Here is a 57,368-nt window from a genome sequence, read left to right as displayed (position 1 = left end):
CCGGCATCAAAGAGGCACTGTGTGTCGAGTGGGGCGACGGAGGAGAGCTTCTTAATCTGTGAATCGTTGAGGACCGAGGAGTAGAGCGCCGCGTTGCGGACCTCGCCGAATAGGCGCGAGCCCGAGGTGTCCTGACCGATGACGACCTCGTCGAGGGAATTGACGGCCGCGAAGAACGCCTGTCCGGGCAAGTGTGCTTCAAGGTAACCGTCCACGTAGATCTGCACCGCGCCGTGACCGACGCGCACGACGACGTCGTGCCAGTGCCCCTGATCCCAGTGGCCGTGTGCGGTGAAAGTGCGCCACTGGCCCCTGCGGCCCAGAACCTTGTATTCGATACCATCCGCTGTGACCGACAGATTGAGCTGCTCGCTGCCGGCGCCGCCGGCTGCGAGGATCGTTCCGTGTTGGCCCGGTCCGCGCACGCGGTAGCGGGCGAAGATTGTGCCGGCGGTCAGCTCAGAGAGTTCGGCGACGTCGTAATCCGACAGGTGGGCGGCGGCGAACTCAATGAGGGGTGTGGGGGCGGGGGAAAGCGCGAGGATCTCTTCTGCGGAGAGGACGGAGTCGTGCGTCGCGAAGGAACGGATCTCGATGCCAGCTCCCGGGGTGAGCTCGAGAGTAGCCTCGGGGCCGCTTCCGGCGGGAGAGAGGTCTGCGCAGGTTGAGAAGCACTGGTAACCGTCGAGGAAGATCTTCGATCCGGCGCTCGTCGCTGTGAGCGCAAGCGAATGCCAGGTGTCGTCTGTGACGGAGGCGGTGTCCTCCAAGTCTAGGGCGAACGTCATTGACGCCGTTGATCCCTCGAGGAAGAGAGCACTGGAACGGATGAACAGGTCCCACCCTGTGTCATCCGCACTGCTGAGCTTGATAAGTGTTCCGTCGATGCGTGCGCGGAACTGTAGAGTCCAGGAGAATCCCGGTTGACTTGCGTCGAAGGTCATGCTTGACATCTTTCTATTAGTTGCTCATTCTGCTTCGCATCGTTACGAAGTGGAGCGTGTGGTCAACCACAAGTATTAAGTTGTCAGACATGTTATCACTGCGATATTTCATTGGCAATACACGGATTGGGTTGGAATTTTGTGTTGACTCTAGAGTGGGTGAGAGCTAGCATTGCAGCAAGTTGTCTGACAACTTACTAATGAGACACATGGACTCAAAGCCCTTCGTTATTCAACGATGAAATTTCAGGAAGGCACTCATCATGAGTACGTCCCCGCTGCAGGCGCTTCCCACAAAGCCCTGGTATCAATACTTGACCAAAGAAGATCGCAAGGCCTTCTTCGCCGCTTGGATCGGCGTTCTGTTGGACGGCTACGACTTCGTCCTCATCTCCTTTGCGCTCCCCGCGATCAGGGAGGCGTTCCACCTGACGCTCGTCCAAAGCGCATCCCTGATTTCAGCCGCCTTCATTAGTCGCTGGATCGGTGGCCTCGTGCTCGGAGCTGTAGGCGACCGCTACGGTCGTAAGCCCGCGATGATCCTATCGATCTTCATGTTCGCTTTCGGATCGATCGCCTGCGCGCTCGCTCCGACCTTCTGGATCCTGTTTGTCCTGCGCCTCATCATCGGCTTCGCGATGGCAGGCGAGTATTCCGCATCTGCTGCGTACGTTATCGAATCGTGGCCCAAGCACATGCGTAACAAGGCCTCGGGCTTTCTCCTTTCCGGCTACGCCTTCGGTGTTATCGCCGCCGCTCAGGTCGACAAGTACTTCGTGACGTGGGTTGATTCAGTGCGCCCTGGCTGGGGCTGGCGAGCCCTGTTCCTGACGGGCATTGTCCCGATCGTCGTCGCCATCTACATGCGGCGCACCCTGCCCGAGGCCGCAGACTGGAGCGAGGCCAAGGAAAAGGGTGGCGACGAAAAGAATGACATGCTCGCCGTGCTCTTTGGTGGGCAGCGCAAGGTCCTCAACTACATCGTCGTTGTAATCGCCTTCGTTGGCCTGCTGCTGATCTTCACCCAGCAGGTGGCTGGTATTGTTGCGGTCAGCTTGATCGGCGTCGTGTGCGCGATCGTTTTCATCTACCTGATCATCCAGTTCGACTCGAATCGTTGGATCATTGGCATCGCGATCATGCTGACGATCTTCGCGTCCTTCATGTACACCTGGCCGATCCAGGGCCTCCTGCCGACTTACCTACACGGTGTTGGTATGGACCAGAAGGTCGTCGCGAACGTCGTGTCCTTCGCCGGCCTCGGCAACGCCGCGGGCTACATTATCGCCGGCTTCGCCGGTGACAAGTTTGGTATGCGTCGTTGGTACGCGATCTCGCTTCTGCTCTCGCAGGTCATTGTCTTCCCGCTGTTCATGCAGGATGGAAAGTATGTTTCTCTTGTGGCGGGCCTACTCTTCTTCCAGCAGATGTTCGGCCAGGGTGTCTCGGGCCTGCTGCCCAAGTGGGTCTCCTCCTACTTCCCGGTCGACAAGCGCGCCGCGGGCCTAGGCTTCTGCTACAACGTCGGTGCCCTCGGTGGCGCGGTCGGCCCCGTTCTCGGTGCCGCAATTGCCGCTCAGATGGGCCTGGGCATGGCGCTGGCAATCCTGTCCTTCGGATTCGCCGCGATCGTCATGGTCTCCATCGGTGCGAATATCCCGCGTCTCCTGCAGAAAGCCGTGGGTCCGGAGTATGTTCGTCCCGAAGATGGAAACGATGAAATCATCAAGGAAGGATGATCGCCATGACACTTCCTTTCGTTATCGGCGCGTACGCGTCGCATCCGGTACAGGAGCTGGAGGCTGACTATTACCGCCTCCTTGCGGATCAGCCGTGGGTGAGCGGCGTCGAGATGCCCTACCCGGGTCAGCTTGCCACCGAAGGCGAGCTCCTGGCCAGCCACCTGGCTGCACACTGGGACTTCAACACGATCACTGCGATCCCCGGCACCATGCAGAACGTGTGGAAGAACGAGAACTTCGGCTTGGCCTCGCCCGATCATCCTTGTGCTCCGGCGCCGACGGCGCGGGTCGCGCCGCCGCTCTTGACTTCACCCGCGCGCTGCGTGACGACCTTGCTGCCCTGTGTGAGCGAGCGGGCCGCCAGCTGGTCGCCCGCGTGCAGTTGCACTCGGCGCCCACGCGCCTGGCCCAGGAGGACGCTTTCAAGAGTTCACTCGCTGAGCTGGCCACCTGGGACTGGTGTGGGGCTCGCCTCGTTATTGAGCACTGCGATAAGTTCGTGCCCGAGCAGAACCCCGAGAAGGGCTTCCTGTCCCTCGAATCCGAGATCGGCATCGCCTCCGAGGTTGGCATCGGTATTCACCTCAACTGGGGACGTTCCGCCGTGGAGGGCCGCAGCGCAAACACTGCGTACGAGCACGTACTCGAGGCTGGCAAGCGTGGCGTCCTGGACGGGATCATCTTCTCGGGCGCAGGCCCGGAGGAAACCCAGTACGGATACTCGTGGATCGACGGTCACCTGCCCGCGCAAGCCGATGAGCCGACCTCGCTCATGGATGAGGCCGAGATCGCTCGCTGTGCGCAGGCGGCCATCGAGGGTGGTGCCAAGTACCTCGGCGCGAAGGTCTGCGTCCCCAAGGATGCGTCTCTCGAGCAGCGCCTGGCCATGCTGACCAACATCTACCGGGCCTGCGGCCTCGGCGATTAATAGCGGCGCCTCTGGGTGCGTTCCCGCATTTTGTGAGCGTGTGGGAGGTGTCCGGAGCGAGGTACAAGTGTGAGGGAGGGGCGGATGCCAGGCGGCATCCACCCCTCCCTGTGTTGTATCAAGCACCGCCCGCCCGCTTCTTTTGCCGGTCGATGGGTCCACGAGCGCAGCGGTTCCCGAGTGATCGTCCACTGCGAGGGTGGTCATGCCCTCGAATACACGGACATCTACTCGCGCATGTAGCCGGCCCTAGAGGAAGTCGCCGCCGACCTCGACGAGAGCGATCCCCACACCGAGGTTGTGGTCCCCACGCACGTCGCCTCGGCTTGAGCGTCGGTCAGCGGTCGGTAGATTGCGTCGACCTCGGCAATATCGATGGGATCGCCAAGGGATGCTAAACGCGAAAGGTCGTTGTGAGTGAGGGGGAGGGGAGAACGATCAGCAAGTTGGTCCCACTGTTCTCGCGAGAAGTAATCGAAGGGAGATTCTTCACTCCCTCCGGCACCGAGCCCTTGGTTCGCGTCATGGTCGAGGCAGCGACGCAGGCGCAAGCTGATGGCGTAGCCTCACGCCTGGCTGACGTGGTGAAGGAAAGCCTGTCGCTCTAAGGACGGGCGACTGAAGAGCGCCAAACCGCGCGAGTGGGGACGATGAGCCGCTCAACTTTCTTTGCTTTGCGCGGCTTTTCGATCGCCGAAATCACCGCCTCAACGGCACCCTGCGTCATTTCGCGCAGCGGCCACTCGACGGTTGTGAGGCCGAGGGCTTGGCTGCTCGCGGGTTCTTGATTACCAAATCCCAGGATGGAAAGGTCTTGTGGAACGCGGCGATCAAGATCGATGGCGGCTTGGAACACGCCCGGTGCCTGCGAGTCATCGGCGACGGCGATCAAGGTGATATCCGGGTTATCTGAGAGAAGGCGTAGGGCTGCCTGGTATGCGGTCGAGGCATCCCAATCGGGAAGCGAAAGCAAAGTGAAACCCGCGCCGAAGGCGGCTTCAAGGGGGAGCTGGCGTGAGTGATTGGTATTCGGTCCTGCAAGAAAAACTGCGTGTCCGCGTCTTTGTGCGCTCAGATGATCGCTGAGGATTTCTTTCACTCCCACGCATTCGTCAATGCTCACGAGAGCGCTGGCTCCTTGGGTGTCTTCCGTATTAATCATCGACATTGCAACGATGGGAATACCAAGGTTTGCCAGAAGCGTGGAGGTAAAACTCTCGGCGGAGGTCGTTTCGCGGATGACCCCGGCTAATTGCGTGTCCCCTAAGACGGAGCGAATTGTCTGCGCGTCTGAGGGGTCATTACTTGATTGGAAGAGGGGAAGAAGCAAATATCCGCGCTTTTGGATTTCGATCATGGCGGTTGTGAGAACCGTGTGAACGACCGGGACGAAGGGATTATCTGGGAGTTCTGCCATGAGCAGCGCGATCAGACGAGAACTGCCTCGCCGAAGTGAACGTGCAGCAGCGTTAGGAATATAGTTCAGGTCTCGCGCTGCATCTTGGACTCTCTGAATTGTTGCCGGTGCGATCTTCACTTCCGGTCCGCGGCCGTTCAGTACCAAAGAAACCGTCGAAGGAGCAACTCCTGCTGCTCGGGCCACATCGGCCCGCGTTGCTCGTTCCATTCTTTCTGCTCCGGATCTGCGATGGAATAAAAGTGCGTTAACACAATAACTATAACGTGTTAGTCTTTGTGTACTGCAAGGAGTTTCAATGTTGACTCACCTGAAAGGCTCATCATGAAAATTATGCCCTCATACGCACCCTGTGTGGGAGCACTTTCTCCTGCTCGTGCGTATCTCGCTGATGATCCAGGGCAGATGAGCCTCGATGGCCGCTGGGCCTTCACCTATCACCGCGTTGATCCCAATCCCGGTGCGAATCCCGAGGAGGCATGTCCCTCTCCCCGCGTATCAAGCGAAGAGACGATCGATGTCCCAAGCCACTGGGTTCTCAGAGGAGATGGACGCTGGGGTGCCCCCGCCTATACCAACGTTGATTTCCCCTTCCCTGTGGATCCGCCTTTCCCTCCGGAAGATAATCCTGTCGGCGACTATTCTCGCCGCTTCACATGCCCCAAGTCGTGGTTTTCGCAGGGAGGGCAGATCCGTCTGCGCTTCGAGGGCGTTGAATCCCAGATCATTGTCTGGGTCAATGGCCAGTGGATTGGAATGGCTCGCGGGTCACGCCTCGCCCATGAATTCGACGTCACCCAGATGCTTGTCCCCGGTGAAAATACGGTGACTCTTCGCGTTCATCAGTTCAGCGCAGGATCCTATCTTGAAGATCAGGATCAGTGGTGGCTCCCCGGAATTTTCCGCTCAGTTTCGCTGCGATACCTTCCTGACTTTTCCATTGAGGATCTGTGGGTCAATACCGATTACAAGGCCGGGCAAGGATTTGCGACCCTTGAGCTCAGAGTGCGCGGGGCGCAAAGCGAAACGCTTGAAGCGAGCCTGGACATCGAAGGCCTCGGCGCCTCGGTGCTCACTCTCTCGCGCGGGGAAGACGGGCGCTACCGGAGTGAAAGCATTGGCCTCGGCAATGTCGAGCCGTGGAGCCCACAATCGCCACAACTTTACGCCGCACGCGTGCAAGTGGTGGGGGAGAGCGGCCGCAAAACGGAAGAACGTCACCTGCGCCTCGGCTTCCAAAGGGTTGAAATCGTCGATGGCGTTCTGCATGCCAATGGGCAGCCGCTGACGATTAATGGCGTCAATCGCCATGAAATTCGTGCCGACGAAGGGCGGGTATTCAGTGAAGAATTTGCGCGCGCCGATCTTGAACTCATGAAATCGATGGGAATCAACGCGATCCGAACCTCCCATTACCCGCCTCACCCGCGCCTTCTTGATCTGGCCGATGAAATTGGGCTGTGGGTTATGCTCGAGGGGGATATTGAAACCCACGGTTTTGAGGGGAATCGTACCTGGATCGATAATCCCTCCGACGATCCGCGGTGGGAAGCCTCCTACCTTGACCGCACCGAACGCGCTTTTGAACGCGACAAGAATCATGCCAGCATTTTCTGCTGGAGCCTGGGGAATGAATCCGGAACGGGACGTAACTTGGCAGGGTCCGCGCGTTGGCTCCGTGAACGCACCCACGGACGCGCCCTCGTCCACTACGAGGGTGACCATGCCATGGAGTACGTCGATATCTACTCGCGGATGTACCCGACACTTGAAGAAGTTGCTGCGGTGCTCGACGATACGGATATGCATGCGCCGGTTGCTGTTCCGAGCCATGCAAGTGCGGCTGTGGATGACGCTGCGAAAGAACGTATCCGCAGCGCTCCCTACATCATGTGTGAGTACCTCCACGCGATGGGGACTGGCCCCGGTGGGGCGGCCGCTTATGTCGAGCAAATGAGCCATCCTCGCCATGCTGGAGGCTTCGTGTGGGAGTGGCGTGACCATGCGCTGTGGCGCACCCTTCCTGATGGGCGCCGCGCTCTTGCCTACGGTGGCGATTTCGGGGAGCTAGTGCACGACGGAAATTTCGTCTGCGACGGCTTGGTTGATGCGCTTTCGCGTCCCTACGCGGGGACCTGGGCATGGATTCGCGCGCTCGCACCTGACGCGCCGATCCTTCAGGGGCGCTCGCAAAAATCGGGTGGCGAGGCCGAGGAACGCTTGCGTGCGCTGGCTCGTTCAGCTTCTTCCCGTCTCTCCTGTGGCGAGGCCGAGTGCAGTGCCGTCTTTGATGATCGAGGGCGTGTGGAGTCCGTGGGCGGGCTTGTGATCGCGGCGGAGATCAGTGTTTACCGTGCACCGACGGACAACGATCGGGGTCGCGGTCCTGTCGATTATTGGGGGATTTCCTCTGATGATTTGGGTCCACTGGGAACGGGGACCGGTCAATGGGGAGTCTCTCACGCCCAGCGATGGGAAATGACACGTTTGCATCTCCTGCGCAGAACCTGGAACGGATGCGCCCGTGAGAACGGAAAGCGGGTGCTTGTCGAACGCTGGGCGCCGCCTGCTGCACAGTTTGGACTTGAGGCTCGCTGGAGTTTTACTCCCGTAGGTGCAGAGGATGGAGGCGCATCTGTGGGTGCTCCGCTGCCGGGCAACTGCCTCGCGGTTAAGGTCGACATGACTCCCTACGGACAGTGGCCCGAGCGCATCCCTCGTGCAGGGGTTCGTTTGTGCATCCCGGGAACGGGGTGGACGGCCTCGTGGGTGGGGGAGACGGATATTGCTTATGCGGATATGCCCGGCGTCAATCCAGATGGGTTTGGGTGCGCTGAACTCGAAGATCTATGGGATGTGGGTGTCAAGCCTCAAGAAGGTGGGCACCGACCGGGACTGAAGGTTCTTGAGCTGCGCGGGGAGGACTGTGCATTCACGATCATTCCTCGAAGCGAGGTGGGGTGGAGCGCCTCGCCGTGGAGTGAGCAAGAGCTTGCCCAGGCGGGACACTGGGAAGACTTGCCGCATTCAGATCGGACTTTTGTTTGGCTTGACGCCATTCAAGATGGCATCGGGACACGCTCGTGTGGCCCGGATGCACGCCCCGAATTCGGTGCACGGATGAATCCGCTGACCATCGAATTCATTGTTTGTGTAACGGATCTATAACAATTGTCCGCTATGCAACGTAAAGCTAGCTTCTCAACGGTAGCCTAGCCTTATCAACTAACACGAGATAGTTAGTGATTCGGTATTTATATCGATCTACGACACGAACCAATGGAGGTTTCGCATGTTGAAGAAAAAGATGGCCGCTGGTGTCATCGCCCTGGCCATGGTAAGCACTCTAGGATTGAGCGCCTGCTCGAACGGCAGCAGCGACTCTTCTTCAAGTTCTGCAAGCGGTGGATCTGCATCGGGTTCAATCCCCAAGCCCGATGTTTCCTGCGATATTCCCGCAACGAATCTCGATGATTCGAAGATCGACACCTCGAAGGTCGAAGGTGAAATCACCTTCCAGACTCAGGGTCTCAAGACCGACTTCGGCGACTTCTTCACCAAGAAGATCAAGGAATTTGAGGACGCAAACCCCGGTGTCAAGATCAAGTGGACTGACCAGGCGGGCGGCGCCGAATTCGATCAGACCATTACCGCTCAGGCAACGAACTGCCAGATGGCAGACGTTGTGAACGTTCCTTCCTCTACCATCCTGGCTCTGTCAAAGTCCAACCTCCTCATGGACTTCGACGTGAAAGCTCCCGGTATTGGTGACAAGTTTGTCAAGACCATTTGGGGCTCGACCGAGCTGGGCGCAAACAAGCACCACACCGCACTCCCGTGGTACTTCGGCCCCTACATCACCACCTACAACAAGGAAGTTTTCAAGCGCGCAGGCTTGGATGAAAACACCTCTCCCAAGACCATGGAAGAGATGTTTGACTACGCTGCAAAGGTCGGAGCGGATGGCAAGGGCGACTACGGTATCTACGGTTCCCCGCAGTGGTACATGACCGCTCAGCTGCACGGAATGGGTGTCAGCCTCATGAACGCTGATAAGACCGAGTTCAACTTTGCTGACAATGAGCAGGCCATCAAGTACGTGACCCGTCTCGCCGAGCTCTACAAGAGCGGTGCGATCCCGAAGGACTCGCTGACCGGCGAACCTGATCCGGGCAAGGCATACGCGGATGGAAACCTCGCATTCGGTACCCCGAACGCCTCCTTCCTCAAGTCCGTCAAGGCAAACAACGCGACCGTCTACAACAACACCGGTGTCGGCCCCTTCCCGACCAACCCCGGAATCAAGCCGGTCTTCGAAGGCCAGTACATCGGCGTGTCCGTCTCGACCAAGAACGCTCCTCTGTCAATGAAGTTTGCCGAATGGATCACCAACGCTGAGAACGAATACGCATGGACCCACGACGGTGGTGCGATCATCTTCCCGGCAGCAACAACTGCTCTTGACAAGCTCGTTGCTAACCCGCCGGAGATCGCAAATGATCCGGTCTTCAAGGCTGCCTACGAGGAAGCCGCAAAGGCTGCAAAGGACGCCGAGGCCTACACCGACGTCTTCTACACCACCGGCGCTGTTCAGGACAGCCTCGTTGAGAATGTGAACAAGGCAATCCGTGGAGAGGTCGACCCCAAGACCGCTCTGAAGACTGCACAAGATCAGATGAACAAGAAGCTCAAGGCTCTGGGCGAATGATCTTACCCTTGTCGGGGCGAAACACTACGGTTTCGCCCCGGCAAAACCCTTGAACAGCACCGAAGGACCTGACAATGTCGTCGCGTACAGGGCGCGCCCCAAGCCGATCTCTTAATGGGGCCGCGCGTTTCCGCCCGGGATGGATGCCGTGGATCTGGATTACACTCCCGGTCTTGGCAATTATTACTTTCTACATCTATCCCTTCATCACAACGGTTTTCGTCTCTTTCACAAAAACAAAACCGCTGAGGAAAATTGGTTCCTTCATCGGGATCGAAAACTACACATACGTTCTGAACGACCCGGAATTTTGGGGTTCTCTTCGTAACTCGCTCATCTACGCCGTCTGCGTTGTCCCTCTAATGGTGCTTCTCCCTCTTCTCCTTGCGCTCCTGGTCAAGTCCTATGTTCCTGGAATCGGATTCTTCCGTGCGCTCTACTATCTGCCGGCGGTTTCCTCGCTGGTCGTCATCTCATTGGCGTGGCGCTACTTGCTCAATGAGAGAGGCCCCGTCAATAACCTCCTGACCTCTTGGGGGATGGATACGGTCCCCTTCCTCTCGAATCAGTGGCTGATCCTTTTCTGCGCCATGCTCATTACCTTGTGGCAGGGCCTGCCCTACTACATGATTCTCTACTTGTCCGCTCTTGCGAACGTCGATAAGTCCCTCTACGAGGCTGCAGAACTCGACGGAGCGGGAAGCGTCCGTCGTTTCTTCACCGTCACTGTTCCGGGCGTCAAAGTCATGATGTTCCTGGTCGCGACACTCACAACCATTGGATGCCTCAAGATCTTCACTGAGGTCTACCTCCTTGGTGGAAGTGCCTCCCCGACAAAGACCTTGACTATGTACATCCGAGACTGGACCGATCCGACATACGGGTCTTTAGGTAAGGGCGATGCAGCCTCGGTTTGCCTCTTCCTCATCACTTTCGGATTCATCATTGCCTCCCAGAAACTCCAGAGGAAGGCTGAAGACCAATGAGTACCGTAGTTTCTTCAACCAACTCAGCCACGGCCTCGTCAAAGTTTGCGAACTGGCGCAAAACTCGCAAGCTGGAGCACCAATCGCGCAACGTCGCATCACGCCAACTCAAAGGCTCTCGCCTAGTCCTGCGTTACATCACGCTGGTCGTCGTCGCGATCCTTATGGTGGGACCGCTTCTGCTTCCTCTCCTCGCGGCATTCAAAGCTCCGGGGGAGTCGGTTTTCGGCCAAGGCGCCACGATCTTCCCGCAGACATGGTCGCTTGCAGCGTTCACAACACTGTTTAAACAAACCGCGATCCTGCGTGCGATTGGCAACTCGGTCATCGTTGCAACGCTGACGGTCGTTTCAAATATCGTCTTGTCCTGCTTGGGCGGATACATGCTCTCGCGACGGGGATGGACCGGTCGTAACATCATGTACTTCGTCGTGCTCTCGGCGATGATCTTCCCCTTTGAATCAATCATGCTGTCCCTGTACTCGATGATGGTGTCCATCGGCACGTACAAGACCCTGACCAGTGTGTGGATGGTTGCCATGATCGGCCCCTTCCAGATCCTGATGATGCGCGCTGCTTTCCTTGGGATCCCCGAAGAAATTGAAGATGCCGCACTGATTGATGGGGCAGGCGAATGGGAGCGTTTTTGGAGGATCTTCCTTCCTCAGGTTCGTGGGACTCTCACGGTCGTTGGACTGACCTCCTTCATCGGCGCCTGGTCCGATTTCCTCTTCCCGCTACTCATGCTGGTCGACAACGACAAGCACACTTTGATGCTCGAACTGACAGCCATTCAAAATTCCGCTCAGGGAACGACTTATCAACTGGTCTTGGCCGGAGCGGTCGTTGCACTGGTTCCTGTCGTTGTAGTTTTCGCCTTCTCGCAGAAGTACTTCTTCCGTGGAATCGAAGATGGCGGATTGAAGTTTTAGATCGATAGAGGTACACACCAATGAGTGACGAACTGAGTGAGGACTTCGCTCCCGATGCGCTAGAAGCTGCAGGTGCGCTGCGTCAATACCCGGATCCAGGGTACATCTGGCCAACGAACCCGCGCACTGTCGCTGCACTTGAGCAGTGGAGGGACCACAAGGTCGGTGTCATCATCCATTGGGGGATCTTCTCTCACATTGGTCAAGATGGCTCCTGGTCTTTGCACCGCCAGCGTTTGGGCGGCTTTACTGACCCGCCTGAGGATTGGAAGGGGACTGACGAGGAGTATCACTCGTGGTACTGCGATCAAGCTCGTTCCTTTACGGGGGACGATTTCAATGCCGAAGAATGGGCCGCCGCGTGCGCCGATGCCGGAATGCGCTACGTCGTCTTTACGACAAAGCATCATGACGGCTATGCCATGTACGACACGGACTTCTCGAACTTCAAGTCGACCAGTGAAGAATCCGGACTTGGTCGCGACATTGTCCGCGAAATCTTCGAGGCCTTCCGTGCTCACGGTATGGAAACGGGTGTTTATTTCTCCAAGGCTGATTGGAACCACCCGGGATATTGGGATCGCGCCCGCACTATTACTGACCGCTACCACAACTTCGACATCGAGAAGCACCGCGCAAAGTGGGATTCCTTTGTTCGCTACACTCACAATCAAATTGACGAGCTCTTGCGCAATTACGGGCGTATCAACGTGCTATGGCTCGATGCCGGTTGGGTTTGCGAACCAGATGAACCGATTGATATCGATGAGATCGCTGAGAATGCACGTCGCCTCCAACCCGATATCTTGGTCGTTGACCGAGAAGTCCATGGGGTGAACGAAAACTACCGAACCCCCGAACAGGAAATTCCGGACGATATTCGGCTCTACCCCTGGGAATCATGCATCACCATGACTCGCGGCTGGTGCTCGATGCGCCCCGAAGAACCGATCAAGCCCATGCGCCACATCATCTCCAACCTGTTGGCGATCGTGTCGCGAGGCGGGAACTACCTCATTGGGATCGGTCCCGACGCGCGCGGAAGCATGTCCACGTGGATTCAGCGCGGCCTCGAGCAGCTGGGTGATTTCTTGCGCATCAACGGTGAAGGAATCTACGCGACTCGTCCGTGGATGGATACCGATACACTGCGTTCGGAAAACGGCTGGTCCTGGTACGCAACCCAGCCCAAGGACAGTGAGTCTCGAGTTTTCTTCTTTGGGATGCCTCCCGTGTCTGCCGTTGACGAGGCCGAGGAGCGTTCTCTCGAAGAAAGAACCTTTGCTTCCTCAGGTCTTGCATCGACGTGGCTTGAGGTCCCCGGGAAGGTACGCAGCGCCCGGATTCTTGGAAGCGAGGAGAGGGTCATCGTCGAGGCGCGTGAAGGATCATCACGCCTCGTGATTCCGCAGACCGATCTGCGCTATGCGGTGGGAGTAGAGCTCACCTTCTGAGCCGCAGTGACTCGACGCGGTGATCCGCACCCTTGGTGAAAATCATCGTTGCGCGCTCGCGGGTTGGGGCAATATTTTCCAAGAGGTTCGGGAGGTTGATTTCTTCCCAAATCGAGCGAGCTGTGGCCTCGGCCTGTGCATCGGTCAGTGAAGCGTAGGTGCGGAAGAAGGAATCCTCGCGGGTGAATGCAGTTTGACGCAGGGTGAGGAAACGATCAACGTACCACTGCTGGATGTGCTCGGCGTCGGCATCCACGTAGATGCTGAAGTCAAAAAAATCTGAGACTGCGGTCGGCATAACGCCGGGTCCCCACTTGGGAGGTTGGAGGACATTGAGTCCTTCAACGATGAGAATGTCTGGGCAGTCTACGACGACACTTTCATCTTTGATGATGTCGTAAACGACGTGCGAGTAGACGGGAGCCTGAACATTACGCATCCCTGACTTCACTGCCGAGAGGAAGGAAATGAGCGCAGGGCGGTCATAGGACTCGGGAAAACCTTTTCGCCCGAGCAGGCCTTTGGAACGGAGAACCGCATTGGGGAAGAGGAAACCGTCTGTCGTGATCAGATCAACTCGCGGGGTCTTTTCCCATCGGGATAAGAGAAAACGCAAGAGGCGGGCGACGGTAGATTTTCCAACGGCAACCGAGCCGCCGATTCCGATGATGAAGGGGACGGGAGATCGGTGAGAGCGCGTAAGGAAATCGGAACGCTCTTGCTCAACGCGTCGGTGTCCTTCCACGTAGAGCTGCAAGAGTGCGGTCAGCGGTCGGTAGATTGCGTCGACCTCGGCAATATCGATGGGATCGCCAAGGGATGCTAAACGCGAAAGGTCGTTGTGAGTGAGGGGGAGGGGAGAACGATCAGCAAGTTGGTCCCACTGTTCTCGCGAGAAGTAATCGAAGGGAGATTCTTCAGTGTTGTTGATATCACTCACAGTGTTAATTGTGGCAACTTCGTGGACTGGACACGCAATCAGAGGTCCTATGCGTCTGAAAATGTTATCTATCGCGCAGCTCAGACAGGGATCTTGCACCTTGTATTTGCTTGCTTGTCCACTAGCCTGAAAACATCGTTACTTGGTTGTGCCAATTGACGCACCAGAAAGTGAGTATGCCGTGATCGACTATCTCATCGCTTTTCTTCCGGCACTTTTCAATGGCTTTATGGCCATTGTTTTAGTCGCACAAGGTGGCGATGATCGGCAGAAGAGTCTCGGTCTTTTGGGTGGCGCGTTCTTATTCTCCCTTTTGGCTACCCCCTTCATTGAAGTGCACTGGACGACGAAGACTCTTGTGATCTCGTTTATCTCGGGACTCCTGTTGGGATTCGGTCAGTACTTGCAGATTCTCTCCTTGAAACTGCTGGGAGTTTCGCGTGCCATGCCAATGACAACGGCTGGTCAGATTGTTTTCATGTCATTGGGTGGCATCATTCTCTTCGGCGAGATGAATCAAGGTTTGGCTCTGGTGTGTGCGCTCAGCGCAATCACCTTGTTAGTTATCGGTGTTCTGTTCATTTCAAAGAGTGAGAAGACTAAAGAAGCGACCGAAGAGCATGTTGATTGGAAACGTGGAGTTCCTTTAGTTGTGATCTCAACGGCCGCCCTCGTGGCGTTCCTTCTCTTGGTGCAAGGCTTTGGCCTTGACGGCCGCTCCGTGATCCTGCCCCAAGCGGTTGGCTATTTGTTGGTCGGCCTCGTTGGAACAATCCCTGCGCTTTCGCCTCAACTTGGCAAGGAAGACAATCGCTGGAGTCTGCTCACTCTTCGCCAACTGATCCCCGGCCTGATGTGGGGTGCGGCTATTCTCCTGACTCAAGTTTCTTCCTCGCTCCTTGGCGTCTCAGTTGCCTTCCCCCTATCGCAGATGGGCGTCATTATTCAGACTTTCGGTGGAATCTTGATTCTCCACGAGACGCGCACGCGTCGTGAGATGCGCTGGACCATTATTGGCGTTGTCATCATGGTTATCGGCGTCATCATGGTGGGCGTTGCTCGCTCCTTCAGTTAGATCAGACGTGCGCCGGATGTCCCCATTGGTTACGTGAAACAATGGGGACATGGCTGAGCAGATTCCTCTCTTTAATCCCCAAAGCGCGCGCGAGTTTCTTTTCGCGCCTTCCGCTGATGAGGATAAATATCGCCGAGGCGTCGTGGGCGTTGTCGCGGGTTCTGACACCTACCCGGGGGCCGGGCTGCTGGCTGCCTTTGCCGCTTCGAACACCGGCGTGGGTATGGTTCGTCTGAATTCGACACGTCGGGTAGAAGATCTGGTTCTTCACTACGCTCCTGGTGTTGTGACTGTGGGCGGTCGTATCCAAAGCGGAGTTATTGGTCCGGGGTGTACGAACGAGCGCTACGACGACTGCCGTGAACTTGCACAATTCTGTATTGACTCCACGCTTCCTCTGCTTATTGACGCGGGTGCGCTTGACTTAGTGAGAGGCCTTGTCGACTATGCAGACACGCATTCGCGCTCCCTTTCGCGCACTATCCTCACCCCTCATCACGGCGAGGCCGCGCGCCTTCTTACTCAGTTGGGCAGTCCGCATTCTCGCGCAGACGTTGATGCTGATCCCGCTGCTTCTGCCAAGGAACTTGCCTCGCTCACGGGCGCCATTATTCTTCTGAAAAGTGCGACTACTGTGTGCTCGCATTTCAAACATGACCAGGGGAGTCGGACGCAAGAAATCGTCTCGATTCCTCAAGAAACCCCCTGGGCTGGGGTTGCGGGTAGCGGCGATGTGCTTGCCGGGACAGTCGCGGGGATCGCTGCGGGCTTCCAGGCGCGAGCTGAGCGCCGACAGGGGGACCCGTCGATTTCCGAGGCTGAATGCGCAACCCTTGCGAGCCTTGGAGCGTGGGTGCATGCCCAAGCGGCTCTTCGGGCAAGCCTGGGTTCGGAAGGGGAAGCGCGCCCTATCCAGGCCATTGATATTGCCCGCGCTCTTCCAAAAATCATCGGTGAACTGTGTTCCTAGTCGCTGAGGGTGCGATACTTGGGGAGTGGAAACTTCCAAACATGGATGCGGATACCCTTCGGTAGCATCCGTTGATCTTGCAGCGTTCGCGCATAATCTTGCCCATTTGCGAACCTGCGCCCCGTCTTCTTTGCAGATGGCGATCATTAAGGCCGATGCCTACGGGCATGGTTTGCTTCCCGTTGCCCAAGCTGCCCTGGGTGCTGGAGCCGATTGGTTGGGTGTCGCTCAATTAGCCGAGGCCTTCGAGCTGCGTGAAGGACTCGATAGCGCGGGGATTGCGCGTGATCGCGCACCGATCTTGGCATGGATTTCCACCAGTGGAAGTGATTTCGAATCCGCGATCCGTGCAGATATTGACCTGTCTGTGTCCTGGACGTGGGTTCTTGATGAGGTCTGTGCGGCGGCACGTCGCTGCGGGCGCCCCGCCAGAATTCACGTCAAGGTTGACACGGGGATGTCACGTGCGGGTTCAACTTTGGCCGATCTGCCGGGGCTTGCCCAGGCTGTACGAGCCGCAGAAAATGCCGGCCTTGTCCAGATAGTTGGCGCATGGAGTCACCTTTCACGAGCAGATGATCCCAGCGTGGCCGGCGAGCAATCTACGCGCCGGCACCGTCAGATATTTGAAGAGGGCTTGCGTATTCTCGCCGAAGCTGGACTGCGTCCGCAGATTCGCCATCTAGCTGCAACCTCAGGGATTTTGTGGCACCCGGAAACCCACTACGACATGGTTCGTGTGGGGATCGGAATGTATGGACTTTCCCCTGATCCTTCAGTCGCAAGCGCTCAGGAACTGGGACTGATACCCGTGATGACGCTGAGCGCTCCACTCACGTCGGTCAAGGTTATCGAAGAAGGGACCCCGGCCTCGTACGGAGGAACCTGGCAGGCCCCGAGCCGTCGTTGGGTGGGTTTGGTCCCACTGGGATACGGAGACGGGATTCTACGAGCGGCCTCCAATGGTGCGCCGGTTGTTGTTGAGACTGATTCAGGTCTGGTGAAGGCACAGATCGTTGGTCGGATCTGCATGGACCAATTCATCATCGACCTGGGGCCCGCTGACGGGCAGAAAGACACAGCTACGCAGAACAGTGGCAATGCGCCCGCCCATGTAGGCGATCGAGCCGTTCTTTTCGGCGATCCGGCCAAGGGATACCCGATCGCAGATGAATGGGCCGCGCATGCGGGCACAATCAACTATGAGGTCATTACTCGTTTGGGAGAACGCATTCCCAGGCAGTACGTGAACGAAGAGGAATAATGACGCAGACACAAACGAAGCAGTACAGCTATCGTGTGAGCGATGCAGAGCAGACTCGCGAGTTAGGTGAAGAGCTTGCGCGTCACTTACGCGCGGGCGACCTCCTCATGCTCCGAGGCGGCTTGGGCGCCGGCAAGACTACCTTCACTCAGGGAATTGGCCGCGGGCTTCAAGTGCGAGGGACAGTTGCCTCCCCGACATTCATCGTTGCGCGCGTTCACCCCTCGTTGGTCGGAGGACCTGACCTCATCCACGCCGATGCCTATCGAATTCGTGACCTCGATGATCTGGAGACTCTCGATTTGGATTCAACTATTGATCAGGCTGTGACAGTTGTTGAATGGGGCGAGGGCAAGACCGAAGCCATGAGTGATGCGCGCCTTGAAATTGAGGTGCGGCGCGCGAGCGGGGGAGAGGCCGCACGTGACGGTGATGTTGTTGACCTCGAAAGCATGGATGACGGTCAACGCATCATCACATTTACGCCCTACTCGCACCGCTGGGACGGTGTCTTTGATGACCTTGCACCACAGTTGCGTGCGAGCGTGGAATAGGATCGACTTATGACCGAATTGTGCATTGATACCTCTGGAGCAACTGCAGTAACCGTCGTCGATGACGGGAAGATACTGGGGAGCTCGAGGAATGAGTCGGGTCGTCACCACGCAGAATCGATTACCCCCTGCGTCCTCGAAGCCCTTGAAGAGGCCGGTTTGCCGACCGACGCCGCAAAGGCCGGTCTTGACGCCGTGTGCGTAGGCACTGGTCCTGCTCCTTTCACCGGTCTGCGAGCCGGACTTGTTTCAGCACGTGTCTTCGCGAAGGCGGCGGGGATTCCGGTCTATGGCGTCTGCTCTTTGGATGTGATCGCCCGCGCTGCTTTGGATCACCTGTCGCCGGACACTCATGTGTATGCATTGACCGATGCTCGCCGTAAGGAACTGTATTGGGGACATTACCTTGCAGAAGGCCCCGATGATGTTCGCTTGCTTGGGCGTCTTGAGGTTGGCTACGCGCGTACCTTGAGTAGTGCCTTGCGTGAACAAGAAGGACTGCTGGTTTCTGATGCGCCGATCCCGGCGCACAGTGCCGATGAACTTGCCGGCGCAGAAATGGGACCGGTTCTTCCTCTAGACCCTTCAGTCATGGTTCGCATTGTCCGAGCGCGCCTGGCTCGCGGTGGAGAGGACCGTTTGGGTACCGAACCCTTGTATCTGCGTCGCCCCGATATTCATGGGCAAGCGCCGGAGCGTATGTGAGCACAGCAAATCCCAGTGCTGCCCCCGCCCAAGGTTTTCAGGAAACGCTAAGCGCCTGCGCGCACAGGCTTGCCCAGGCCTCGGGAGGAAAGCTTGTCGTGTTGGGGCCACAGGACTGGCGCGCAGTTATTGCACTGGAACAGGCGATCTTCCCCGAGGACCCGTGGACGCCTGGGATGCTAGCCGAGGAACTTTCCTCGGGACTGAGCGTCTACTTTGGCGTGTGTGCTGATGCTCCCCAGGGTGAACTTCCTGTGTTGTGTGGCTATGCGGGTGTCAAGATTGGCCTCGATAGCGACGTGATGACCATGGGGGTTCTTCCTGATTTTCGAGGCCGTGGCTTAGGACGCGCGCTGATGGACGCTTTGCTTGAACTTGCACGGCAGCGGGGGAGTGAACGAGTTTTCCTGGAAGTGCGAGCGTCCAATACCCCAGCGATCACGCTGTATGAGCAATCAGGTTTTGAACGTGTCGGTGTCACCAAGGCATATTTCCGAAACCCGCGCGAAGATGCGGTAAACATGCGCCTTGTTTTCGACGCATGAAAATACGAAAAATTATGTTGCCCTAATACGGTGTTTTCTGACAGATTTTGTCGACTTTGTGACGCATTTTCACGGGGCTTCTCCGCGCCGCTATTTCCCTGAAAAATCAGGGTTTTAGGGAAGACTTATCTGACGCTGTGAGCAGATAAGGAGCGCTCGGGCCAGCAGTCCTACGGAAATGACACTCCTTCAGCTTAGGCTTGAGTCATGGCCACAAAAACTGTCGCAACTCGCAAGCGTCGCGCATGGACTACGACCGTTTTCGTCAAGCAACTTATGGCGATCTCCGGCATCGTGTTCGTGCTCTTCCTTCTTTTCCACTCCTACGGCAACCTCAAGATGTTCTTGGGGCAAGAAGCCTACGATCACTACGCACACTGGCTGAAAGAAGAAGCCTTTGTACCGATCTTCCCTCACGGTGGGTTTATCTGGGTATTCCGCGCAGCTATGGTTCTCATGCTGGTGATCCACATTTGGGCAGCAGCAGTGACGTGGAAGCGCTCACGCCGCGCACGTCGCAGTGCGTACGTTGTCAAGCGCAGTGCAGCTGATGCTTATGCAGCACGCACCATGCGTATGACCGGTGTTCTGCTCTTCTTCCTCATCGTCTTCCACATCCTGCACTTCACCACGGGAACCATCCGTACCGGATTCGTCGCAGACTCCACTCCTTACGAGCGCATGGTCGCGACTTTCCAGAATCCCTTGATGGTTGTTGTCTACCTGATCTTCATTGGTCTGGCAGCGCTCCACGTTTCTCACGGTTTCTGGTCGGCATTCCAATCTCTGGGTTGGGTCCGCGGTGGAACCCGCAAGTTCATGGAAGTTCTCTCCGGCTTGGTCGGTGCGCTGATCTTCCTGATGTTCGCGCTTCCCCCGCTGGCGATCGTCGCCGGTTACATCTCCTGACAAGGATATTGAGACATGACTGATACTTTGATTCACGGGCTGTACCGCGAAGGCGACGACATCGCCGATACCAAGGCCCCGCTGGATGTTCCCCTCGCAGACGCTTGGGAAAAGCGAAAGTTCACTGCGGCTCTGGTCAACCCCGCAAACCGTCGTAAGCTCCACGTCATCATCGTGGGTACCGGCCTTGCCGGTGGTGCAGCTGCCGCCTCGCTGGGCGAGATGGGCTACAACATTGACGTGTTCTTCTACCAGGATTCCGCTCGTCGTGCGCACTCCATTGCAGCGCAGGGTGGTATCAACGCCGCGAAGAACTACCGCAACGACAATGACTCCGTCTACCGCCTCTTCTACGACACCGTTAAGGGCGGCGATTACCGCGCACGTGAGACCAACGTCTACCGTCTGGCTGAGGTCAGCGCGAATATCATCGACCAGTGCGTCGCACAGGGCGTGCCCTTCGCACGTGAATACGGCGGCCTGCTCGATAACCGTTCCTTTGGCGGCGTCCAGGTGTCGCGTACCTTCTACGCACGCGGCCAGACAGGTCAGCAGCTGCTGATTGGCGCCTACCAGGCGCTCGAGCGTCAGGTTGCTGCCGGTACCGTTACCGAGCACTCCCGCCACGAAATGGTCGAACTCATTGTTTCTGACGGCCGCGCTCGCGGCATCGTCGCACGCGACATGACCACCGGCAAGCTTGAAACCCATATTGCGGATGCGGTTGTTCTTGCAACCGGCGGCTACGGAAACGTCTTCTTCCTGTCGACGAACGCCATGGGCTGCAACGCCACCGCAATTTGGCGAGCATACCGCAAGGGCGCATACTTCGCGAACCCCTGCTTCACCCAGATTCACCCGACCTGTATTCCGCAGCACGGAGATCAGCAGTCCAAGCTGACGCTGATGTCCGAATCTCTGCGTAACGACGGTCGTATTTGGGTTCCTAAGAAGGCAGAAGATTGCGAGAAGGATCCTCGTGACATTCCCGAGGAAGATCGCGACTACTACTTGGAGCGTATCTACCCCTCCTTCGGCAACCTTGTTCCTCGCGATATCGCAAGCCGTCAGGCAAAGAACATGTGCGATGAGGGTCGCGGTGTTGGTCCGAAGATTGACGGCGTGGCTCGCGGCGTCTACTTGGACTTCTCCGAGGCAATCTCCCGTATGGGCCGCGCAGCGGTCTCCGCTAAGTACGGCAACCTCTTCGATATGTACGAGCGCATCACGGGTGACAACCCTTACGAAGTGCCCATGCGTATCTACCCGGCTGTCCACTACACGATGGGTGGCCTGTGGGTTGACTACGATCTGGAATCAAACCTCCCCGGCCTCTACGTTGCCGGTGAAGCGAACTTCTCTGATCACGGCGCGAACCGCCTGGGTGCATCCGCACTGATGCAGGGGCTGTCCGATGGTTACTTCGTTCTTCCGAACACCATCAACGACTACCTGGCACACTGCTTCAACCTCCCCAAGCTGGATGAGTCCTCCGAGGATGTTGTTGAAGCACTGAACTCCGCTCAGGGTCGCATTGACAAGCTCATGTCGATCAATGGTTCCCGTTCGGTGGATTCCTTCCACAAGGAACTGGGCCAGATCATGTGGGAATACTGCGGTATGGAGCGTCGCGAAGAGGGCCTGAAGAAGGCCATCGAGATGATCCGCAAGCTTCGCGCCGACTACTGGCGTGACGTTCGCGTTCCCGGCAAGTCGATTGGTGAACTCAACCAGTCCCTTGAAAAGGCTGGCCGTGTTGCAGACTTCATGGAGCTGGGCGAGCTCATGTGCATCGATGCCCTGCACCGCGAAGAGTCCTGTGGCGGTCACTTCCGTGCGGAGTCGCAGACCCCCGAAGGTGAAGCCCTTCGCCACGATGACAAGTACCTCTATGTTGCAGCTTGGCAGTGGGGTGGCGAGGATCAGCCTCCGATCCTCCACAAGGAAGCCTTGATCTACAACAACATCGAGCTTAAGCAGCGGAGTTACAAGTGAACCTGACACTGAAGATTTGGCGCCAAAACGGACCCGAGGATCCGGGTGCCATGCACGAATACCAAGTCCGCGGCATCTCTGAGGAATCCTCGTTCCTGGAAATGCTCGACGTGTTGAACGAAGAGCTCTTTGCTCGCGGCGAAGAACCGATCGCATTTGACTCTGACTGCCGTGAAGGCATCTGTGGTCAGTGTGGCATTGTCATTAACGGTATTGCCCACGGCCCTGAGGTCACCACGACCTGCCAGCTGCACATGCGTTCCTTCAACGATGGTGATGTCATCACCATCGAACCCTGGCGTGCGGAAGCATTCCCGATCATCAAGGACTTGGTTGTTAACCGCAGCGCTCTGGACCGTATCGTTCAGGCTGGTGGCTACATTTCGGTGAACACCGGTGCCGCACCGGATGCTAACGGCACTCCCGTTCCCAAGCAGGATGCGGACCGCGCGTTCGAAGCCGCTGCTTGCATCGGTTGTGGCGCCTGCGTGGCTGCCTGCCCGAACGCCTCGGCAATGCTCTTCACCTCGGCGAAGGTCACTCACCTGCACCTGCTCCCGCAGGGCAAGCCTGAGAACTACCGTCGCGTTGTCAGCATGCTCAACCAGATGGATGAAGAAGGATTCGGTTCCTGCACGAACATCGGCGAGTGCGCGGCCGTCTGCCCCAAGCAGATTCCGCTTGATGTCATTTCCACGCTGAACCGTCAGCTGGGTAAGGCAGCGCTCAAGGGCGTGTGATCCTTAAAAGGAATCTTTGCAACACCGGTGTGGGGACGATCCATTAGGGTCGTCCCCACACCTTTTTGTAGGAAGGTCGGGGCGAATGCACCAAGCACAGCAGCGGACTAAACTGGGCCGGGTGAGTGAAAAAGAGCCTTTAGTACTGGGTATCGAGTCAACCTGCGATGAAACGGGCGTTGCGCTGGTGCGCGGCTGCGAGCTCCTGGTTGATCGCACGGCTACATCAATGGATCAATACGCCCGTTACGGCGGAATTATCCCCGAAATCGCTTCGCGCGCTCACCTTGAGTCTTTCCTTCCCACGCTTGATAGCGCCCTTGATGAAGCCGGCGTGACTCTTGACGATGTCGATGCGGTGGCCGTTGCTGCTGGTCCCGGCTTGGTGGGTTCCCTCACGGTTGGTATCTGTGCGGCTAAGGCACTGGCCTCCTCAATTGGAAAACCGCTGTACGGGGTCAATCACGTGATTGGTCACCTTGCGGTCGATAAGCTCGCTGAAGGTCCTCTGCCCGAACGTTTTATCGGACTGGTTGTTTCCGGTGGCCACTCGAATCTTCTGCTCATTAATGACATCGCAACGGATGTTCGTGAGCTCGGTGGAACCCTTGATGATGCTGCTGGCGAGGCCTTCGATAAGGTCGGACGTCTCCTTGACCTTCCCTACCCGGGTGGTCCGCACGTCGACCGCCTCTCACAAAAGGGCGACCCCACTGCTATCCGTTTCCCGCGAGGTCTGGCAGCTGGCAAAGATCAGGAACGCCACAAGTACAACTTCTCTTTCTCGGGCCTCAAGACCGCGGTCGCCCGCTATGTTGAAGGCCTTAAAGAACGTGGTGAGGAAATTCCCGCTGAGGATATTTGCGCGGGCTTTTCCGAGGCCGTCAACGATTCCTTAACGGCGAAAGCAGTTCGCGCTGCACTCGATCACGGATGCTCGACGATCGTTGTGGGCGGTGGCTTCTCCGCTAATTCCCGACTTCGTGCGTTGCTGGCTGAGCGCGGTAAGGCTGCAGGTTTGGAAGTACGCATGCCTCCGCTGCGTTTTTGCACGGACAATGGGGCACAGATTGCCGCCATGGGCTCAGAGCTTGTGCGTGCAGGGGTTGAACCGTCAGATTGGGATTTCTCTCCCGATTCCGGTATGCCCTTGACGCAAACCTCTATGCTTCCCCGGCACTGATTCGTCGGGCAATAATTGCCCGGTGTGATTGGCCAATTCGCGTGGCGATAACGACACCCGGCTGACTCCCCGTGAGTTTGAGGGACTTGCGCAGCACATCGGGTTGAATGTCGGCGCCGCGTTTCTTGACCTCGACACGTCCAATATCGTGTGCTCGAAGTGCCTGTTGAATATTTTTAGCGCGCAGGTTGACCTGGTCGATGACTTCGAATATTGCCGCGAAGGCAGTGGGGATCAACTGCGATGCGCTGAGGTAGGCAATCGATTCGCTGATCAGATGCGCGTCGAGATCCTCGCTGAGCCTTGCAACCATACCCGCGCGAATAACCGCAGAATCTGGCTCGTAGAGGTAGCTCCCCAGCTGCCCAACTATTGCCTGCCGGGCAGGCGAATCGGCGAAAGGTGTTTGGGGGTCCTCAAGGGTACGGACCTCATCGTGGGTGATGACGCATGCTGAGCGCCCTGCCCCTTCGCTGGCCAGGGAAGGAGACCACAGCGCGGCCTCGAGAAGATCTCCATCAACACTGGTCCAGCGCGCGTGGAACTGGGAAGGAATAAGTTCGTAGGGGATACCCGGCGCAACTTTTACCCCTAAGCGCGGGACATACTGCGCCCAAGACAAAACGCGGTCCAAAGAAGGGGACCAATCCGAGGGCGAAGAAATGCGCTTGGAACCACCCTGTTTTCCTGTTCGGCGCGCGGGGTCAGCGAAAAGCGCGTCGAAACCTTCCGCCTCGAAATCTTCAGGACCCAGCGTGCTCACATCGCGTTTCTCAACGCGAGTGGAGGGGAACGAGGAAAGGTTTTCGCGAGCGGCGGAAAGTGCCTCGTCATTGATGTCGTACGAAGTAACCCGCATGCCCGCACGCGCGAAAGCAAGGGAATCTGCGCCGATCCCGCATCCGAGGTCTCCGATATGCGTTGCGCCGGAACCCACGAAGCGCGCGGCGTGCTCGCGGGCAAGAACCCATCGCGTTGCTTGTTCGTAGCCGTCGCGCGTCCACAGCATTGTGCGCGCAAGAGAGCCGAATTTTCCTTCCGCCTGGGTGCGTAACTGCAGTTGAGAGGCGATTGCCGAGGCCGTGGCCGGGTCATCCGTTTGCGCGCGGATTGCCAAACTGAGCTCCATGGGTGAGAGGTGGCGGTATTCCTCGTTTTCTTCCCATTGGGCAAGAAGTTCACGTCCGGGGGAGCAGCAGAGTGGATCAATGGAGGACATGGTCTCTATTGTTGCGGAATTTCAGGGAATTAGAGAAAAGATATGGGGCGTGTGGGAGGCTGAGTGGAGGCGGTAGACAGCATTGGCACTCAGCTTGCTAGAGTGCCAATCGAGCCCTAGACTGAGTGGGTAAGCACACATGCGATCCCAAACCTGACCCCCGCGACGGCAGGGACGGGATGACATTAATCGTTATGAGAAGAAAGGGAGTGCTGAAATGGCTATCACCATCAAGCCCCTCGAAGATCGTATTGTCATCCGTCAGGTTGACAGCGAAGAGAAGACCGCTTCCGGTCTGTACATTCCCGATGCCGCTAAGGAAAAGCCGCAGGAAGGCGAAGTTCTGGCAGTGGGCCCCGGACGCGTTGACGACAACGGCAACCGCGTCCCCGTGGACGTCAAGGTCGGCGACCACGTGATCTTCAGCCGTTACGGTGGCACCGAAGTCAAGTACGACGGCGAAGAACTGCAGATCCTGTCTGCACGTGACGTGCTGGCAATTGTTGAGCGCTGAATAGACGTTCATGCATCCGCGTGATGCATGAAGTGGTGAGCCCGGAGTGAACCTCCTGGCTCACCACTTTTTGCGTTCTGAGTGCAGATGCGTGGCTGTTACTTACTGCATCGGCGCTAACGCTGGCGGTGTTACCGCTGGCGGTGTTAGTACGGCTAGTGATGCTGTTAGCGCTGTTACTCGTCGTGACTGCGCTAGTGGCAATCGCGCTAGTCCTGCTGATCTTCCGAGGGCGTGGAAGAGGGAAGAGAAGCAGAGCGCGGTTTCCAGAGCAGGGCAACAATAGCGCCGATAATGAGTGCTCCTGCAAGGGTGATCACCCATGTGGGTAGTGCTCCAAAAAGTCCCATGATGGATTCTTCCCACGACGCAAGAGTGTCAATGGAGACGATCCCGCCAAGAGGGTTACTCAAGTCGATTTTGAAAATTGTGAGACCCAAAATGATGAGAACCAGTCCAGAGACTACATTTGTCCACGTCGTCTGACGCTTGAACAGAGTTAAGGGCTTCGGTCGCACGATCGCTTGGATACGCCCCGCGGAATGCTGCCAAAGTAGTGCGAGCACCAAAAGGGGAAATGCCATTCCAGCGGAATAGAAAACGACTGCGATAATGCCTTCTACGACTGAACCGCCCAAAGAGGAAGTTGCCAGTACTGCTCCAAGGATGGGACCTGCGCAACCAACCCCTGCAATTCCATAGGTAATACCCAAGAGGTAGACCGCCCATGCGGTATCACGTGACTGAGAAGCCGTTTCTAGGGAACGTACGCGGAAAACAGGAAGATCCAAGGAGAAGAGCGTGATCAGTCCAGCAATAATCACCAAAAGGGCGATGATGTGGGTAATGAAGGCCGAGTGTTCTCTAATCAGCGTGACAACGCTTGATAACGCTGCTCCCAGCGGGATCAGCGGAGTGAGTAAGCCCAGCCAAAATATCCCGCAGCGAGCGATCAATTTCCGCGGAGATTGAAACGCGTAGGAAAAGAAGGCGGGCAGAAGCATGACGGAGCACGGTGCGAGCAGTGTCAATACTCCACCGAGGAATGCAATAAGAGGATTCACTTCTTGAGGTGTTCTGCCTGGTTCTGGATAGTTGCCCGCACGTAGTCGGTATCGCGGAAGCCTGAGATAAAGCTATCGCCAATGAACATGAAAGGTGTGCCTTGGATGCCGATCTTGTAGGCGTCGTTTTGGGCCTGTTTGACTTCTGCCGCCGTTTCGGGATCGTTGGTATCGGCTTGGAAGCGCGAGATATCGGGGACGCCCGCCTTCTGCGCCAAAGCGGTCAAAGAATCCATCGTGTACTCGGGGTGGCCGGATGGGTTGGCCTCGCCATAGGCTGCACTCACGAACTCCCAGAAACGTCCCTGGTTGGCTGCGGCAATGCCAGCCTGAGCGGCAAGAGGGGAAGACTGTGAGATTTGTGCCAGATCGCGCCACTCAATTCGCAAGGTCCCGTTATCGACCAGATCTTGCAATTGCGGTTCGACTTGCTGCGCGAAACGCGTGCAGTAGGGGCAAGAGAAATCAGAGTAAAGCACCATCACGACGGGAGCGTCGATCGAACCCTTTGCTCGCGCGTCATTGGCATCACGACGCTGCTGAGAGTGGATGATGTCGAGTCCCTGTTGATCGGTAACAGTTGGCGCGTAGGATGCTTGGGCTTGCTGTGGGGAAGCGGTAGTTGCCTGTGTTTGCTGCATCGGAGTTGCGCTAGCCGAGGCCGTCGCTTGGGGTTGAGACGTTGACGGCCGGCTGGTCCACCAGACAGCAGCAGCAACAAGAACAACAGCGCATGCAAGAAGAAGAATGGCGATGATTCTCTGCTTGCCGAGGCCTCGAGATTCCATGGGGCACCTTTCGCATTTCGCACGGGATGACGGGGATGGGTTTCAGTCTATTCCATAGAGAGTGGGGAATAGGGGAAGAGAGCGGGGAATAGGGAAGCGGTTGACACTAGGTAAAAGAAACTCGCTCGGGACACCGACCCGAGCGAGTTCGAGGTGACGTTGTGAGGGGGTCAGGAAACTCGACGAATACGACGGCGCTGAATTTCTTCGCGACGTTCTTCTTCAGTCATGCCGCCCCAGATTCCATAGGGTTCCTGAGCTCGCAGAGCATACTCGCGGCACTGCTCAATGACAGGACAAGTTGCGCAAATGGCTTTTGCGTTGGCGGCACGGCGACGACGGGTTGAACCGCGTTCACCTTCGGGGTGGAAGAAAAGTTCCGTATCGAGGTCGCGACAGGCGCCCTGGTACTGCCATTCCCACGCGTCAATCGACGGGCCTGGCAGTCGAGAGACGTCAGACATGAGTACCTCCATTCATTGCATTTCCCTGCGCGAGACGTTCTCGGCGAGAAAGACTGCAAAAAGAGTACCGAATTGTGCAAGAGTTATTCAAGGCCCCTTCAGTGAATCATAGTTGTTTCACAGGAAACTTGAGCCGGCCGAAGTAACGCTGAAAACCGCATTATTACAGGAGATAACGAAATGCTGCAGAAATACTGAAAGCGTAATTTTGTTGCCCGTTACATAGTCGTTCTTAGCTGTCAGCGGACAAAATCTGACCGCTCGACTGGAAAAGGCAAGAAGGAAATCTGACAATCAATTAGGTAGCATTCACTTAGGTATCCTTCAACACGTCAGGAGTGGCCATGCCCCGTGCACAGCTCGTGCCTCCCGCTGCTCACGATGCGCCGCTGACCGTCACTGCAGTTTCTGCCAAACTCGGTGTTTCGGCCTCGACACTGCGAACCTGGGAAAGGCGCTACGGTCTGGGGCCCGGAGAGCGCTCCGCGGGTAGTCACCGTCGCTACCTTCCGGAAGATGTTGCCAGACTGACGCATATGATCGAGCTGATCCAAAGCGGAGTCACTCCCGCTGATTCTGCTGCGATCGTCCTTGCTCAAGATAAGGGAGAGCTGGAGGAAGTTCGCCCCCCGCGTACGGCAGATGAACTGGTTGTTGCCGCACAAGCAGGTGATCGAGACCGTCTTGTTCATCTCATCGAAGCAAGTGTCAGTGAAAAAGGCCTGCTTCATACATGGATGCTTTTGGTCGAACCCGCTTTTGAAATCATGGCTACTGATTATCACGGTGAAATTCCGGGTATCGCAGGTTCGTCAATGCTCAGTCAAGCGATGTATGACGTTCTTCGCGTGATGTCAGAACAACGTCCCGAACCCAAGTTCCCCTCTTCGCCCAGCATCATTATTTTGGGCGATCGTGCGCATCTTCTTCCCGCGCATGTCATTGGAGTCGCCCTGCGGTGGTACGGCCCGAATGTCGTGGTGCTGGGAGCGTGTAGCCGTGGCTGGACTGGTGGCCGCGAAAAACTTGATGCTTTTGTTGAAAATATCGATTCGCATGTCGCTGCTCTTATCACCATGGGACAGGGTGAGGACTGCAAGAACTTCGTCTCTGCGGCAGTTCACAACCACGGAATCGACGTCATCGAGGTGGGAACTCAATCCCCGCGCGTTCTGGACGACCATGTTCTTCGCGTTCGTACGGTCTCAGCGTGTGTTGAAGAGACTTTGGCCTTGCTGGGTGCGAAGGCCCCCGCAGCCTCTGTTCGCTGAGTTCTTTTGCGTTACCTCGTTCAATTACTGCATGTTCTTGCAACGTGTTAGCGTAGACGCGTATCTATTAGGTCGCGCAGGTGCGGCATGCACAGAGGATTAAAGATGACCCCGTGGGAAGATCGCCAGCTTATCGAAGCCTTCGATGAAGAATTCGAAGAACTTGTTCATTTTGCGGCGGGCTCGGTTGTAGATTGCGGTTTCGGGTACATGGATCGCAATGGGGTAGTGGATCCTTCAAAGCCAGTTGAACTGTGGATTACTGGGCGAATGACCTATGTTTTCGCGCTCGCGGCGCTTAAGGGTTACGACTGGGCGATCCCCCTGGTTGATCATGGTATTCGTTGCCTGACTGAAGGCCCTCTGCACGATGCTGAATATGGCGGCTGGTTCTCCGGGCTCGTGACAGAGATTGTTCAGCGCGAGGATGGCCCGCATTGGAAGGCGATTGAACCAGCCAATGACGGTCTGAAGCAGGCATACGCACATGCATTTGTCATCCTCTGCTCAAGCGCTGCAACAGTGCTTGGACGTCCGGGTGCCCGTGAGCTTCTTGATCGTGCGCTGGCTGACCAAGAGCTCCATTGGTGGGAGCCTCAGTTTGGGCGCGTCTGTGAATCCTGGAACCGCGATTACACTCGTGGCGAGACCTACCGTGGTGTCAACGCAAATATGCACACCGTTGAGGCTTACCTAGCTGCTTATGATGCGACGGGAGAGCGTATCTGGCTGGATCGTGCACGTGGAATCTGTCGTTTCGTTGCCGAGGTCGCTGAGCAGCTGCATTGGCGCATTCCCGAACACTTCGATGTCGAGTGGAATATGCTTCCCGATCACAATATCGATCGTCCTTCGGATCCTTTCCGTCCCTATGGCGCAACCCCCGGACATGGGATGGAATGGGCACGACTGATCCTCCACACTCGTGCGGCCTTCTTGGCTATGGGAGAGAGCGACGATTGGATGCTCGAAGCTGCTGAGCAGCTTTTCAACCGTGCCTGCTCTGATGGCTGGGATAAACATGGTGCGGAAGGTTTCGTTTACACCACTGACTGGGATGGGCGCGCGGTTGTGGATACTCGCATGCACTGGGTGCTGTGCGAGGCCGTCAATTCTGCATGTGTCTTAGGTCGCGTTCATGAAGAGGCCGGAGACGACGCGCGTGTTGCGGAGCTGAGTTCTCTGTATGCGCAGTGGGCTGATTGGGCGGACCGCTACCTTCGCGAGGCCACCGGTCGCTGGATCCACGAAGTTGACGCCTCGGGTGTGGAGTCTGGGACGACCTGGGAAGGGAAGGCGGATGCCTACCACGTCGCGCAGATGCTGCTTCTGCCGCAGGTTGGTAATACCCCGTGCTTTGCTCTGGCTTTGAAGGAGAAGGCAGAAGAAGAGGCCTAGTCCGCTTCTGCTCTCACTTTTCTGGGGTGAGCTTAGCCACGCATACTGGGTTTTAGGTCAAACCCAGTATGCTCTGGCCCACTTTCGGGCCTAGACTCTGTTCATGGCAGACATTCACAATGATCCTTTTGCTTTGACCGGACTGACCTACGATGACGTTCTGCTTCTTCCTGAACTGACCGATGTTGTTCCCTCTGAGGTTGATACATCTGCTCAGTTGACGAAGAAGATTCGCCTGCGTATTCCTCTGCTTTCCGCAGCGATGGATACGGTGACCGAGGCGCGCATGGCGATTGCAATGGCTCGCCAGGGCGGTATTGGAATCTTGCACCGAAACCTCTCGATTGAAGAGCAAGCGTCCCAAGTTCGTCAGGTGAAGCGTTCTGAATCAGGAATGGTTGAGGACCCGGTGACTATTGGTCCCGATGCAACCATCGAGGAACTGGATCGTTTGTGTGGCCACTACCGTGTCTCAGGCCTTCCCGTTGTTGACGATCAGCAGCAGCTCATTGGCATTATTACGAACCGCGATCTGCGTTTTGTTCCTACCGATCAGTGGTCAACACTGAAGGTTCGTGACTGTATGACTCCTCGCGAACGTCTGGTGACGGGCAAGGTTGGGACCAGTCGTGAGGAAGCGAAGGCACTGCTTGCGACAAATCGTGTTGAGAAGCTGCCGATTATCGATGAGGACGGGCATCTGACCGGTCTGATCACTGTGAAGGACTTTGTGAAGACTGAGCAGTATCCGAATGCGACGAAGGATGATCGCGGTCGTCTGATGGTCGGTGCTGCAGTTGGCTACTGGGGAGACACTTGGGAACGCGCCTGTGCGCTTCGTGATGCCGGCGTTGACGTCCTAGTTGTTGATACCGCTAACGGTGGTGCTGCCTTGGCTCTGGAAATGATCCGAAAGATCAAGGCTGACTCTTCTTTCGATGGTGTTCAGATCATTGGCGGCAATGTCGCAACAACCGAAGGTGCTCAGGCTCTGATTGATGCAGGCGTTGACGCTGTGAAGGTGGGTGTTGGCCCGGGTTCAATTTGTACAACGCGTGTTGTTGCGGGCGTGGGTGTACCTCAGGTGACTGCGATCTATTTGGCATCTCTTGCGTGCAAGCCGGCAGGTGTGCCTCTGATTGCTGATGGCGGCCTGCAGTACTCCGGTGATATCGGTAAGGCAATTGTTGCCGGCGCGGACACCGTCATGCTGGGTTCGCTTCTTGCTGGCTGCGAGGAATCGCCCGGCGAGGTCGTCTTCACGAATGGCAAGCAGTACAAGCGCTACCGTGGCATGGGCTCTTTGGGCGCGATGAGTTCGCGCGGACGCAAGTCGTACTCGAAGGATCGCTACTTCCAAGCCGATGTCTCTTCGGACGACAAGATCGTTCCCGAGGGCATCGAGGGCCAGGTTCCGTACACCGGTTCGCTCGCTGCAGTTGTCTACCAGCTGGTTGGCGGTCTGCATCAGACGATGTTCTACCTGGGTGCCTCGACGATTGACGCGGTCAAGCGTAATGGTCGTTTCGTTCGCATCACCTCTGCAGGCTTGCGTGAATCGCACCCGCATGACATCCAGATGACGACTGAGGCTCCGAACTATCACTCTTCGGCGAAGTGATTCGTCAGTAGGAAGTCTTTAAGGGCACGGCTTAAAGCCGTGCCCTTAATGTATTTGCGGTGTGTCCTTATTGCAGGGGCCAGCGGCGATCGATGTGTGTCTCCCTGCCCTTTGAACGCATGAAATTCTCAAAGTTCTCTGCCCAGGCTGCGTGGGCTTCCTTCTGGAATGCGTGGATTTCCCGGCAGTCTTTCGATGCGCAGTCCGGATATTTCCGGGCAATAGCAGCCAGGACATCAAGGGTCATGATGACGTCGTATTCAGCAGTGTGTGCGTTTTCTGAAACAGGAACACCGTAAGCCGCTGCCATCAATGACAGTTGCTTCTTTCCTTTGCGGAAGCGCTCAAGATTGCGGTCCAAGACCAGGGGATCGATGATCGGTACCGGTTCCGGGGTCCCAAGTCTGTCACTGAGTGTGGGAAGCGAGTGACGGCGAAGCTCTTCCTCGAGCAAGGTGAGGTCGTAGCTTCCATTGAAGGCAACGACTGGGTAGCCCTGCGCCATGTGCGCTGCCAATGCAGATGCGACTTCGTTGAGAACTTCTTCGATGGCACGCCCATGGCTGCGTGCGTATTGGGTGGTAATGCCGTGGATTTGTGCAGCTGTGTCTGGGATATCCACGCCCGGATCAGCTAACCATGTCGTAATAGTGTCGGAATCCGAGGATCCAGATGCGCCTTCGCTGCGCAGAACCAGAGCCGCGCTGACAAGACGGTCACGATGGGGATTGACGCCTGTCGTTTCGGTATCAAAGCCCAGCCAGGGGAGCTGAGCCCAAGAAAGGGGGTGTGTGTCTGCCATGAATTAAGTGTGCATCAGGGCACTGTCATTTGCGTCCAGTTTTTCAGTTTGTGGCGCATAAAAGTGTCCCGCTTCGACGAAGAAGCGGGACAGAATGGAATTGACCAGTGATCAGGGATGTAGAGGCAAGGGGAAGGAGAAACGCGTGTATGCGCAGGGCATCTGAGCGCGATCTCGTGATCCGAGCTTCCGGGTTGCACGTTCGCCTGTACGGCGCGATACATCCTGACGATTACGGTTTTCCGTGCGTGAACTGCGTCGGAAATCCTTGGTAATGGCAGCTGCTGCCGTCAACATGGTGACCTCCTGCGGATCAAATGACGAACACCGGTAGTAGGTGTATCTATGTGATGACATAGACAGTGTGCCTGTCTGCTTAGCCTGTTTCAAGTGTTTCGTGACGTTGCTTTTTCCCTTTCAGTTCAAGGGAGAATCGTGATTGAGTAAAGGTGAGGAAGTGGTGAAGTTTACCCATGGCCTCCTCATAAAGAGAATAAAATTAAAGTAAAATTTTTGAGCCTTTTGTCATGTGTCCACAGGTGTTAATGATCGAAAGTAAAACCGTATCGCCATGTAGACAATATGTGAAATCGCTTACATTAATTGGCTGGGGAGGCTTCGTATTTTCTATCCCCTGGTGACACATCCGACGAGATTGTGCGACTAGAATGGCGTCATGGCTAACGAGGTCGAAATTGGTCGAGGAAAACGTGGTCGTCGGGCGTATACCTTGGATGACATTGCACTAGTTTCGGCACGCCGGACCAGGGATCCCGCGGATGTGAATGTTGGTTGGCAAATCGATGCGTATCACGTCGACGTTCCTATTATGGCCGCACCTATGGACTCGGTGATGAGTCCCGATACTGCGATCCTCTTTGGCAAACTTGGCGGAATTGGGGTCCTGGATCTGGACGGATTGTGGACTCGCTACGAAAACCCTCAGCCGATTCTGGATGAAATTGCGCAGCTTCCAGCAGATGGGTCGATTGCGCGTTTGCAGCAGATCTATTCTGCTCCCATTCAAGAAGACCTCATCACCGAACGTTTGGAATATATTCGCAAGGCGGGTGTCGTTGTCGCCGGAAAACTCTCACCGCAGCGTACCCAGCGCTACTGGCGTGCAGTTGTCGAGGCCGGGGTGGACCTCTTCGTCATCCGTGGGACTACCGTTTCAGCTGAGCATGTTTCATCGCGTGCGGAGCCTCTGAACCTTAAACGTTTTATTTATGAACTCGACGTTCCGGTGATTGTTGGCGGTGTCTCAACAGATACTGCTGCCCTGCACCTTATGCGTACCGGTGCCGCAGGCATTTTGGTTGGCTTCGGAGGGGGAGCGGCGCATGCAACGCGCCAGGCTCTTGGAGTCCATGCGCCTATGGCAACGGCGATCGCAGATGTTGCTGCAGCGCGTCGTGATTACATGGATGAATCGGGTGGTCGTTATGTCCACGTGATTGCAGACGGTGGGATTGGACGCTCTGGTGATATGACACGCGCGATTGCCTGTGGAGCAGATGCCGTCATGATGGGCGCGGCCCTGGCTCGCGCCGAAGAAGCTCCCGGACGTGGATGGCATTGGGGGTCCGAGGCTACTCACCCAGAGCTTCCGCGAGGACACCGTGTTCGTGTGGGGACCTCGGGGACCTTTAGCGAGATTCTCTATGGGCCGTCAACGCGAGCGGATGGAACGCTCAACTTCATTGGTGCCCTTAAGCGGACAATGGCCTCGACGGGCTATTCGGAAGTGAAGGACTTACAGAAGGCCGAAGTCGTTGTCAGCCCCTACTGGCGCTAATAGATCTGGGTGGTGAACTTGATTGTTCACCACCCAGAATGACAGGTGTTCACCTATGCTGTCTTTTCGGTTTCCGAGCCGAAAGTTGGCGCGTGGGACTTGAGTTCTCCCATCCTGTATGGAAGGAAAAGGGTGGAGAGAAGAGTGCCCGTGAACAGCCATGGCAGTAGAGCCGGCGCTGTAATGACATCGCTATATTCATTGAGGAATGCGCCAAAACTGGGCATTGCATTCATCTGGAAGGTTCCAATCAGAACTCCCAGAGTTACGAATGGAATTGCGAAGTTGTAGGCGATCGCAATCCAACGGATTGACCGTGAAAGTTGGACCAGATTCGCCAGCCTGAGGATCAATCCCGCAAGAGTTAATGCAAACCCAATGATGATGCCCCATGCGAGTGGCTTGGAGAGCCACAACATTGGCTGATCGCTGAACATTCCCTTCAATGAAAAGACGATTCCAAGGGTGCCAAGGAAGAAAAAGACGTAGATCAAGCTATCGAGTGATGATCTCTTCTCGTCGATGATTTTCATAACGTCTCCTTTGAGACGAGAAGGTTGAAATGAAGTGCCGATCTGGCGGTGGCGAAAAATTCGCGACGAAATCACAGGCGGCATGCAGCGATTCTTTGGTGCATCCATGAATTATTATTCTTGAGCTCTTGAGCTCTTGAGCTCTTGAGCTCTTGTCAAGAGTCTTTTATGCAGATTAGGGCATAAAAGTGGGACGCCACGAAGTGTCGTCCGACGAAATAAAAAAGGTTCTGCCTATTAAGCTGCCGAGTCGATCAGCAGAACCGTGACAGATGGGATGAGAAGAATCAATGCCATGACAAGGGCGTAGCCCAGATTGCGCGCATAGGATGGGCCGTCTGCTTCAGAACGGTTCCAGATTGCTGTGAAGGGCAGGAAAATAGCCGCAAGTAAACCGGCTACTAGAACGGTGATACGTAGGCCGGGTATAAAAAGACCTGCGAATAGAAGAAGCGTTACGCAGGCGGCAGTAACAAGTGACTTTCTCACGAAGAAATCATAGGGGTATTCTCAGGACACTCTCAGTGAAAAAGCCTGTGATTTCAGTTAATCGAAAGTGTACTAATCTTCCTGAAGGTTCCGTAGAAGCAAACGTTATTGGGCGTCAGAGGCCTGGTGTGGGAGCAACAGTTATTGGGCGTCAAAGGTCTGGGCAAAGACCGACATGCTATCGCGAAGCTTCTTAATGTTCTTACGGTTCTGCCTCCCCTGGAATGCGGGAGCAAAACCTGTAGCTTCAACGCGCATTGCTACCGATGTGCCCTGCGGGACGGAGAAGGCTGAGATCCAAATCGTTTCACCGAAGGTCAGCATGGACATACCGGTTGTTGCATTAATGTGACCTGTCGTGGGGTCAACCATATGAATTCCCCACCCCAGCTTTTGTATTTCTTGAACCAGCAAAGAAAATGCATTCTCAAATGGAAGCGCAACAATGAAGCCGCCGTCGGTTTGACGTTCGAAAAGTGCCTCCAGAAACCTCTTTCCTTCAAGATTAATGCTTGTATTCTACCGCGCAGAAAAATGTCCCGGTTTGGGGAAACCCTCCAAACCGGGACATAACTACGCGTGATACCCAGCAGGCTTACTTGTCAGCGGCGCTGGGGTGCGTCATATCCGCGGGAACAACCCATGCATCAAACTCTTCGGGCGTGACGAAACCAAGCTCCAGAGCGGACTCGCGAAGCGAGATGCCCTTGTGGTGAGCGTTCTTCGCAATCTTTGAGGCCTTGTCATAACCGATGTGGCGGTTCAGCGCGGTGACCAGCATCAGGTTGATATCCAAGTGGTGCTGAATCTTTTCGCGGTTCGGCTCAATGCCGTATGCGCAGTGAATATCGAAGGAAACACAGGCATCACCCAGCAGGCGGATCGATTCCAGCACATTCCATGCCATGACGGGCTTGAAAACATTGAGCTGGAAGTTGCCCTGTGAACCAGCGAAACCGACGGTTGCATCGTTGCCGAAGACCTGGGTTGCGACCATGGTCATGGCCTCGCACTGGGTCGGGTTGACCTTGCCGGGCATAATCGACGATCCGGGCTCGTTCTCGGGGATGATGAGCTCGCCGATGCCGTCGCGCGGGCCGGAAGCGTACCAGCGCACATCGTTGGCGATCTTCATGAGCGCATCTGCCAGAACACGCAGTGCACCAGAGACCAGCACCAGCGCGTCGTGTGCACCCAGGGCTGCAAACAGGTTCGAGGCCTGCTTGAACTCAATGCCGGTTTCCTCAGAAATCTTCTGAGCAGCCAGCTGGCCGAATGCGGGGTGAGCATTGAGGCCGGTTCCCACTGCGGTTCCGCCAATTGCCAGTTCGCGTGCACGAGAATCCGCGTAGTGAATGCCATCAAGTGCGAAATCGATCTGTGCAACCCAGCCGGAAATAACCTGGCCAAGCGTAATGGGCGTTGCATCCTGCAGGTGGGTGCGGCCAACCATGACGACGTCGGCGTATTCCTTCGACTTCTTGTCCAGGGTGTTGCGCAGCTGCTCAACGCGCGGGTACATCGCTTGGAGCTCCTGGACCACGGCAATGTGCATTGCGGTGGGGAAGGTGTCATTTGAGGACTGGCCGCGGTTAACGTGATCGTTCGGGTGAACGGGAGTCTTGGATCCCATGACGCCACCCGCAAGCTCGATGGCGCGGTTCGAGATCACTTCGTTGGCATTCATATTGGACTGAGTACCCGAACCGGTTTGGAAGACAACCAGCGGGAAATGGTCGTCAAGCTTGCCCTCGATGACCTCATCGGCGGCGCGTGCAATCAGGTCTGCAATATCTTGGGGCAGCTCTCCCAGCTCGGCGTTTGCCAGTGCTGCGGCCTTCTTCAGCGTTCCCAGTGCGCGCACCATAGGACGGCCCCAGACGAAAGTGTTACGGCCGATGTCGAAATTGTGCAGTGAACGTTCGGTTTGTGCTCCCCAGTAACGATCTGCGGCAACCTCAACGGTTCCCATCGAATCTGATTCGGTACGGGTGTTCTCAGCCATGAGTATCTCCTTCACCTCTGTGATCAGGACTGTACCTCTTAAGCCTACCCGTAGAGCTTCAGATTTCAGGGGTCACATGTCCTACTTCGACACCTGAGCAAAAACGCAAGAAAAGTACACTCAGCGTCTGCATAGGGTTAAAGGATGAATCCTGTGCGCAAGACTCTTCTTCTTTTAGCCCCGAGGCCTCGGCCCGACCACTGCGATTGGTTGCCATTGGGGGATTCCTTGGTTGCGGGAAGTGGTGTAGAGAATCAAAACCTTGCCTTGACTCCGAGAATCGCACGAATAATTGCCGATACGGTCAATCGGCCGGTTCACTGGGAGACGCGCGCGAAACTGGGGTCGACGATGCGTCGTGTGCGATGCATTGATGGTAAGTTCCCTTGTGCTTGCACCCAGGCAGCTACGCGTGCAAAAGTGAAGACATGGACTTTCTTGGAATCAGCGGACCCGAAGCGATCATCATCGCTGTGGTGATCCTTGTGGTTCTAGGCCCCAAAGGAATGAGTGAAGCGGCGCGGCGCATCATTGATGTGCGCAGGCGCTACCAAGCGCTCACCGCCTCGTTCAGACAGCAGTCGGATCAAGCGATGGCGCAGCTTCGCGCTTACGCCGACGGCGCCGTGCAAGAAGATCGCGCAGCCAACACACCCCAATCGCCCCAAAATACAGAGCCAGAAGCGCGCACATCTGAAGAATCATCGACCATAGGTCGGGAAGCGGATTTGTAATCGCAGCGAATACGGTTGCTCCCACAACAGCCCAGCGCCAATGCCGAAGGATCTGCCCAGTTGAGGCAAGTCCCAAGGCGTGAATCCCAATAATGATCATGGGAAAAAGGAAAGAAGCACCGATCACCAAGGTCAGAATCACGACGAAGCTGATATAGGAATCGAAATCCAGAAGCGCAGAGGTGCCTTGGGGAAGCTCGGAGAGTAAGAGACTGACCGCGTGGGGGAGGAACCACAGTGCCGAGGCGACTCCCGCAAGGAAAAGAATTGCGCTAGGGATGGCGATCAGTGCGGTGCGTCGTTTTTCCGTGCGCGTGAGAGCGGGGGCGATGAAGAGCCAGAGTTGGGTCAGCCACCACGGAGTCGTCAGGACGAAGCCCGCCCAGAGTGCGAAAGTGATGTGGGTCGAAAAGGGGCCGATGATCGTGCGGAAGTTGATTCCCGAGGCCCCGGCTGAGGCGAGGGGACGCGTGAGCCACCTGGTTGCCGGAGTGTAGAGGAACCACGCGCCGCTTGCTCCGACGAGGATGCCTGCAAGACTGAGCAGAAGGCGCGCGCGCAGCTCGAGGAGGTGGCGCGTCAATGACATATATGCGTCAGAATCAGCCCGGGTCATTGGTTCGCAGTGAAATGATGGTGCGTTTAGCGGGAAATTACTTCGACGAATCCGTGTTTTCCGGCTGAGAGGTAGACGTCTGATCGCTGACGGATGAGGGGTCTTGAGACAGGTCGTTCATTTCTTCTTTGAGGATTTTTGCGCTCTTGCCAATGGATCGCGCCAAGTCGGGAAGCTTTTGGGCGCCGAAGAGTACAAGAACGACGACAAGAACGATGATCCAGTGGATGGGACGCATGTTTTCTCCTTCTTGGGCGGGATTCCTGGGATGAGCCTACACCTCCTTTCGTGATCCCAGCGTGAGAAAGACAACGAAAGGGGACATGCTTAGATAACACAGGTTATCCTAAGTTCGGTCAATTAGGTTATGAATGGTTATCGTAAATCATTCGGTTGGGAGATGAATGTTCCTCGCGAACTTCTTGATTGCCCTGAGAGAGGGCGTCGAAGCCGCACTGATCGTCGGGGTCGTAGCGGCCTACTTGGTGAAGGTTGGACGCAGGAACCTGCTTCCCAAAGTTTGGTTTGGCGTCATCATTGCAGCAGCTCTGCCCTTGAGCCTTGGCGCGATCATGACCTGGGGGCCCTACACGCTGTCGTTCCAGGCGCAGGAAATCCTTGGTGGAACGCTCTCGTTGGTCGCGGTTGCCATGGTGACGTGGATGATCTTGTGGATGAGTTCAAACTCCCGCCAATTTGCGCGCAAACTTCGCGAGGATACAGCAGCACAACTTGCATCTGGCTCAGAGTGGGGAGTTGTATGGATTGCCTTCATTGCCGTGGCGCGAGAAGGAATCGAAACCGCACTCTTCGTGTGGGCAACAATTAAATCTTCTGCTGAAAATGCAATTGCAGCGCCTGCTCTTGGCGTTGTCACCGGCCTTGTGGTCGCCGTTATTATCGGCTGGCTCATCTACACCGGTGCAGCCCGAATTAACCTTTCAATCTTCTTCAATATCACCGGTCTGCTCCTGATTTTCGTTGCGGCAGGAATCGTTTCCTACGGTATCGGCGACCTTCAGGAAGCCTCGGTGATTCCGGGATGGGGAACCCACATCTATGACATCACCGCATATCTAGATGGCTCGGTCTACTCGTGGCTGACGACCTCCTCGTGGTGGTGGACACTCCTGGAAGCAATGTTCAACGTCAATGCGTCCCCGACATACCTCCAGCTCATCGGCTGGCTGCTCTACATCGTCATCATTCTGCCGCTCTTCCTGGTACGTTCCGGGATGGTCGGCGCCAAACACCTCACCCCTAAAGGAGAACAATGAAAACCTTCCGCACACGCCTCGTCATTGGAGTTGCGGCTGTTTCTGCACTGGGTCTGAGCGCCTGCGTCGCTAATAACCCCTCGAGCACCTCGGCCTCGGGAAGCGCGGGTGCAAGCGATGCACCCCTGACCGTGACCATCACAGATGATACCTGCAAGGTCTCTGCCGCAAGCGTGCCTTCCGGTGTCGTGAACTTCAAACTGACGAACAATGGAACGGTTCGCAATGAGTTCGAAATCCTTGCCGAAGACAAGCTCCGCATTGTCGGTGAACGCGAAAACTTGGGTCCCGGAACTTCGGTTGACTACACAGTCACTCTGCAGCCCGGAAAGTACTTCACTGCCTGCAAGAAGAACATGGTTGGCGCGCTGGTTGGCGCCACTGAGTTCACCGTGACCGACTCCGGAAAGCCCGTCGAGGTCAGTTCTAACGAGCAGGCACAGATCGACGCTGCCGTCACCAACTACACCGCATACCTCCGTGATCAGTCCGGTCAGCTCCTGGAGCAAACCAAGTCTTTCGCTGAGCTGTACAAAAAGGGTGATTTCGATTCGGCTCGCAAGGCGTACGCTCCCACGCGCATGCACTACGAGCGCATTGAGCCCACTGCCGAGGCCTTCGGCGATATCGACCCCGCTCTTGACCAGCGCGAAGCTGACTGGCAGGAAGGAGGCGCTGACGGTGAATGGACCGGCTGGCACGCCATTGAAAAGGATCTGTGGCGTCCCAATGGCTACCAGGGCCTGAATGAGGATCAGCGTTCGAAGATGGCTGACAAGCTGGTCGAAGACACTCAAAAGCTCTACGATCTGGTCTACTCCGACAACTTCAAGATCTCTCTGTCAGATATTTCCAACGGTGCGATCTCGCTGCTTGAAGAGGTTGCCACCACGAAGATCACCGGTGAAGAAGAAGCCTTCTCTCACACTGATCTGTATGACTTCGCCGCAAACGTCGAGGGCTCGAAGGTCGCTTACGGCGAGGTTGAAGATCTTGCGAAGGCCAAGGATGCCAAGCTGACAGGACAGATCTCTGATGCCTTCACCGAGCTTCAACACGAGCTGGATAAGCACAAGGATGGTGACGGATACGTTTCTTACGACAGCATTGACGAAGCCGGCCGCAAGGCTCTTGCCGACAAAGTCAACGCCCTGCGCCTTCACTTGGCTCAGCTGACCGCAGCAATCGTTCAGTAATTATTCGAACACAGCGAGTTGGGCGTGGCGCACCTTAAGGGGGCCACGCCCAACCGCATCATTAAAATCCATCTGTCATTTAAGGACCCAGTCATGACTCAGCACCACGAAGCAGCTGAAAACAATGGCAATGCCGACCACGAGGGTACCAAAGAAGGACTCTCGCGTCGCCAATTTTTAGGATTAGCCGGCCTCGGCGCACTTACCCTTGGGCTAGGCGGCACCGGCGGATTCGCTCTCGGTCGCCACATGGGTGATGGCATCGATTCCGATGTTATGAAGAAGACCTACGAGTTCCGTGGTGAACACCAGCAGGGAATCATTACCCCAGCTCAGCAGCAGATGCACACAGCCGCATTCGACTTGACGACCACCAACCGTGACACGCTCATTGAACTTCTCCAAGACTGGACCTTGGCCGCTGAACGAATGACTCATGGCGAACTCGTCAAGGACTACACAACTTCATTGACGAAGGCGCCGGCTGATACCGGTGAATCGATGGGGCTTGGCCCCGCAGGTCTGACCATCACTTTCGGTGTAGGAAAAACCCTGTTCATTGACAATGAAGGTCGAGATCGCTTCGGTCTCGGCGACAAACTTCCCATTGCCCTACGCGACGGTATTCCGCCCATGGCAGCAGAAAAACTCGACCCCAAGCGCGGCGGTGGAGACCTCATCATCCAAGCCTGTTCCGAAGACCCCATGGTCAATCTTCATGCCCTTCACAACCTCACGCGCATCGCATTTGGTCGCGCCACCATGCGTTGGACCCAACTGGGGTACGGACGAACCTCATCGACCTCAAAGTCTCAGGAAACGCCTCGTAATCTTTTTGGTTTCAAGGATGGGACATCCAACATCAAAGCCGAAGACTCTCAAGCCGAATTGGATAAGCACTTGTGGATCCAAGCCGGTGATGATCAGGGCTCGTGGGCTGCTGGCGGGTCCTATATGTGCATGCGCAAGATCAAGATGATGATGGAAGTCTGGGACGAACTGGTCCTGGCTGAACAAGAACAGATCATTGGCCGTGACAAGATCCACGGTGCACCGCTGTCGGGTGGAGAAGAATTCACCTACCCAGATTTCACCAAGGAAGGAGAGCAGGGTAACCCCACCGTTGGATCTTCAGGTCTGGCAATCGCTCCTGATTCGCATGTCGCCATGATGAACCCGAATAACAATTCGGGACGGCGAATGCTACGCCGTGGATACAACTACCTTGAAGGTGTGGACTACCTGGGACGCTTGGATGCGGGCTTGTTCTTCATCGCCTACGTTCGTAACCCGGCTGAAGGCTTCATCCCCGTCCTTTCCAAGATGAAGAGCGATCAGCTGACTGAATACCTTCAGCACCTAGCATCGGGTGTCTACCTCATGTTCCCCGGCGTGCGTGAGAAGGACACCTATGTCGGCCAGAAGCTTTTTGAGTAAGGGGTATGTGATGAGTGACTCGAATCAGACGGACGAACACGCAAACGCAAGCGAGACCCTTCCGATTTCGCAGCGTCCTGCATCTACCGCACCAGGGCACTGGGTTCTCGCAAGAGTCGGAAAGAAAGTTCTACGTCCCGGCGGCTTGGAACTGACTCTTCAGATGCTTTCCGAGGCGAAGCTCACGGGCTCCCGGGTGGTCGAATACGCTCCCGGGTTGGGGCGAACCGCATCGGAAATCCTTGCTGCACGCCCGGCCTCGTACACTGGGGTCGACAAAGACCCGGTTGCTGCCAAACACGTAAGAGAGTTGGTTGGCGCGCGTGGGACGGTTGTGAACGCTGACGCTGCGGCGACCGGATTGGACGCGGGAAGCGCCGACGTAGTCGTGGGCGAGGCTATGCTCACCATGCAGGGAGAGAAGTCCAAGAAAGCCATCATTTCCGAGGCCGTGCGGCTGCTGGCACCGGGAGGACGCTATGCGATCCATGAGCTTGCCGTTCAACCCGATACCATCGACGAGGAATTGCATACGCAGATTCGCAAGGACTTGGCGCGTGCAATTCACGTGAATGCTCGTCCCCTCACGTGCGCGCAGTGGTCGCAGCTTTTGGAAGACTGCGGATTGGTCGTTGATAGCGTTCACACCGCGCCTATGGCCCTCCTCGATTTCTCGCGGAATATTCGCGATGAGGGTTTTCTTCAAACTCTGCGAATCATTCGAAATGTTCTTTCAGATCGAGAGCTACGTGCCCGTGTGCTAGGAATGAGGAAGACTTTCCGCGCATATCAACAGTGGATGTGCGGAGTGGCAATTGTGGCTCATAAGCCACTGAAAGGAGAAGACCATGACGCTCAGTGACGACACAAATCTCGAGGTTCCCGTGCCGATCATGACTGATGTTCAAGACATCGCCTCGATGATCCAGATCAACGAACAGGCCACGGTTTCGCGCACCGTCATGCACTGTGAAGGAATGCGTCTGGTGCTCTTCTCTTTCGATAAGGACGAGATTCTCAGTGAGCACACCGCGGCAATGCCCGTGATTCTTCAGACCCTCGAGGGTGCTCTGGAAATCGTTGCTGATGGCCGCACAGTGATTCTGCCTCCGGGCGATGTTATCCACTTCGGAACGCGGCTGCCTCACGCAGTGCGCGCATTGGAGCCCTCGAAGTTGGCTCTTTTCATGCTCGACTCGCGCGAGCGATCACCAAAGAAGTAAAGTGAGAAAATGCTGATCGGGGCTGGGTTTGTGAGTAACCCAGCCCCTTTCGCATGAGAGATTTAGGCGACGAGGCCGCTGACGGCGCTGTCCAACTCACGCAGCCAAGCCTCGGCGGAGACATCCGAGGGCATACGCCAGTCTCCTCGCGGGGAAAGCGACCCGCCAGCCATAACCTTGGGGCCGTTGGGGAGCGCGCTGCGCTTGAACTGCTGAGTGAAATAACGACGGATAAACAGGCGCTCCCACTTCACGATCTCGTCCAAGGAATACGAAACCTTGTCCTCTTCGGGATAGCCAGCTGGCCAGTCCCCCTGAGAAGCGTTCGACCATGCGTGCTCTGCCAAGAATGCGATCTTCGACGGACGAGCTCCACGGCGCAGCACGTAGTAGAGGTTGAAGTCTTGAAGGTTGTAGGGGCCGATTTTGTCCTGAGTGGATTGCATCTTCTGCCCGGGCTTTGCGGGAACCAACTCCGGAGAAATTTCGGTTCCCAGAATTGATAGCAAGATCTCGCCAACTTCGGGAGAGAACTGGCCGGAAGACACCACCCAGCGAATCAAGTGCTGGATCATCGTCTTGGGGACGCCGGTATTGACGGCGTAGTGGCTCATCTGGTCGCCCACACCATAGGTGCACCAACCCAGTGCAAGCTCTGATAAATCGCCAGTACCCAAGACGATACCGCCCAGGTGATTTGCGAGGCGGAAAAGATAGTCCGTGCGCAGCCCTGCCTGAACGTTCTCAAAAGTGACGTCGTAGTCGTCGTGGCCATCGGCGTAGGGGTGATCGATATCGGCCAGCATCTGCCGAGCGGCAGGGGTGATATCGATTTCCTTGAAGGACACTCCCAAGCTTTCGCACAGCGCGATCGCATTGGTCTTCGTGCGCGCAGAAGTTGCAAAGCCGGGAAGCGTGTAGCCCAGGATATCTGTGCGCGGGCGACCCAAGAGGTCCATTGCGCGAGCCGCGACGATCAGTGCGTGCGTCGAATCCAAGCCACCTGAGACGCCAATGACAACCTTGGGCTGACCAATTGCGCTCAGGCGCTTCGCGAGTCCCGCAACCTGAATGTTGTAGGCCTCGTAGCAGTCCTGTTCCAGCTGGCTTGGATCATCGGGGACGAAGGGGAAGCGATCGACTTCGCGTTCCAACCCCAGATCTGTTCGCGGCGGGTTCATCTCAATGGCAATGCTGTACGGGCGTGGAATCGAGAGTCCGTCGAGCATCTTTTGAGCGTTGTCGGTGAAAGAGTTCTGTCGCGTGCGCTCGGTGCGCAGATGTTCGACATCCACGTCCGCAATCGTGATCTGGGTTCCCGAGGCGAAACGCTGCCCCGCAGCAAGAAGCTGACCGGCCTCGTAGATCAGGGTCTGCCCATCCCAAGCGAGGTCGGTCGTTGACTCACCCGGACCAGCGGCAGTGTAGACGTAGGCGCAAGCACAGCGCGCGGAAGTTGACTGTGCCAGGAGCTTGCGTTCATCGCCTCGTCCGACGGTAATGGGGGAGGCACTTAGGTTGAGCAGCACGGTTGCGCCTGAGAGCGCAAGGAGCGAAGCGGGGGTGACGGGAACCCACATGTCTTCGCAGACCTCAATCCCCACGCACAGTCCCGGAATGTCGGTGACATCGATCGTCACGGAGCCGAAAGGCAATAGGGGAGCGTCACCCGTGTAGGGCTCTGTTGGTGCCCACGGAGCCTGAAGAAGATCGTTGTCAAAGCTCGGTGGAGTGACGAAATGGCGCTTTTCGTAGAACTCGCGGTAGTTCGGAAGATAGGACTTCGGGATGACTGCAAGTGCGCGGCCTCGGTGGATTGCAATTGCGCAATTGTAGAGGGCTGCTCCCTTGCGCAGTGGTGCTCCGACGACGATCAGGGGGAGAAGATCTACGCTGGCGGTGATGATTGCAGTGAGCGCGCGCTCGACCTCATCAAGAAGAACGTCTTGAAGGAGCAGGTCATCGATGGCGTAGCCAGAAACGCACAACTCAGGGAAGAGCGCGATCGATACACCGCGTTCGTCGCAACTTTGCGCGGCTGCGATGATTTCTTCAGCATTGGCCAGTGGCTGTGCGGGATGAACGGGGAGCGTCACTGCCGCCACGCGTGCGAAGCCCTGGTCGTAAAGGGAATGGAAGTTCATGGCTTTCCTCCTGAGTTGCTAGGGCTATTGTCGCCTACTTGGGCGCCTTGCGCCTTCCCGAGGCCGTACCTGAGCTGGCGTGTCTAATTCAGTTCCTTCATGACGCTTTCAAAAGACTGAGCAATGGGGTCGCGGATGATGAGGTCGGCGTCAGCATCGGCGTTCGTTGGCGTTGCGTTCATCAAGACCAGGTGTGAACCCGAGAAATAGTTGAGCAGTCCCGCAGCGGGATAGACGACCAGAGATGTTCCAGCCACGATCAAGAGATCGGCGTGCGCAATCGCCTGAACGGCTCCGCTGATGACTTCCTCATCCAGTGCCTCTCCATACATGACGATATCGGGACGGAGCTGTCCGTGGCAGCGCGGGCAGGTTGGGATTAACTCTTCAAAGGCCTCGGGAATAGAGGAAAGGGGATAGCCGGACCCGCAAGCGGTGCACAGAATGTGCTCCCAATTTCCGTGAAGCTCCCAGACTGTACGTGAACCCGCCCGCTGGTGAAGGCCGTCAATGTTTTGGGTAATGACGCATTCGAGAAGCCCGGAGGACTCCAGCGAAGCAAGTGCCCGGTGGGCACCGTTGGGTTCGACCGGCTTGTGCACCTCGCGGAACCACTCCCAGTAGGCCTCGGGATGGAGCGAGAAGAAATCAATGCTGAGGACCTGCTCCAGGGGGATTGTGCGCTCTTGGAAGTAGAAGCCGTTTGCGCCGCGGAAATCGGGAATACCTGACTCCGTGGAGACTCCCGCACCGCCGAAAAATACCGTTGACGCAGAGGCGCGAATCCAATTCGCAAGGGTTGAGATGTCACTGGTCATTGTGGCTCCTTAGTCCATGGAACCTTTTTAGAATACGCCGAAGCCGGGGTGCACATGGCAGCCCCGGCCTCGTATTGCGATGAAAAGTCGCGTCTAGACTCAGATCAGCGTCAGAGCCTGACGTGCGATTGCCAGCTCCTCGTTGGTGGGAACAACCATGACGGTGATCGAGGAATCATCGGTCGAAATGGTTGTGGGAGCAGAGAAACGCTGGTTGTTGATCTCGTTGTCAATACGCACACCAAAGGGGAGCAGACGCTCGCAAACCTCGCGGCGCAGATCAGCATCGTTTTCACCAATGCCAGCGGTGAAGGTAATGACATCCAGACCACCGAGCTCAGCGGTGTAGGAGCCGATGTACTTGATGATACGGGTGACGTAGATGTCCAGGGCCAGGCGTGCGCGGCGTGCAACCTCGGGGTCCTCAGAATCGGCCATGTGGCGGACTGCGCGCATGTCATTCTCACCGGTCAAACCCTTCAAACCCGACTGCTTGTTGAAGAGGTCATCGACCTCGTCGGTGCTCCAACCGGTCTGACGCTGCAGGTGGAAAACAACCGCGGGATCGATATCGCCGGTGCGGGTTCCCATGACCAAGCCCTCGAGAGGGGTCAAGCCCATGGAGGTATCGATCGGGCGGCCAGCCTTAACGGCGGACACCGATGCGCCATTACCCAGGTGAAGAACGATCTGACGCAGGGCGTTATCGCCCAGCAGGGAGGCAACCTTTTCAGAAACGTACTGGTGAGAAGTTCCGTGAGCGCCGTAACGACGGACTGAATACTTCTCGGCAACTTCCTGCTTCAACGCGTAGGTTGCGGTGTCCTCAGGCAAGCGCTGGAAGAAAGCGGTGTCGAAAACCGCGACGTGAGGAGTATCGGGCATGAGCTCGCGAGCAACATCGATGCCCTTGAGGTGCGCGGGGTTGTGCAGGGGAGCCAGTGCGCACAGCTCATCGATGAGGTCACGAACTTCGTCGGTGATCAGAGCCGGACCGTCGAAGTACTTACCGCCCTGAACGATGCGGTGACCAACGGCCACGATGTTGGCCTCGGCAAGAGAGGGACCGACCTCATCGAAGAGGCGCAGAACTTCGCGCATGCCAACTTCATGATCAGCAATGGGCTCGTTCACATCGACGACCTTCTCGCCGTACTTGTGCTGGATGTGGCCCTCGGATTCGCCGATGCGCTCAACCAAGCCCTTGGCGATCGCATCGCCGTTGTCGGGGTTGATGAGCTGATACTTGATAGAGGAAGAACCAGAGTTAATAACAAGAACGGTGTCGGTCACGACGTGCCTTTCTAAGAATCACATGCGAGGCCGCGGTGTGCGGGGCAATGTAACGCATGGATGAGTGGTCTGATGAGTGCAGTTTACGCGTGGAAGTGATGGAGACGGAATTCGGGGGTGTGGGATTGTCCCCACACCCCCGAGAATTCTCAGCCCTGCGCCTGAACGGCAGTTAGGGCGACGGTGTTGACGATGTCTTCAACCAAAGCGCCGCGTGAGAGGTCGTTCACGGGCTTGTTGAGTCCCTGCAGAACCGGGCCGATTGCGACCGCACCGGAGGAACGCTGAACGGCCTTGTAGCCAATATTTCCAGCGTTGAGCGAGGGGAAGATGAAGACGTTCGCGTGGCCGGCAACGGGGGAGTCGGGAAGCTTGACCGAGGCGACGGCCTCGTCAACGGAAGCGTCAAACTGGATCGGTCCTTCGAGGGCCAGATCGGGGGTCTTTTCCGCGAGCCAAGCGAGTGGCCTCGACAACCGTGTCCACGTCCACGCCCGAACCGGAGGTTCCGGTCGAGTAGGAGAGCATTGCAACCTTCGGATCGAGGCCGAACTGGCGCGCGGTTGCAGCCGAGGAAATCGCGATATCTGCCAGCTGCTCGGGGGTCGGGTTGGGGTTGACGGCGCAGTCGCCGAATGCCCACACGCGATCCTTCAGCAGCATGAGGAAGACTGAAGAAACGATCGAGACGCCGGGAGCGGTCTTAATGATCTGGAAGGAAGGAACGATGGTGTGAGCGGTGGTGTGGATTGCACCAGAGACCATGCCGTCGGCGTCGCCCATGTGGACCATCATCGTGCCGAAGTAGGAGACATCGCGAACCTTGTCGCGAGCCTGCTCGATGGTCACGCCCTTCTTGGCGCGCAGGCGTGCGAATTCCTCCGCGTAGCGCTCCGCGTATGCGGGGTCGTCAACGGAAACGACGGTAGCTGCCGAGACATCCAGGCCAAGCTCCGCAGCGCGTGCGTTGATTGCCTGCGCATCGCCGAGCAGTACCAGATCGGCAATTCCACGTTCAAGAACAATGGCTGCTGCGCGCAGGACACGATCGTCTTCCGGTTCGGGCAAGACGATGCGCTTGCGGTTGGAACGTGCGCGGTCAATAAGATCCGCCTGGAAGGAAAGGGGGGTAACAACCTGGGGAGCTTCCAGTGCCGAGGCCGCATCCAGAGTTTGTGCGTTGAAAGGCAGTTCGAGAACGGGAAGTTGAGTCTTAACGTGCGAGGCGACTGCTGAGGGGAGAGCAACCGCTGCGACGCGAGTTGCGTGCTGACGCGCGCGACGATCAAGAACCTCGATCTCGCGTTCAATAAGTTCGGGGGAGGCGCCTTCGGTATCGAAAGCTGCGATGACGCGAGCGTTGGTCGATGCCGCCACGTCGAGGTTCCATCCCAAGGTGTCGAAAGTCGAAACGGAGCCTTCGGGGAGTGCATCGATCAGGACAATATCCTCTGTGTGGCTGCGGATATCTTCCACGACGCGGGGGAGGGCTTGCTCGGGGTCGGAGGTGATGGCCTCGGAAGTGGAGGTACCGGCGGCGCTCACCCGTGCCAGCGTTGAAGCGGGGACAAGCGCTGCGAAGTCGTCACTGACCTGTGAGGCGGCTTCTGCCTGGGCGGCAATGACGATAAAACGGGTGCTCACGTCTACTCCTTTATATCGGTATGTATTTTTGGCTGGATTGGTTAACAATCAAGTGAGCCGACGGGTCTATCGTAGTCCGCTCATTTAAGTGCGTCGCGCTTATGTCTGCTTTCGCGATACCCTGAAGGCATGGAAGATCAGTCCTCGGGATCGACAGGTGGAGTCGCTACCTTAGTGAGCGTTGCCTTCGTTGTCCTTGCATGCGTGCTGATTACCCTTCTTGCTGTTTTTAATCACCCGCACAAAGCTGTCCTGGTCCTGGTTGTGACGATGTTCATCATGGCGGTGATGCGTGCGGTGTGGCCTGGGCGTCCCTGGTTCGCTTCAAGGCGTCGGTGGGCGGATGTTGGATTGTATGTCCTGCTTGGGGCCGTGATTTGGTACTTCTCGCCCTACACTGCAACGCTGGGGCTCGGGTGAATGTGACGCGGTAGACAAAGCGTCCATAATGTGGTCGATGGTGACTTCTTAGGCGAAAGCTGTCACTCTTGCCAAGTCCGTACTTCTTTATACGAGGTTTGAGCAATGAGAAAGTTTCTTGAACAGAGCGGCATCCTGATCTGGGTGCTGGTAGCGATCGTTCTGGCATTGGTTCTGGGATCTGTCACTATTGGTGATTCCCACATTATGCCGTCGGCACTGGGCGATGTCTTCGTAACTTTCTCTACTATTTTCGGGCAGTTCCTGTCCTTCTCAATTCCGCTCATCATCATCGGCCTGGTGACCCCGGCAATCGCTGACCTGGGTAAGGGTGCAGGCCACTGGCTGGGTCTGACTGCGGCTCTCGCCTACGCCTCGACAATGTTTGCAGGCTTCCTGACCTACGGAGTGTGCGCCTACTTCTTCCCGAAGGTTCTTGTTGGGCAGCTGACTCAGGTCGAAACTCCGAAGGAAGTCCTCAAGACCTACTTCACCATCGAAATGCCTCCGGTCGTTGGTGTGATGACCGCGCTCTTGCTGTCCTTCGTCGTCGGCATTGGCCTGTCCTTGGTGCCTCGGGGCGTTCTGCGCAAGGGCTTTATTGAGTTCCGTGCGATCATCACCCGCTTGATCGAGAACATCATCGTTCCTCTTCTTCCCCTGCACATCTTCGGCATCTTCTTGAACCTCACCTACACCGGCGAAGCGGTTCACATCATGCGAACCCTGATCCGCGTAGTTGTCATTGTTCTGATTCTGGAAGTAGTCATTCTGCTCACGCAGTACTTTGTTGCCGGTGCGGTTGGTCGCGTCAACCCCTTCAAGGCCATCTTCACCATGCTTCCCGCGTACCTGACCGCTTTGGGAACCTCGTCCTCGGCAGCAACGATTCCTGTCACCTTGCGCCAGACCCGAAAGAATGGCGTGTCCGATGCTGTTTCTTCGTTCACGATTCCTCTGTGTGCAACGATTCACCTGGCCGGTTCAACCTCGAAGATTTTCGCTTTCGCCTTTGCGATCGTCTACACCCAGGGCATGACGGTCACCACCACCCAGTGGGTCGGATTCATCTTCATGCTCGGCATCACCATGGTGGCTGCTCCGGGCGTCCCCGGCGGCGCAATTATGGCCGCTACCGGTATCTTGCAGTCGATGCTGGGCTTCGATGATTCTGCGGTTGCCCTGATGATTGCCACCTACATTGCTCTTGACTCCTTCGGCACCGCAACGAACGTGACGGGTGACGGCGCGATCGCGATCATCATGGACCGTCTGACCGGCGGCAAGCTGGGTCCCGAGGGCGATTCCGAACACACGCGTGAGCTGGCCTTTGACGGTATGGCCTACCTGCACAAGGTTTCGGTCGAGGGCGTTGTTAGCCCGGAAGAACTTGCAGAATCTGCGGCCTTGAACGGTGCGACAATCACCGAAAGCCCGCGTTCCTGAACGTTTTTCACCCGGGATCTAGGGTGGATGCAACTGCGTGCGTTAAGCAATAGACTTAAAGAAGTTGTTCACCGATGATCACTGTGGAAATGGAGCACGACTCGTGGAGCAAGTGAGTGTCACAAGCGCGTCCGAGCCCGTAAAGATTGGCGTCCTCACCTCCGGTGGTGATGCCCAAGGAATGAATGCTGCGGTTCGTGCGGTTGTCCGCACCGCGCTGGCACGTGGCGCGCAGCCTTACGCAATCCTTGACGGCTGGGCGGGAGCGGTTAAAGGCGAAGCTTGCATTCGCGAAATGAGCTGGTCGGACGCCTCGGGAATCCTTGCAGAGGGCGGAACCGTTATTGGGACCGCTCGCTGCCCCGAATTTCGTGAATACGAAGGCCGTCACGCGGCAGCCTTGCACATGATTGAAAAGGGAATCGACCGTCTGGTCGTCATCGGCGGTGACGGCTCGCTGTCCGGTACGGAAGAATTCCGTACGGAATGGGCCCAACACCTCAGCGAGCTAGTCGACGAAGGGGCTATCTCTGCGCAGCAAGCGCAGCTGCATCAGCGCCTCTATATTGTCGGCTTGGTTGGCTCTATCGATAACGACATGGTCGGTACCGATATGACGATCGGGGCGGATAGCGCGCTTCATCGCATCGTTGACGCCATCGACCAGATTTCTTCGACTGCAGCCTCGCATCAGCGCACCTTTGTTGTCGAAGTCATGGGACGCCACTGCGGGTATCTACCGCTCATGTCAGCGGTAGCCGGCGGTGCTGACTACGTCTTCACTCCCGAGGATCCGGCACGTGATGGCTGGGAAGATGAAATGGTCGAGCGCCTGAAAGAAGGGCGTGCTGCAGGACGACGTGAATCCATCATCATCGTTGCCGAAGGCGCTACCGACCGCGCGGGTAACCCCATTTCCTCTCAAGACATCGCTGATGCCTTCAAAGAACGTACCGGAGAGGATGCGCGAATCACCATCCTCGGTCACGTTCAACGAGGCGGCGTTCCTTCCGCGTATGACCGTTGGATGTCCACACTCTTGGGCTTTGCCGCAGTCCAAGAGATCTTGAACCCAGCTGATCCCGATGTAGCGACAATTCTGGGTGTCCGCCACAATCGGGTCACTCGAATTCCGCTCATGGAAGCGGTCCATCAGACTCGAGGCGTCAAGGACCTCATTAAAGCTGGGGACTTTGCAGCCGCGCAGGCGGCTCGTGGACGTTCCTTCACCGTGATGGTTGGAATTAACCAGCTCCTGTCGACGCCTCCGACGCTGGCAGAGAATCCCCCCAGCGGATCCGCTAAGCGCGTGGCCATCATCCACGCAGGCGGTCTTGCCCCCGGTATGAATACTGCTGCGCGCGCTGCCGTCAGGCTTGGTATCGCTAAGGGCTGGACCATGCTTGGAATCGATGGCTCTTGGGCGGGACTTGCCGATAATCAGGTTCGCGAGCTGACGTGGGATGACGTTGAAGGATGGGCATTCCACGGTGGTGCTGAGCTAGGAACGCGCCGCCCCGTTCCCACAGTGAACGAGTACTACGCCTTGGGGCGCGCAATCGAACGCAATGAAATTGACGCCCTCTTGGTGGTCGGTGGTCTTAATGCATACCTGGCCGTCAAGGAAATGACCTCGGAGCTCGATCGCTACCCGGCTTTCCGTATTCCCATCGTTCTGGTTCCAGCCTCGATCGACAATAACCTTCCCGGCGCTGAACTGGCGATTGGTACCGATACCGCACTGAATAATGCTGTGTGGGCATTGGATCGTATTAAGGAAAGCGCGGCTGCCTCCAAGCGCTGCTTTGTCGCAGAACTCATGGGGCGACGCTGCGGCTACCTCACGCTCATGTCAGGAATCGCCTCGGGCGCTGAATACGCCTATTTGAATGAGGAAAACACGACCCTGGCAGAGATTGATGAGGATGCGCACCGCCTGCGTGAAACTTTCGAGGCCGGTCGCCGTCTATTCCTTGTTGTTGTCAACGAGGAAGCGGACGCGCATTACAACCGTGAGTTCCTTGCGAACGTTTTCGAGGCTGAAAGTGACGGGCTCTACGACGTCCGTTCCTCTGCGCTTGGACACCTCCAGCAGGGCGGTGCTCCCAGTCCTTATGACCGTCTGCTTGCGACTCGCCTAGTCTTTGCCGCTCTGGGTGAATTGGACAACCAGTTCTCGCAGGGACGTTCGCAGGCTGTCTACATCGGTGACGTGGGGAATGCAATCCAGGTCCGCCCGGTAGACCGAATGTTCGATGATTTGGACATGGCGAATCGTCGTCCCTTCGATCAGTGGTGGCGTGATCTTCGCCCGATTCTGACCGCAGTGTCCATGCAGTCCCAGCCGCGAGAGCTTGAGCCGGTGACTATCATGCAAGCAGAGAGCTTTAATCACTAAGCGGGAAATTCCCGTGACCGTCGATCATCAGGAGAAAGCACGATGAGCGCAATTGACCCGACGACAACCCCCGCTTGGGCTGCACTGGATGAGCATGCAGAAGTGTTCAACCCCGATCTGCGTAGCTGGTTCCAGCAAGACCCAGAACGCGCCCAGAAGTGGACGAAGAAAGTCGGGGACCTGTACATCGATTTGTCCAAGAACCTGATTAATGAAGAGACTCTCAATCAGCTTCTTGAACTGGCAGATCAGACCGAGGTCTTTCCCCTTCGTGATGCCATGCTTCGCGGTGACCGCATCAATGTCACTGAAAACCGTTCGGTGCTCCACACCGCGCTGCGTCGCGGCTCCGATGAGGAACTGATCGTCGATGGACGCAACGTTGTTGCAGATGTCCGCGAGGTTCTAGATCGCCTCTACTCCTTCGCCAACCGTGTGCGCAGCGGAGATTGGGTAGGCGTCACCGGTAAGCGCGTAGCAACCGTTGTCAACGTGGGTATTGGTGGCTCGGATCTTGGACCCGTCATGGCATACGAAGCCTTGAAGCCCTACGTCCAAGAGGGCTTGGAATGCCGTTTCATTTCCAATATTGACCCGACCGACGTGGGGGAGACCACCAAGGATCTGGACCCCGAAACCACTCTGGTGATCGTAGCCTCGAAGACCTTCACCACTTTGGAGACCATCACCAACGCCCATGCGGTTCGTGACTGGTCCTTGAAGTCGCTGCGTGAAAAGGGCGTCATCGGCGATGATCCCGAACAGGAAAAGGAAGCGATTTCCAAGCATTTCGTTGCTGTCTCGACGGCATTGGACAAGGTCGCAGAATTCGGTATCGATCCGGCAAATGCCTTCGGTTTCTGGAATTGGGTTGGCGGCCGTTACTCGGTAGATTCCGCAATTGGAACCTCCCTGGCGATCGCGATCGGTCCTGAGCACTTCGAGGAATTCCTTGGAGGCATGCGTGCAATTGATCAGCATTTTGCGTCGGCAGCGCCCAAGGATAATGTTCCGCTCATCATGGGCTTGCTCAACGTTTGGTATTCAAACTTTTTGGGCGCGGACACCCATGCAGTGCTCCCGTACTCGCAGTACCTGCACCGTTTCCCCGCATACCTGCAGCAGCTCACCATGGAGTCGAATGGCAAGTCCGTGCGTCGCGATGGAAGCCCGGTCTTCTACGACACCGGCGAGGTTTTCTGGGGTGAGCCGGGAACGAATGGCCAGCACGCCTTCTACCAGCTGATTCATCAAGGAACCCGCATGGTTCCCGCAGACTTCATTGCCTTCGCTCAGCCCTCGTGGCCGATTCGCGACGCTGATGCGGATATGCACGAGCTGTTCTTGTCGAACTTCTTCGCTCAGACCAAGGCCTTGGCTTTCGGTAAGACCGCAGAAGAGGTTCGCGCTGAAGGCACCGCAGAAGAACTGGTTTCAGCCCGCGTCTTCACGGGTAACCGTCCCACGACCTCGATTATGGCGCCCGCGCTGACCCCTTCGGTCTTGGGACAGCTCATTGCGCTCTATGAGCACATCACTTTCGTTGAGGGTGCGGTCTGGGGACTGGATTCCTTCGATCAGTGGGGCGTTGAGCTGGGTAAGGTTTTGGCCAAGCAGATTCTTCCCGCAATCGAGGGCGATCAGGCGGTCTTGGATCAACAGGATTCCTCAACTCGTTCGCTCATCGAGTTCTACCGCGCGAACCGCTGATCTTGGACCGATAAGTACGCGTCTGGGGGCCGCGCCGTCAGGCGTGACCCCCAGTGTGTTATCGGGTTGTGCGCCGACGCCAGTAGTCGATGAGACCGATCGTGAGGGCGGGAGCCCACAGGAGCAGCATCGGGGCGTAGGCCGCGACCAGGATGGCCACCTGCCAGCCGTTCATGCCGTCTGCGGGGGCCTGCCGTCGGCAATGCCCAGCCAGACGGAGCCGAACCTGATGATCAGGGTGGCGCAGATGCGGTAGAGCAGGAGGTTTCCGATCCCTCCGAGAACGAGCGGCGGGAGGGACACGAGCGCTCACGCGGGAATGTCTCGCACGCGGTAGGCGATCAGGCCGCCAGCGCAGCACGCGATGCCAACCCCAAGCTGGACGGCCATGGGCAGCCAGTGGGTCGTCCCCCACGGATCGATCACGTGCCCGAGGACGGAGAGGTCTTGCGCCCACTTCGGCATGTCGATGAGGCCGCCGAAGAGGCTGGCGAAGGAACTCCACGCGATGATCGCCCACGCCAGGGACCGCCACCGCGGGGCTGCTCCCACCAGCATCGCGGCGATGCCCACCGCCGCCACGACCCCCGGCAGTTGGGTAAGCGTGAAGACGAACGCCCTGCCGGCAGCGTGGTCCTCACGAACCTGGGTCGCCATGGCGGCCGCCAGTACAGCGCCCGACACGACGAGTAGGACCACTCCTGCGCCGATGGCGTCGGCCAGGGCGGCTATGAGCGCTCGTGTGCGCGGGACCCCACAGGTCAGCGCCGCTTCGCTCAGCCCGCGTTCCTCCGACGCGGCCAGGTTGAGCACCCGCTGGACGACCGCAGTGGCTACGAGGGCCACTATCACAACCGTGAGCAACGTGGTGTACTGGACGACGGGCCGCATCTCGGGGGCGATCTTGTCGATGTAGGCGGTGCTCGACGGGTTGTTGGCGATCAGGTCGGACAAGCCGCCCGACATCGCGCCGAAGAGCGAACCTGTGAGCGCCAGTGCGAAGGCCCAGGCAGCCAGGCGCCGAACGCCCAGGCGCGCGGTCAGGCCCAGCGGGC

The 57,368-nt window shown here is 56.9% G+C and carries 50 protein-coding genes and 5 pseudogenes (1 of these 55 running past the window's edge); 33 read left to right on the top strand and 22 right to left on the bottom strand.

Annotated features, from left to right (window positions below; genetic code table 11):
- Positions 1-944, bottom strand: partial view of a sialidase family protein gene (locus tag QZR18_RS00270; protein WP_291458514.1) — the 5' end (the start) only. Its footprint begins 1,294 nt before the window's first position; only the first 944 of its 2,238 coding nucleotides appear in the window; it begins with the start codon at positions 942-944; its stop codon lies off the left edge, out of view.
- A 263-nt stretch (positions 945-1,207) separates the two neighbouring features.
- Between QZR18_RS00270 and QZR18_RS00265 the strand changes: the two genes are divergently transcribed.
- Together QZR18_RS00265 and QZR18_RS00260 are read left to right on the top strand one after the other, a co-directional pair.
- On the top strand, positions 1,208-2,683 hold the full coding sequence (locus QZR18_RS00265) for an MFS transporter (protein WP_295909969.1): 1,476 nt from the start codon (positions 1,208-1,210) through the stop codon (positions 2,681-2,683).
- 5 nt (positions 2,684-2,688) lie between these two features.
- Positions 2,689-3,614: pseudogene (locus QZR18_RS00260) on the top strand (DUF4862 family protein).
- A gap of 335 nt (positions 3,615-3,949) precedes the next feature.
- Here QZR18_RS00260 and QZR18_RS00255 read toward each other — a convergent pair.
- Positions 3,950-4,159 (bottom strand): annotated as a pseudogene (locus QZR18_RS00255) (hypothetical protein); the annotation flags it as partial.
- Between QZR18_RS00255 and QZR18_RS00250 the strand changes: the two are divergent.
- A complete protein-coding gene (locus tag QZR18_RS00250) occupies positions 4,139-4,222 on the top strand; it encodes a hypothetical protein (RefSeq protein WP_291458561.1) in 84 nt (27 codons plus the stop codon). The pseudogene QZR18_RS00255 and the gene QZR18_RS00250 overlap by 21 nt on opposite strands.
- Here the strand turns inward: QZR18_RS00250 and QZR18_RS00245 are convergent.
- Entirely contained in the window at positions 4,219-5,241 is a 1,023-nt protein-coding gene (locus QZR18_RS00245; protein WP_178705419.1) for a LacI family DNA-binding transcriptional regulator, read from the bottom strand. The genes QZR18_RS00250 and QZR18_RS00245 overlap by 4 nt on opposite strands.
- A gap of 114 nt (positions 5,242-5,355) precedes the next feature.
- Between QZR18_RS00245 and QZR18_RS00240 the strand changes: the two genes are divergently transcribed.
- The 5 genes from QZR18_RS00240 (at position 5,356) to QZR18_RS00220 (ending at position 13,111) form a co-directional block, all read left to right on the top strand.
- Positions 5,356-8,199, top strand: coding sequence for a glycoside hydrolase family 2 TIM barrel-domain containing protein (locus QZR18_RS00240; RefSeq protein ID WP_178705422.1), 2,844 nt, complete (start codon positions 5,356-5,358; stop codon positions 8,197-8,199).
- 124 nt (positions 8,200-8,323) lie between these two features.
- The gene (locus QZR18_RS00235) at positions 8,324-9,739 is read left to right on the top strand and encodes an extracellular solute-binding protein (protein WP_178705425.1); all 1,416 of its coding nucleotides are present in this window, start codon (positions 8,324-8,326) and stop codon (positions 9,737-9,739) included.
- 74 nt (positions 9,740-9,813) lie between these two features.
- Positions 9,814-10,725 (top strand): carbohydrate ABC transporter permease, encoded by a 912-nt coding sequence (locus QZR18_RS00230; RefSeq protein ID WP_178705429.1) that lies wholly within the window; start codon positions 9,814-9,816, stop codon positions 10,723-10,725.
- Complete coding sequence (locus QZR18_RS00225) at positions 10,722-11,657, top strand: carbohydrate ABC transporter permease (RefSeq protein WP_178705432.1); 936 nt, start codon at positions 10,722-10,724, stop codon at positions 11,655-11,657. Before QZR18_RS00230 ends, QZR18_RS00225 begins: the two co-directional genes overlap by 4 nt.
- A gap of 20 nt (positions 11,658-11,677) precedes the next feature.
- On the top strand, positions 11,678-13,111 hold the full coding sequence (locus QZR18_RS00220) for an alpha-L-fucosidase (RefSeq protein WP_178705435.1): 1,434 nt from the start codon (positions 11,678-11,680) through the stop codon (positions 13,109-13,111).
- Here QZR18_RS00220 and coaA read toward each other — a convergent pair.
- Entirely contained in the window at positions 13,101-14,051 is a 951-nt protein-coding gene (gene coaA, locus QZR18_RS00215) for a type I pantothenate kinase (RefSeq protein ID WP_178705438.1), read from the bottom strand. The two genes, QZR18_RS00220 and coaA, sit on opposite strands and share 11 nt — an antisense overlap.
- A 148-nt stretch (positions 14,052-14,199) precedes the next feature.
- Between coaA and QZR18_RS00210 the strand changes: the two genes are divergently transcribed.
- The 10 genes from QZR18_RS00210 to tsaD all read left to right on the top strand — a co-directional run bounded on the left by QZR18_RS00210 (position 14,200) and on the right by tsaD (position 23,991).
- On the top strand, positions 14,200-15,126 hold the full coding sequence (locus QZR18_RS00210) for a GRP family sugar transporter (protein WP_291458501.1): 927 nt from the start codon (positions 14,200-14,202) through the stop codon (positions 15,124-15,126).
- Between the two features lie 49 nt (positions 15,127-15,175).
- A complete protein-coding gene (locus tag QZR18_RS00205; protein ID WP_178705441.1) occupies positions 15,176-16,096 on the top strand; it encodes an ADP/ATP-dependent (S)-NAD(P)H-hydrate dehydratase in 921 nt (306 codons plus the stop codon).
- A gap of 25 nt (positions 16,097-16,121) precedes the next feature.
- On the top strand, positions 16,122-17,360 hold the full coding sequence (alr, locus tag QZR18_RS00200; protein WP_178705444.1) for an alanine racemase: 1,239 nt from the start codon (positions 16,122-16,124) through the stop codon (positions 17,358-17,360).
- Complete coding sequence (tsaE, locus tag QZR18_RS00195; RefSeq protein WP_178705447.1) at positions 17,360-17,914, top strand: tRNA (adenosine(37)-N6)-threonylcarbamoyltransferase complex ATPase subunit type 1 TsaE; 555 nt, start codon at positions 17,360-17,362, stop codon at positions 17,912-17,914. Before alr ends, tsaE begins: the two co-directional genes overlap by 1 nt.
- 9 nt (positions 17,915-17,923) lie before the next feature.
- Positions 17,924-18,619: a tRNA (adenosine(37)-N6)-threonylcarbamoyltransferase complex dimerization subunit type 1 TsaB gene (gene tsaB, locus QZR18_RS00190; RefSeq protein ID WP_178705450.1), complete on the top strand. Its 696-nt coding sequence runs from the start codon at positions 17,924-17,926 to the stop codon at positions 18,617-18,619.
- Entirely contained in the window at positions 18,616-19,164 is a 549-nt protein-coding gene (gene rimI, locus QZR18_RS00185) for a ribosomal protein S18-alanine N-acetyltransferase (RefSeq protein WP_178705453.1), read from the top strand. The genes tsaB and rimI overlap by 4 nt, the downstream gene beginning before the upstream one ends.
- A 207-nt stretch (positions 19,165-19,371) precedes the next feature.
- Positions 19,372-20,073: a succinate dehydrogenase cytochrome b subunit gene (locus QZR18_RS00180; RefSeq protein WP_019126467.1), complete on the top strand. Its 702-nt coding sequence runs from the start codon at positions 19,372-19,374 to the stop codon at positions 20,071-20,073.
- 15 nt (positions 20,074-20,088) lie between these two features.
- A complete protein-coding gene (locus QZR18_RS00175; protein ID WP_009408830.1) occupies positions 20,089-22,068 on the top strand; it encodes a fumarate reductase/succinate dehydrogenase flavoprotein subunit in 1,980 nt (659 codons plus the stop codon).
- The gene (locus QZR18_RS00170; protein WP_009408831.1) at positions 22,065-22,808 is read left to right on the top strand and encodes a succinate dehydrogenase/fumarate reductase iron-sulfur subunit; all 744 of its coding nucleotides are present in this window, start codon (positions 22,065-22,067) and stop codon (positions 22,806-22,808) included. Before QZR18_RS00175 ends, QZR18_RS00170 begins: the two co-directional genes overlap by 4 nt.
- An 85-nt stretch (positions 22,809-22,893) precedes the next feature.
- The gene (gene tsaD, locus QZR18_RS00165; RefSeq protein WP_178705457.1) at positions 22,894-23,991 is read left to right on the top strand and encodes a tRNA (adenosine(37)-N6)-threonylcarbamoyltransferase complex transferase subunit TsaD; all 1,098 of its coding nucleotides are present in this window, start codon (positions 22,894-22,896) and stop codon (positions 23,989-23,991) included.
- Here the strand turns inward: tsaD and QZR18_RS00160 are convergent.
- On the bottom strand, positions 23,972-25,210 hold the full coding sequence (locus tag QZR18_RS00160) for a THUMP-like domain-containing protein (protein ID WP_291458496.1): 1,239 nt from the start codon (positions 25,208-25,210) through the stop codon (positions 23,972-23,974). The two genes, tsaD and QZR18_RS00160, sit on opposite strands and share 20 nt — an antisense overlap.
- Positions 25,211-25,427: 217 nt before the next feature.
- Between QZR18_RS00160 and groES the strand changes: the two genes are divergently transcribed.
- Positions 25,428-25,724 (top strand): co-chaperone GroES, encoded by a 297-nt coding sequence (groES, locus tag QZR18_RS00155; RefSeq protein ID WP_009408834.1) that lies wholly within the window; start codon positions 25,428-25,430, stop codon positions 25,722-25,724.
- A gap of 209 nt (positions 25,725-25,933) precedes the next feature.
- Here groES and QZR18_RS00150 read toward each other — a convergent pair whose 3' ends face one another.
- The 3 genes from QZR18_RS00150 to QZR18_RS00140 all read right to left on the bottom strand — a co-directional run bounded on the left by QZR18_RS00150 (position 25,934) and on the right by QZR18_RS00140 (position 28,040).
- Positions 25,934-26,788: a cytochrome c biogenesis CcdA family protein gene (locus tag QZR18_RS00150; protein ID WP_178705460.1), complete on the bottom strand. Its 855-nt coding sequence runs from the start codon at positions 26,786-26,788 to the stop codon at positions 25,934-25,936.
- Positions 26,785-27,576 carry a thioredoxin domain-containing protein gene (locus QZR18_RS00145; RefSeq protein WP_178705464.1) on the bottom strand — a complete coding sequence of 264 codons (792 nt, stop codon included), beginning with the start codon at positions 27,574-27,576 and terminating at the stop codon, positions 26,785-26,787. Before QZR18_RS00145 ends, QZR18_RS00150 begins: the two co-directional genes overlap by 4 nt.
- A 170-nt stretch (positions 27,577-27,746) precedes the next feature.
- Positions 27,747-28,040, bottom strand: coding sequence for a WhiB family transcriptional regulator (locus QZR18_RS00140; protein ID WP_009408838.1), 294 nt, complete (start codon positions 28,038-28,040; stop codon positions 27,747-27,749).
- A gap of 344 nt (positions 28,041-28,384) precedes the next feature.
- Here QZR18_RS00140 and QZR18_RS00135 point away from each other — a divergent pair, with 344 nt between their 5' ends.
- The 3 genes from QZR18_RS00135 to guaB all read left to right on the top strand — a co-directional run bounded on the left by QZR18_RS00135 (position 28,385) and on the right by guaB (position 32,330).
- Positions 28,385-29,311, top strand: a complete 927-nt coding sequence (locus QZR18_RS00135) for a MerR family transcriptional regulator (protein WP_178705467.1) — start codon at positions 28,385-28,387, stop codon at positions 29,309-29,311.
- A 105-nt stretch (positions 29,312-29,416) separates the two neighbouring features.
- Positions 29,417-30,709: an AGE family epimerase/isomerase gene (locus tag QZR18_RS00130; protein WP_295909950.1), complete on the top strand. Its 1,293-nt coding sequence runs from the start codon at positions 29,417-29,419 to the stop codon at positions 30,707-30,709.
- A 103-nt stretch (positions 30,710-30,812) separates the two neighbouring features.
- Positions 30,813-32,330, top strand: a complete 1,518-nt coding sequence (gene guaB, locus QZR18_RS00125) for an IMP dehydrogenase (protein ID WP_178705473.1) — start codon at positions 30,813-30,815, stop codon at positions 32,328-32,330.
- A 67-nt stretch (positions 32,331-32,397) separates the two neighbouring features.
- Here guaB and QZR18_RS00120 read toward each other — a convergent pair whose 3' ends face one another.
- Together QZR18_RS00120 and QZR18_RS00115 are read right to left on the bottom strand one after the other, a co-directional pair.
- A complete protein-coding gene (locus QZR18_RS00120; protein ID WP_178705476.1) occupies positions 32,398-33,132 on the bottom strand; it encodes an exonuclease domain-containing protein in 735 nt (244 codons plus the stop codon).
- 111 nt (positions 33,133-33,243) lie between these two features.
- A complete protein-coding gene (locus QZR18_RS00115; RefSeq protein WP_178705480.1) occupies positions 33,244-33,429 on the bottom strand; it encodes a hypothetical protein in 186 nt (61 codons plus the stop codon).
- A gap of 379 nt (positions 33,430-33,808) precedes the next feature.
- Here QZR18_RS00115 and QZR18_RS00110 point away from each other — a divergent pair, with 379 nt between their 5' ends.
- A complete protein-coding gene (locus QZR18_RS00110; protein ID WP_178705482.1) occupies positions 33,809-34,930 on the top strand; it encodes a GuaB3 family IMP dehydrogenase-related protein in 1,122 nt (373 codons plus the stop codon).
- Positions 34,931-34,983: 53 nt separating this feature from the next.
- Here QZR18_RS00110 and QZR18_RS00105 read toward each other — a convergent pair whose 3' ends face one another.
- The 4 genes from QZR18_RS00105 to fumC all read right to left on the bottom strand — a co-directional run bounded on the left by QZR18_RS00105 (position 34,984) and on the right by fumC (position 37,957).
- Positions 34,984-35,463, bottom strand: a complete 480-nt coding sequence (locus tag QZR18_RS00105; RefSeq protein WP_178705485.1) for a hypothetical protein — start codon at positions 35,461-35,463, stop codon at positions 34,984-34,986.
- 237 nt (positions 35,464-35,700) lie between these two features.
- Positions 35,701-35,952: a hypothetical protein gene (locus tag QZR18_RS00100; RefSeq protein WP_178705489.1), complete on the bottom strand. Its 252-nt coding sequence runs from the start codon at positions 35,950-35,952 to the stop codon at positions 35,701-35,703.
- 141 nt (positions 35,953-36,093) lie between these two features.
- The gene (locus tag QZR18_RS00095) at positions 36,094-36,324 is read right to left on the bottom strand and encodes a hypothetical protein (protein WP_295909945.1); all 231 of its coding nucleotides are present in this window, start codon (positions 36,322-36,324) and stop codon (positions 36,094-36,096) included.
- A gap of 223 nt (positions 36,325-36,547) precedes the next feature.
- Positions 36,548-37,957 carry a class II fumarate hydratase gene (gene fumC / locus QZR18_RS00090; protein ID WP_178705492.1) on the bottom strand — a complete coding sequence of 470 codons (1,410 nt, stop codon included), beginning with the start codon at positions 37,955-37,957 and terminating at the stop codon, positions 36,548-36,550.
- A gap of 428 nt (positions 37,958-38,385) precedes the next feature.
- Between fumC and QZR18_RS08255 the strand changes: the two are divergent.
- A pseudogene (locus QZR18_RS08255) lies at positions 38,386-38,469 on the top strand (twin-arginine translocase TatA/TatE family subunit); the annotation flags it as partial.
- A gap of 58 nt (positions 38,470-38,527) precedes the next feature.
- On the opposite strand, the gene tatC reads toward QZR18_RS08255, so the two are convergent.
- Together tatC and tatA are read right to left on the bottom strand one after the other, a co-directional pair.
- Entirely contained in the window at positions 38,528-39,307 is a 780-nt protein-coding gene (gene tatC / locus QZR18_RS00085; protein ID WP_178705495.1) for a twin-arginine translocase subunit TatC, read from the bottom strand.
- 37 nt (positions 39,308-39,344) lie between these two features.
- The gene (tatA, locus tag QZR18_RS00080) at positions 39,345-39,545 is read right to left on the bottom strand and encodes a Sec-independent protein translocase subunit TatA (RefSeq protein ID WP_178705498.1); all 201 of its coding nucleotides are present in this window, start codon (positions 39,543-39,545) and stop codon (positions 39,345-39,347) included.
- Between the two features lie 166 nt (positions 39,546-39,711).
- On the opposite strand from tatA, the gene efeU reads away from it, so the two are divergent.
- From efeU to QZR18_RS00055, 5 genes are all read left to right on the top strand, one after another.
- Positions 39,712-40,584: an iron uptake transporter permease EfeU gene (efeU, locus tag QZR18_RS00075; protein ID WP_178705501.1), complete on the top strand. Its 873-nt coding sequence runs from the start codon at positions 39,712-39,714 to the stop codon at positions 40,582-40,584.
- Positions 40,581-41,780: an iron uptake system protein EfeO gene (gene efeO / locus QZR18_RS00070; RefSeq protein WP_178705504.1), complete on the top strand. Its 1,200-nt coding sequence runs from the start codon at positions 40,581-40,583 to the stop codon at positions 41,778-41,780. The genes efeU and efeO overlap by 4 nt, the downstream gene beginning before the upstream one ends.
- Positions 41,781-41,873: 93 nt before the next feature.
- The gene (gene efeB, locus QZR18_RS00065; protein ID WP_178705507.1) at positions 41,874-43,217 is read left to right on the top strand and encodes an iron uptake transporter deferrochelatase/peroxidase subunit; all 1,344 of its coding nucleotides are present in this window, start codon (positions 41,874-41,876) and stop codon (positions 43,215-43,217) included.
- A gap of 10 nt (positions 43,218-43,227) precedes the next feature.
- Entirely contained in the window at positions 43,228-44,079 is an 852-nt protein-coding gene (locus tag QZR18_RS00060; protein ID WP_178705510.1) for a class I SAM-dependent methyltransferase, read from the top strand.
- The gene (locus QZR18_RS00055) at positions 44,066-44,440 is read left to right on the top strand and encodes a cupin domain-containing protein (RefSeq protein WP_178705513.1); all 375 of its coding nucleotides are present in this window, start codon (positions 44,066-44,068) and stop codon (positions 44,438-44,440) included. Before QZR18_RS00060 ends, QZR18_RS00055 begins: the two co-directional genes overlap by 14 nt.
- A 62-nt stretch (positions 44,441-44,502) precedes the next feature.
- Here the strand turns inward: QZR18_RS00055 and QZR18_RS00050 are convergent, their stop codons facing one another.
- The 4 genes and pseudogenes from QZR18_RS00050 to pta form a co-directional block, all read right to left on the bottom strand.
- Complete coding sequence (locus tag QZR18_RS00050) at positions 44,503-46,584, bottom strand: NAD(+) synthase (RefSeq protein WP_178705516.1); 2,082 nt, start codon at positions 46,582-46,584, stop codon at positions 44,503-44,505.
- An 83-nt stretch (positions 46,585-46,667) separates the two neighbouring features.
- On the bottom strand, positions 46,668-47,402 hold the full coding sequence (locus QZR18_RS00045) for an NAD-dependent protein deacylase (protein WP_178705518.1): 735 nt from the start codon (positions 47,400-47,402) through the stop codon (positions 46,668-46,670).
- A gap of 99 nt (positions 47,403-47,501) precedes the next feature.
- Positions 47,502-48,695, bottom strand: a complete 1,194-nt coding sequence (locus tag QZR18_RS00040; protein WP_178705521.1) for an acetate/propionate family kinase — start codon at positions 48,693-48,695, stop codon at positions 47,502-47,504.
- Between the two features lie 149 nt (positions 48,696-48,844).
- Positions 48,845-50,339 (bottom strand): annotated as a pseudogene (pta, locus tag QZR18_RS00035) (phosphate acetyltransferase).
- 129 nt (positions 50,340-50,468) lie between these two features.
- Here pta and QZR18_RS00030 point away from each other — a divergent pair.
- From QZR18_RS00030 to pgi, 4 genes are all read left to right on the top strand, one after another.
- The gene (locus QZR18_RS00030) at positions 50,469-50,759 is read left to right on the top strand and encodes a DUF3017 domain-containing protein (RefSeq protein ID WP_019126433.1); all 291 of its coding nucleotides are present in this window, start codon (positions 50,469-50,471) and stop codon (positions 50,757-50,759) included.
- A gap of 105 nt (positions 50,760-50,864) precedes the next feature.
- Positions 50,865-52,205, top strand: a complete 1,341-nt coding sequence (locus QZR18_RS00025) for a dicarboxylate/amino acid:cation symporter (protein WP_178705527.1) — start codon at positions 50,865-50,867, stop codon at positions 52,203-52,205.
- A gap of 103 nt (positions 52,206-52,308) precedes the next feature.
- Positions 52,309-54,603 (top strand): 6-phosphofructokinase, encoded by a 2,295-nt coding sequence (locus QZR18_RS00020; protein ID WP_178705530.1) that lies wholly within the window; start codon positions 52,309-52,311, stop codon positions 54,601-54,603.
- A 42-nt stretch (positions 54,604-54,645) separates the two neighbouring features.
- A complete protein-coding gene (pgi, locus tag QZR18_RS00015; protein WP_178705532.1) occupies positions 54,646-56,313 on the top strand; it encodes a glucose-6-phosphate isomerase in 1,668 nt (555 codons plus the stop codon).
- Between the two features lie 58 nt (positions 56,314-56,371).
- Here the strand turns inward: pgi and QZR18_RS00010 are convergent, their stop codons facing one another.
- Complete coding sequence (locus tag QZR18_RS00010) at positions 56,372-56,626, bottom strand: hypothetical protein (RefSeq protein WP_295909939.1); 255 nt, start codon at positions 56,624-56,626, stop codon at positions 56,372-56,374.
- Positions 56,623-57,368 (bottom strand): annotated as a pseudogene (locus QZR18_RS00005) (beta-carotene 15,15'-monooxygenase); the annotation flags it as partial. The gene QZR18_RS00010 and the pseudogene QZR18_RS00005, both read right to left, overlap by 4 nt.

Source organism: uncultured Actinomyces sp., assembly GCA_900541895.1.
Classification (GTDB): domain Bacteria; phylum Actinomycetota; class Actinomycetes; order Actinomycetales; family Actinomycetaceae; genus Pauljensenia.
This window is presented reverse-complemented; position numbering and strand designations above follow the sequence as displayed.

What these genes read in the sequence shown, in the direction of transcription:
- QZR18_RS00265 (WP_295909969.1), top strand. Translation starts at nt 1,208, where the DNA reads ATGAGTACGTCCCCGCTGCAGGCGCTTCCCACAAAGCCCTGGTATCAA.
- QZR18_RS00250 (WP_291458561.1), top strand. Translation starts at nt 4,139, where the DNA reads ATGGTCGAGGCAGCGACGCAGGCGCAAGCTGATGGCGTAGCCTCACGC.
- QZR18_RS00245 (WP_178705419.1), bottom strand. Translation starts at nt 5,241, where the DNA reads ATGGAACGAGCAACGCGGGCCGATGTGGCCCGAGCAGCAGGAGTTGCT.
- QZR18_RS00240 (WP_178705422.1), top strand. Translation starts at nt 5,356, where the DNA reads ATGAAAATTATGCCCTCATACGCACCCTGTGTGGGAGCACTTTCTCCT.
- QZR18_RS00235 (WP_178705425.1), top strand. Translation starts at nt 8,324, where the DNA reads ATGTTGAAGAAAAAGATGGCCGCTGGTGTCATCGCCCTGGCCATGGTA.
- QZR18_RS00230 (WP_178705429.1), top strand. Translation starts at nt 9,814, where the DNA reads ATGTCGTCGCGTACAGGGCGCGCCCCAAGCCGATCTCTTAATGGGGCC.
- QZR18_RS00225 (WP_178705432.1), top strand. Translation starts at nt 10,722, where the DNA reads ATGAGTACCGTAGTTTCTTCAACCAACTCAGCCACGGCCTCGTCAAAG.
- QZR18_RS00220 (WP_178705435.1), top strand. Translation starts at nt 11,678, where the DNA reads ATGAGTGACGAACTGAGTGAGGACTTCGCTCCCGATGCGCTAGAAGCT.
- QZR18_RS00205 (WP_178705441.1), top strand. Translation starts at nt 15,176, where the DNA reads ATGGCTGAGCAGATTCCTCTCTTTAATCCCCAAAGCGCGCGCGAGTTT.
- tsaE (WP_178705447.1), top strand. Translation starts at nt 17,360, where the DNA reads ATGACGCAGACACAAACGAAGCAGTACAGCTATCGTGTGAGCGATGCA.
- tsaB (WP_178705450.1), top strand. Translation starts at nt 17,924, where the DNA reads ATGACCGAATTGTGCATTGATACCTCTGGAGCAACTGCAGTAACCGTC.
- QZR18_RS00180 (WP_019126467.1), top strand. Translation starts at nt 19,372, where the DNA reads ATGGCCACAAAAACTGTCGCAACTCGCAAGCGTCGCGCATGGACTACG.
- QZR18_RS00175 (WP_009408830.1), top strand. Translation starts at nt 20,089, where the DNA reads ATGACTGATACTTTGATTCACGGGCTGTACCGCGAAGGCGACGACATC.
- tsaD (WP_178705457.1), top strand. Translation starts at nt 22,894, where the DNA reads ATGCACCAAGCACAGCAGCGGACTAAACTGGGCCGGGTGAGTGAAAAA.
- QZR18_RS00160 (WP_291458496.1), bottom strand. Translation starts at nt 25,210, where the DNA reads ATGTCCTCCATTGATCCACTCTGCTGCTCCCCCGGACGTGAACTTCTT.
- groES (WP_009408834.1), top strand. Translation starts at nt 25,428, where the DNA reads ATGGCTATCACCATCAAGCCCCTCGAAGATCGTATTGTCATCCGTCAG.
- QZR18_RS00145 (WP_178705464.1), bottom strand. Translation starts at nt 27,576, where the DNA reads ATGGAATCTCGAGGCCTCGGCAAGCAGAGAATCATCGCCATTCTTCTT.
- QZR18_RS00140 (WP_009408838.1), bottom strand. Translation starts at nt 28,040, where the DNA reads ATGTCTGACGTCTCTCGACTGCCAGGCCCGTCGATTGACGCGTGGGAA.
- QZR18_RS00135 (WP_178705467.1), top strand. Translation starts at nt 28,385, where the DNA reads ATGCCCCGTGCACAGCTCGTGCCTCCCGCTGCTCACGATGCGCCGCTG.
- QZR18_RS00130 (WP_295909950.1), top strand. Translation starts at nt 29,417, where the DNA reads ATGACCCCGTGGGAAGATCGCCAGCTTATCGAAGCCTTCGATGAAGAA.
- guaB (WP_178705473.1), top strand. Translation starts at nt 30,813, where the DNA reads ATGGCAGACATTCACAATGATCCTTTTGCTTTGACCGGACTGACCTAC.
- QZR18_RS00120 (WP_178705476.1), bottom strand. Translation starts at nt 33,132, where the DNA reads ATGGCAGACACACACCCCCTTTCTTGGGCTCAGCTCCCCTGGCTGGGC.
- QZR18_RS00115 (WP_178705480.1), bottom strand. Translation starts at nt 33,429, where the DNA reads ATGTTGACGGCAGCAGCTGCCATTACCAAGGATTTCCGACGCAGTTCA.
- QZR18_RS00110 (WP_178705482.1), top strand. Translation starts at nt 33,809, where the DNA reads ATGGCTAACGAGGTCGAAATTGGTCGAGGAAAACGTGGTCGTCGGGCG.
- QZR18_RS00105 (WP_178705485.1), bottom strand. Translation starts at nt 35,463, where the DNA reads ATGAAAATCATCGACGAGAAGAGATCATCACTCGATAGCTTGATCTAC.
- QZR18_RS00095 (WP_295909945.1), bottom strand. Translation starts at nt 36,324, where the DNA reads ATGGTTGACCCCACGACAGGTCACATTAATGCAACAACCGGTATGTCC.
- fumC (WP_178705492.1), bottom strand. Translation starts at nt 37,957, where the DNA reads ATGGCTGAGAACACCCGTACCGAATCAGATTCGATGGGAACCGTTGAG.
- tatC (WP_178705495.1), bottom strand. Translation starts at nt 39,307, where the DNA reads ATGACCCGGGCTGATTCTGACGCATATATGTCATTGACGCGCCACCTC.
- tatA (WP_178705498.1), bottom strand. Translation starts at nt 39,545, where the DNA reads ATGCGTCCCATCCACTGGATCATCGTTCTTGTCGTCGTTCTTGTACTC.
- efeU (WP_178705501.1), top strand. Translation starts at nt 39,712, where the DNA reads ATGTTCCTCGCGAACTTCTTGATTGCCCTGAGAGAGGGCGTCGAAGCC.
- efeO (WP_178705504.1), top strand. Translation starts at nt 40,581, where the DNA reads ATGAAAACCTTCCGCACACGCCTCGTCATTGGAGTTGCGGCTGTTTCT.
- efeB (WP_178705507.1), top strand. Translation starts at nt 41,874, where the DNA reads ATGACTCAGCACCACGAAGCAGCTGAAAACAATGGCAATGCCGACCAC.
- QZR18_RS00060 (WP_178705510.1), top strand. Translation starts at nt 43,228, where the DNA reads ATGAGTGACTCGAATCAGACGGACGAACACGCAAACGCAAGCGAGACC.
- QZR18_RS00055 (WP_178705513.1), top strand. Translation starts at nt 44,066, where the DNA reads ATGACGCTCAGTGACGACACAAATCTCGAGGTTCCCGTGCCGATCATG.
- QZR18_RS00050 (WP_178705516.1), bottom strand. Translation starts at nt 46,584, where the DNA reads ATGAACTTCCATTCCCTTTACGACCAGGGCTTCGCACGCGTGGCGGCA.
- QZR18_RS00045 (WP_178705518.1), bottom strand. Translation starts at nt 47,402, where the DNA reads ATGACCAGTGACATCTCAACCCTTGCGAATTGGATTCGCGCCTCTGCG.
- QZR18_RS00030 (WP_019126433.1), top strand. Translation starts at nt 50,469, where the DNA reads ATGGAAGATCAGTCCTCGGGATCGACAGGTGGAGTCGCTACCTTAGTG.
- QZR18_RS00025 (WP_178705527.1), top strand. Translation starts at nt 50,865, where the DNA reads ATGAGAAAGTTTCTTGAACAGAGCGGCATCCTGATCTGGGTGCTGGTA.
- pgi (WP_178705532.1), top strand. Translation starts at nt 54,646, where the DNA reads ATGAGCGCAATTGACCCGACGACAACCCCCGCTTGGGCTGCACTGGAT.